Origin of the sequence: Sphingomonas sp. Leaf5, from assembly GCF_001421155.1 — a bacterium.
In the GTDB taxonomy this organism is placed as follows: Bacteria; Pseudomonadota; Alphaproteobacteria; order Sphingomonadales; family Sphingomonadaceae; genus Sphingomonas.
Genome location: NZ_LMJZ01000023.1, coordinates 1 through 57,671 on the forward strand (window position 1 = coordinate 1; position 57,671 = coordinate 57,671).

At 66.9% G+C, this 57,671-nt stretch carries 52 protein-coding genes and 3 tRNA genes (1 of these 55 running past the window's edge); 24 read left to right on the top strand and 31 right to left on the bottom strand.

Annotated elements, in window-relative coordinates:
* A partial coding sequence (locus ASE50_RS19060) for an IS1 transposase (protein WP_056402562.1) occupies positions 1-230 on the top strand: 230 nt, incomplete at its 5' end.
* Positions 231-567: 337 nt separating this feature from the next.
* Here the strand turns inward: ASE50_RS19060 and ASE50_RS15460 are convergent.
* Genes ASE50_RS15460 through pgsA form a run of 3 tightly spaced genes read right to left on the bottom strand, consistent with a single transcriptional unit; the run spans position 568 to position 1,825 of the window.
* The gene (locus ASE50_RS15460; protein ID WP_056402566.1) at positions 568-1,005 is read right to left on the bottom strand and encodes a molybdenum cofactor biosynthesis protein MoaE; all 438 of its coding nucleotides are present in this window, start codon (positions 1,003-1,005) and stop codon (positions 568-570) included.
* Positions 1,002-1,259: a molybdopterin converting factor subunit 1 gene (gene moaD, locus ASE50_RS15465; protein ID WP_056402569.1), complete on the bottom strand. Its 258-nt coding sequence runs from the start codon at positions 1,257-1,259 to the stop codon at positions 1,002-1,004. Before moaD ends, ASE50_RS15460 begins: the two co-directional genes overlap by 4 nt.
* Entirely contained in the window at positions 1,259-1,825 is a 567-nt protein-coding gene (gene pgsA / locus ASE50_RS15470; protein ID WP_056402572.1) for a CDP-diacylglycerol--glycerol-3-phosphate 3-phosphatidyltransferase, read from the bottom strand. Before pgsA ends, moaD begins: the two co-directional genes overlap by 1 nt.
* 123 nt (positions 1,826-1,948) lie before the next feature.
* Here pgsA and ASE50_RS15475 point away from each other — a divergent pair, with 123 nt between their 5' ends.
* Positions 1,949-3,253, top strand: a complete 1,305-nt coding sequence (locus ASE50_RS15475; protein ID WP_056402575.1) for an MFS transporter — start codon at positions 1,949-1,951, stop codon at positions 3,251-3,253.
* A 90-nt stretch (positions 3,254-3,343) separates the two neighbouring features.
* On the opposite strand, the gene ASE50_RS19295 is transcribed toward ASE50_RS15475, so the two are convergent.
* The 4 genes from ASE50_RS19295 to ASE50_RS15490 all read right to left on the bottom strand — a co-directional run bounded on the left by ASE50_RS19295 (position 3,344) and on the right by ASE50_RS15490 (position 5,029).
* The gene (locus ASE50_RS19295; RefSeq protein WP_200909563.1) at positions 3,344-3,502 is read right to left on the bottom strand and encodes a hypothetical protein; all 159 of its coding nucleotides are present in this window, start codon (positions 3,500-3,502) and stop codon (positions 3,344-3,346) included.
* A gap of 84 nt (positions 3,503-3,586) precedes the next feature.
* Entirely contained in the window at positions 3,587-4,330 is a 744-nt protein-coding gene (locus ASE50_RS15480) for a Crp/Fnr family transcriptional regulator (RefSeq protein WP_082439061.1), read from the bottom strand.
* Positions 4,331-4,516: 186 nt separating this feature from the next.
* Positions 4,517-4,592, bottom strand: a tRNA-Ala gene (locus tag ASE50_RS15485).
* A gap of 119 nt (positions 4,593-4,711) precedes the next feature.
* Positions 4,712-5,029 carry an FYDLN acid domain-containing protein gene (locus tag ASE50_RS15490; RefSeq protein WP_056402578.1) on the bottom strand — a complete coding sequence of 106 codons (318 nt, stop codon included), beginning with the start codon at positions 5,027-5,029 and terminating at the stop codon, positions 4,712-4,714.
* Between the two features lie 97 nt (positions 5,030-5,126).
* On the opposite strand from ASE50_RS15490, the gene aroA reads away from it, so the two are divergent.
* Both aroA and ASE50_RS15500 read left to right on the top strand, forming a co-directional pair.
* Positions 5,127-6,458 carry a 3-phosphoshikimate 1-carboxyvinyltransferase gene (aroA, locus tag ASE50_RS15495; protein ID WP_056402580.1) on the top strand — a complete coding sequence of 444 codons (1,332 nt, stop codon included), beginning with the start codon at positions 5,127-5,129 and terminating at the stop codon, positions 6,456-6,458.
* Positions 6,455-7,078, top strand: coding sequence for a (d)CMP kinase (locus ASE50_RS15500; protein ID WP_056402583.1), 624 nt, complete (start codon positions 6,455-6,457; stop codon positions 7,076-7,078). Before aroA ends, ASE50_RS15500 begins: the two co-directional genes overlap by 4 nt.
* A gap of 196 nt (positions 7,079-7,274) precedes the next feature.
* Here ASE50_RS15500 and ASE50_RS15505 read toward each other — a convergent pair whose 3' ends face one another.
* Both ASE50_RS15505 and ASE50_RS15510 read right to left on the bottom strand, forming a co-directional pair.
* A complete protein-coding gene (locus ASE50_RS15505) occupies positions 7,275-8,228 on the bottom strand; it encodes a glycosidase (RefSeq protein ID WP_156347498.1) in 954 nt (317 codons plus the stop codon).
* Positions 8,225-8,995, bottom strand: a complete 771-nt coding sequence (locus tag ASE50_RS15510) for an SDR family NAD(P)-dependent oxidoreductase (RefSeq protein WP_056402916.1) — start codon at positions 8,993-8,995, stop codon at positions 8,225-8,227. Before ASE50_RS15510 ends, ASE50_RS15505 begins: the two co-directional genes overlap by 4 nt.
* Before the next feature lie 209 nt (positions 8,996-9,204).
* Here ASE50_RS15510 and nadC point away from each other — a divergent pair, with 209 nt between their 5' ends.
* From nadC to ASE50_RS15525, 3 genes are read left to right on the top strand one after another with little or no spacing between them, the layout of a single operon-like run.
* Complete coding sequence (gene nadC / locus ASE50_RS15515; RefSeq protein ID WP_056402585.1) at positions 9,205-10,047, top strand: carboxylating nicotinate-nucleotide diphosphorylase; 843 nt, start codon at positions 9,205-9,207, stop codon at positions 10,045-10,047.
* A gap of 31 nt (positions 10,048-10,078) precedes the next feature.
* Positions 10,079-10,513 (top strand): hypothetical protein, encoded by a 435-nt coding sequence (locus tag ASE50_RS15520; RefSeq protein WP_056402588.1) that lies wholly within the window; start codon positions 10,079-10,081, stop codon positions 10,511-10,513.
* On the top strand, positions 10,510-11,229 hold the full coding sequence (locus ASE50_RS15525; RefSeq protein ID WP_200909564.1) for a ribonuclease T2 family protein: 720 nt from the start codon (positions 10,510-10,512) through the stop codon (positions 11,227-11,229). Before ASE50_RS15520 ends, ASE50_RS15525 begins: the two co-directional genes overlap by 4 nt.
* Here ASE50_RS15525 and ASE50_RS15530 read toward each other — a convergent pair whose 3' ends face one another.
* The 10 genes from ASE50_RS15530 to ASE50_RS15575 all read right to left on the bottom strand — a co-directional run bounded on the left by ASE50_RS15530 (position 11,230) and on the right by ASE50_RS15575 (position 20,474).
* Positions 11,230-11,655 (bottom strand): DUF4112 domain-containing protein, encoded by a 426-nt coding sequence (locus ASE50_RS15530; RefSeq protein WP_056402590.1) that lies wholly within the window; start codon positions 11,653-11,655, stop codon positions 11,230-11,232.
* Positions 11,656-11,660: 5 nt separating this feature from the next.
* Positions 11,661-13,052, bottom strand: coding sequence for an ABC transporter substrate-binding protein (locus tag ASE50_RS15535; protein ID WP_056402922.1), 1,392 nt, complete (start codon positions 13,050-13,052; stop codon positions 11,661-11,663).
* A 42-nt stretch (positions 13,053-13,094) separates the two neighbouring features.
* Positions 13,095-13,180: transfer RNA gene (locus ASE50_RS15540), tRNA-Leu, on the bottom strand.
* 51 nt (positions 13,181-13,231) lie between these two features.
* Positions 13,232-14,107: a 3-hydroxyisobutyrate dehydrogenase gene (mmsB, locus tag ASE50_RS15545; RefSeq protein ID WP_056402592.1), complete on the bottom strand. Its 876-nt coding sequence runs from the start codon at positions 14,105-14,107 to the stop codon at positions 13,232-13,234.
* An 11-nt stretch (positions 14,108-14,118) separates the two neighbouring features.
* On the bottom strand, positions 14,119-14,895 hold the full coding sequence (locus tag ASE50_RS15550; protein WP_056402595.1) for an enoyl-CoA hydratase: 777 nt from the start codon (positions 14,893-14,895) through the stop codon (positions 14,119-14,121).
* Positions 14,896-15,042: 147 nt separating this feature from the next.
* The gene (locus tag ASE50_RS15555) at positions 15,043-16,083 is read right to left on the bottom strand and encodes an enoyl-CoA hydratase/isomerase family protein (RefSeq protein WP_056402923.1); all 1,041 of its coding nucleotides are present in this window, start codon (positions 16,081-16,083) and stop codon (positions 15,043-15,045) included.
* 145 nt (positions 16,084-16,228) lie between these two features.
* Complete coding sequence (locus ASE50_RS15560) at positions 16,229-17,368, bottom strand: acyl-CoA dehydrogenase family protein (protein WP_056402597.1); 1,140 nt, start codon at positions 17,366-17,368, stop codon at positions 16,229-16,231.
* A complete protein-coding gene (locus ASE50_RS15565) occupies positions 17,365-17,760 on the bottom strand; it encodes a RidA family protein (RefSeq protein ID WP_056402600.1) in 396 nt (131 codons plus the stop codon). The genes ASE50_RS15560 and ASE50_RS15565 overlap by 4 nt, the downstream gene beginning before the upstream one ends.
* On the bottom strand, positions 17,757-18,689 hold the full coding sequence (locus tag ASE50_RS15570) for a polysaccharide deacetylase family protein (RefSeq protein ID WP_082439062.1): 933 nt from the start codon (positions 18,687-18,689) through the stop codon (positions 17,757-17,759). The genes ASE50_RS15565 and ASE50_RS15570 overlap by 4 nt, the downstream gene beginning before the upstream one ends.
* A gap of 255 nt (positions 18,690-18,944) precedes the next feature.
* Positions 18,945-20,474, bottom strand: coding sequence for a CoA-acylating methylmalonate-semialdehyde dehydrogenase (locus ASE50_RS15575; protein WP_056402603.1), 1,530 nt, complete (start codon positions 20,472-20,474; stop codon positions 18,945-18,947).
* A 352-nt stretch (positions 20,475-20,826) separates the two neighbouring features.
* Between ASE50_RS15575 and ASE50_RS15580 the strand changes: the two genes are divergently transcribed.
* On the top strand, positions 20,827-23,904 hold the full coding sequence (locus tag ASE50_RS15580) for a TonB-dependent receptor (protein ID WP_268794945.1): 3,078 nt from the start codon (positions 20,827-20,829) through the stop codon (positions 23,902-23,904).
* 516 nt (positions 23,905-24,420) lie between these two features.
* Here the strand turns inward: ASE50_RS15580 and ASE50_RS15585 are convergent.
* The 4 genes from ASE50_RS15585 to ASE50_RS15600 all read right to left on the bottom strand — a co-directional run bounded on the left by ASE50_RS15585 (position 24,421) and on the right by ASE50_RS15600 (position 30,069).
* Entirely contained in the window at positions 24,421-25,566 is a 1,146-nt protein-coding gene (locus tag ASE50_RS15585; RefSeq protein WP_235512390.1) for a glycoside hydrolase family 68 protein, read from the bottom strand.
* 29 nt (positions 25,567-25,595) lie between these two features.
* The gene (locus ASE50_RS15590) at positions 25,596-27,701 is read right to left on the bottom strand and encodes an alpha-galactosidase (RefSeq protein ID WP_056402930.1); all 2,106 of its coding nucleotides are present in this window, start codon (positions 27,699-27,701) and stop codon (positions 25,596-25,598) included.
* Entirely contained in the window at positions 27,698-28,996 is a 1,299-nt protein-coding gene (locus tag ASE50_RS15595; RefSeq protein WP_414882320.1) for an MFS transporter, read from the bottom strand. Before ASE50_RS15595 ends, ASE50_RS15590 begins: the two co-directional genes overlap by 4 nt.
* A 221-nt stretch (positions 28,997-29,217) precedes the next feature.
* Entirely contained in the window at positions 29,218-30,069 is an 852-nt protein-coding gene (locus ASE50_RS15600) for a type 1 glutamine amidotransferase (protein WP_056402611.1), read from the bottom strand.
* Between the two features lie 203 nt (positions 30,070-30,272).
* Between ASE50_RS15600 and ASE50_RS15605 the strand changes: the two genes are divergently transcribed.
* Positions 30,273-31,253 (top strand): alpha/beta hydrolase, encoded by a 981-nt coding sequence (locus ASE50_RS15605; protein WP_235512391.1) that lies wholly within the window; start codon positions 30,273-30,275, stop codon positions 31,251-31,253.
* 90 nt (positions 31,254-31,343) lie between these two features.
* Here ASE50_RS15605 and ASE50_RS15610 read toward each other — a convergent pair whose 3' ends face one another.
* Positions 31,344-32,696: a methyl-accepting chemotaxis protein gene (locus ASE50_RS15610; RefSeq protein ID WP_235512392.1), complete on the bottom strand. Its 1,353-nt coding sequence runs from the start codon at positions 32,694-32,696 to the stop codon at positions 31,344-31,346.
* A 262-nt stretch (positions 32,697-32,958) separates the two neighbouring features.
* Here ASE50_RS15610 and ASE50_RS15615 point away from each other — a divergent pair, with 262 nt between their 5' ends.
* The 5 genes from ASE50_RS15615 to ASE50_RS15635 all read left to right on the top strand — a co-directional run bounded on the left by ASE50_RS15615 (position 32,959) and on the right by ASE50_RS15635 (position 37,694).
* Complete coding sequence (locus ASE50_RS15615; protein WP_056402617.1) at positions 32,959-33,231, top strand: hypothetical protein; 273 nt, start codon at positions 32,959-32,961, stop codon at positions 33,229-33,231.
* Positions 33,232-33,508: 277 nt separating this feature from the next.
* A complete protein-coding gene (locus ASE50_RS15620; RefSeq protein WP_082439065.1) occupies positions 33,509-34,045 on the top strand; it encodes a GAF domain-containing protein in 537 nt (178 codons plus the stop codon).
* Positions 34,046-34,133: 88 nt separating this feature from the next.
* A complete protein-coding gene (locus ASE50_RS15625) occupies positions 34,134-35,459 on the top strand; it encodes a Gfo/Idh/MocA family protein (protein WP_056402936.1) in 1,326 nt (441 codons plus the stop codon).
* 58 nt (positions 35,460-35,517) lie between these two features.
* Complete coding sequence (locus ASE50_RS15630) at positions 35,518-37,023, top strand: tryptophan halogenase family protein (RefSeq protein ID WP_056402624.1); 1,506 nt, start codon at positions 35,518-35,520, stop codon at positions 37,021-37,023.
* Positions 37,020-37,694 (top strand): DUF6445 family protein, encoded by a 675-nt coding sequence (locus ASE50_RS15635; protein ID WP_056402628.1) that lies wholly within the window; start codon positions 37,020-37,022, stop codon positions 37,692-37,694. Before ASE50_RS15630 ends, ASE50_RS15635 begins: the two co-directional genes overlap by 4 nt.
* Here the strand turns inward: ASE50_RS15635 and ASE50_RS15640 are convergent.
* Both ASE50_RS15640 and ASE50_RS15645 read right to left on the bottom strand, forming a co-directional pair.
* The gene (locus tag ASE50_RS15640) at positions 37,687-39,732 is read right to left on the bottom strand and encodes a hypothetical protein (protein WP_056402631.1); all 2,046 of its coding nucleotides are present in this window, start codon (positions 39,730-39,732) and stop codon (positions 37,687-37,689) included. The genes ASE50_RS15635 and ASE50_RS15640 overlap by 8 nt on opposite strands.
* Positions 39,733-39,902: 170 nt before the next feature.
* Entirely contained in the window at positions 39,903-42,443 is a 2,541-nt protein-coding gene (locus ASE50_RS15645) for a TonB-dependent receptor domain-containing protein (RefSeq protein WP_082439066.1), read from the bottom strand.
* A 146-nt stretch (positions 42,444-42,589) separates the two neighbouring features.
* Between ASE50_RS15645 and ASE50_RS15650 the strand changes: the two genes are divergently transcribed.
* Positions 42,590-44,845 (top strand): glycoside hydrolase family 3 N-terminal domain-containing protein, encoded by a 2,256-nt coding sequence (locus tag ASE50_RS15650; RefSeq protein WP_414882348.1) that lies wholly within the window; start codon positions 42,590-42,592, stop codon positions 44,843-44,845.
* Between the two features lie 7 nt (positions 44,846-44,852).
* On the opposite strand, the gene ASE50_RS15655 is transcribed toward ASE50_RS15650, so the two are convergent.
* Positions 44,853-45,848: a ligase-associated DNA damage response exonuclease gene (locus tag ASE50_RS15655; protein ID WP_056402634.1), complete on the bottom strand. Its 996-nt coding sequence runs from the start codon at positions 45,846-45,848 to the stop codon at positions 44,853-44,855.
* 95 nt (positions 45,849-45,943) lie between these two features.
* On the opposite strand from ASE50_RS15655, the gene ASE50_RS15660 reads away from it, so the two are divergent.
* From ASE50_RS15660 to ASE50_RS15670, 3 genes are all read left to right on the top strand, one after another.
* The gene (locus ASE50_RS15660; protein WP_235512394.1) at positions 45,944-47,200 is read left to right on the top strand and encodes a DUF5690 family protein; all 1,257 of its coding nucleotides are present in this window, start codon (positions 45,944-45,946) and stop codon (positions 47,198-47,200) included.
* Between the two features lie 157 nt (positions 47,201-47,357).
* Positions 47,358-49,736 carry a TonB-dependent receptor domain-containing protein gene (locus ASE50_RS15665; RefSeq protein ID WP_056402640.1) on the top strand — a complete coding sequence of 793 codons (2,379 nt, stop codon included), beginning with the start codon at positions 47,358-47,360 and terminating at the stop codon, positions 49,734-49,736.
* A gap of 138 nt (positions 49,737-49,874) precedes the next feature.
* Complete coding sequence (locus tag ASE50_RS15670) at positions 49,875-51,932, top strand: phosphocholine-specific phospholipase C (protein ID WP_056402643.1); 2,058 nt, start codon at positions 49,875-49,877, stop codon at positions 51,930-51,932.
* Between the two features lie 57 nt (positions 51,933-51,989).
* Here ASE50_RS15670 and ASE50_RS15675 read toward each other — a convergent pair.
* From ASE50_RS15675 to ASE50_RS15690, 4 genes are all read right to left on the bottom strand, one after another.
* Positions 51,990-52,066, bottom strand: a tRNA-Arg gene (locus tag ASE50_RS15675).
* Positions 52,067-52,118: 52 nt separating this feature from the next.
* Positions 52,119-52,778, bottom strand: coding sequence for an endonuclease III (gene nth / locus ASE50_RS15680; protein WP_056402646.1), 660 nt, complete (start codon positions 52,776-52,778; stop codon positions 52,119-52,121).
* Positions 52,775-53,503 carry a 4-hydroxy-tetrahydrodipicolinate reductase gene (dapB, locus tag ASE50_RS15685; RefSeq protein ID WP_056402647.1) on the bottom strand — a complete coding sequence of 243 codons (729 nt, stop codon included), beginning with the start codon at positions 53,501-53,503 and terminating at the stop codon, positions 52,775-52,777. Before dapB ends, nth begins: the two co-directional genes overlap by 4 nt.
* A 115-nt stretch (positions 53,504-53,618) precedes the next feature.
* Entirely contained in the window at positions 53,619-53,960 is a 342-nt protein-coding gene (locus ASE50_RS15690; RefSeq protein WP_235512395.1) for a hypothetical protein, read from the bottom strand.
* A gap of 327 nt (positions 53,961-54,287) precedes the next feature.
* Between ASE50_RS15690 and crcB the strand changes: the two genes are divergently transcribed.
* The 6 genes in view from crcB to ASE50_RS15720 are tightly spaced (each overlapping or abutting the next) and all read left to right on the top strand, a layout consistent with a single transcriptional unit that may run on beyond the window.
* Positions 54,288-54,662 (top strand): fluoride efflux transporter CrcB, encoded by a 375-nt coding sequence (crcB, locus tag ASE50_RS15695; RefSeq protein WP_056402650.1) that lies wholly within the window; start codon positions 54,288-54,290, stop codon positions 54,660-54,662.
* Positions 54,659-55,753, top strand: coding sequence for an RluA family pseudouridine synthase (locus tag ASE50_RS15700; protein ID WP_056402653.1), 1,095 nt, complete (start codon positions 54,659-54,661; stop codon positions 55,751-55,753). The genes crcB and ASE50_RS15700 overlap by 4 nt, the downstream gene beginning before the upstream one ends.
* The gene (locus tag ASE50_RS15705; protein ID WP_056402655.1) at positions 55,753-56,328 is read left to right on the top strand and encodes an FMN-binding negative transcriptional regulator; all 576 of its coding nucleotides are present in this window, start codon (positions 55,753-55,755) and stop codon (positions 56,326-56,328) included. Before ASE50_RS15700 ends, ASE50_RS15705 begins: the two co-directional genes overlap by 1 nt.
* A complete protein-coding gene (locus tag ASE50_RS15710) occupies positions 56,325-56,984 on the top strand; it encodes an HAD-IA family hydrolase (RefSeq protein WP_056402659.1) in 660 nt (219 codons plus the stop codon). The genes ASE50_RS15705 and ASE50_RS15710 overlap by 4 nt, the downstream gene beginning before the upstream one ends.
* Positions 56,981-57,190 (top strand): hypothetical protein, encoded by a 210-nt coding sequence (locus ASE50_RS15715; protein WP_056402662.1) that lies wholly within the window; start codon positions 56,981-56,983, stop codon positions 57,188-57,190. The genes ASE50_RS15710 and ASE50_RS15715 overlap by 4 nt, the downstream gene beginning before the upstream one ends.
* Positions 57,187-57,671, top strand: partial view of an ATP12 family chaperone protein gene (locus ASE50_RS15720; RefSeq protein ID WP_056402949.1) — the 5' portion only. The gene runs 223 nt beyond the window's last position; only the first 485 of its 708 coding nucleotides appear in the window; it begins with the start codon at positions 57,187-57,189; the stop codon falls past the right edge of the window. Before ASE50_RS15715 ends, ASE50_RS15720 begins: the two co-directional genes overlap by 4 nt.

Consider the following 57,671-nt stretch of genomic DNA (forward strand, 5'->3'; position numbering starts at 1 on the left):
TCACCGACGCCAACTCCTGCTACCACCTCGCCTTTGCGCGGATCGGCGCGCCCGAACCCCACCAGCAGACCAAGGCGCAGACGCATCTGATCGAATCGTCCAACGCCTCGTTCCGCGACATGCTGGCCCGCTTCAACCGCCGAACCAAACGCGCTTCCAAGACCCAACAGATGTTCGAGATCACCCTCGACATCTTCCTCGCCAGAAAACGTCTACAGAGTCCGACGTGAACACTCCCGCCTGCGCGGGGGTACGACAAGGGGCAGGGATCAGTACTTTCGCAGAGGTCTCGACGTGGTCTGGGGTCCCTCTTCTTATCCTCGGTCGCGGTAGGTGCGTACTCCAGATTGGCGCATGACCTTTGCTAAGGCCTGGCCCCGTACCCCGGCGAAGGCCGGGGCCTAGTTGGGGGACGTAGGCAAGTTAGGGAACAGCCTTCCCAACTGGACCCCGGCCTCCGCCGGGGTACGGGTGGAGCGTGAGGACAGGACTGCTGCCCGTTCCTGCGGAGTAGCGGCTGCATGAAGTCGAATTCCCGTATCGACGCACCCGCACAACCGAAAGGCGTCACCCCCACCGCGCCGCCGCGGCATCGTCACTCGCCCGCGCCTCGACCCAGCGCGCGTCACCACCACGGCGCTCCCGCTTCCAGAACGGGGCACCGGTCTTCAACCGGTCGATCAGGAACGCACACGCCTCCAGTGCCGCGCCGCGATGCCGCGCGGTCGTGGCGACGAATACCACCCGGTCGCCGGGCACCATCGGCCCGACGCGGTGGACCACCACCGCCTTCGCCAGATTCCAGCGCGTCACCGCCTCTTCGCACAGCGTCTCCAGCGCGCGCTCGGTGGCTCCCGGATAATGTTCGAGCGCCAGTTCGGTCACACCGTCGTCGCCGCGCACCAGCCCGGTAAAGGTCGCCACCGCCCCGGCATCCTCGGCCTCGGCTGCGGCGAACTCCGCCGCCAGATCGATCGGCGCGTCCTGTACGACGACGCGGATCATCCGCCGGTTACCGGGGGAAAGATCGCCACTTCGCGCGCGCCCGCGATTGGGGTGTCGAGCGGCACGAACGCCTGATCGACCGCGGCGCGCAGCCGGTCGCGATCCTCGAACGCGACCGCATAGCCGCCGCCGCGCGCTGCCAGCCAGTCGATCAGACCGGCGACGGTGGTCACGTCGGCGGGCGGGTCGACCCGTTCGCCGCCCTGCCCGATCGCCTCGCGCACCCATGCGAAATAGAGGATGTCGATCGGCATCAGCTGTCCATGTGCTTCAGGCCGACGCGCAGATAGTCCCAGCCGGTGATCGCGGTCAGCACCGCCGCGCCCCACAGACATACCAGCCCGGTGACATGGACGAATGCATAGGCCGGCACCGCCCCGGCGAGGATCAGCGCGCCGAACGCGACCAGTTGCAACGTCGTCTTCCACTTGGCAAGCTTCGACACCGGCAACGATACCTGAATGCCGGCTAGGAACTCGCGCAGTCCCGACACCGCGATCTCGCGCAGCAGGATGACGAGCGCCGCGATCAGGTGGATGCCGGTGATGATCGCCACGTCATGCCGCGTGCCGACCAGCATCAGGATGACCGCCGCCACCATGATCTTGTCGGCGATGGGGTCGAGGAACACGCCCAGCTTCGACACCGTCCCCTGCGCCCGCGCAAGGTAACCGTCGAAATAATCGGTGATGCCCATCAGCGAATACAGCGCGAAGGCGATCGCATAGCCCGCCTCCCACATCGGCCACCACAGGAACGCGACCAGCAGCGGCACCGCCAGGATACGCGACAGCGTCAGGATATTGGGAAGCGTCAACACGACGGGTCGTCTAGCATCCCGGCACCCTCACGCGAAAGCGGCAATCGGCGATTGAAGCGGGCGGCTCGGCTCGGCTACACCGCCGCCACACCCTGCGGGGACACTGACTAGGTCGTTTTTCGAATGATGAATGCGCTGGGGTTGCTGAAGCAGCGCCGTTTCCTGCCGCTGTTCGTCACCCAGTTTCTGGGGGCGTTCAACGACAACCTGTTCAAACACGCGATGGTGCTGTTCGCGACCTACCAACTGTTCCGCGATCCGGCGAGCGAACAGAATTTCAACGCGCTGGCCACCGGCCTCGCCATCCTGCCGTTCGTCCTGCTCTCCGCCCTGTCGGGCCAGCTCGCCGATACGCATGACAAGGCGCGGATCATCCGCATCGTCAAGACGGCGGAAATCGGCATCATGCTCTATGGCGCGGCGGGAATGCTGATCGCGCGGACGGGCTATGTGACGACCGGCGTGGTGATGATGCTCAGCGCGGTGGTGATGCTCGGCGTCCATTCGACGTTCTTCGGGCCGATCAAATACGCGATCCTGCCTCAGCATCTCGATGACGATCAGGTGCTGGGCGGCACCGGCCTGATCGAGGCGGCGACCTATCTGTCGGTGCTGACCGGTACGATCGTCGCCGGCTGGATCAGTGTCGAATGGGCCGCCGGGCTGGTGGTGGCCGTGTCGCTGATCGGCTGGTTCACCGCGCGCTTCGTGCCGCCGGCCCCGCGCAGCGGCCCCGAACTCACGATCAATTTCAATCCGCTGACCTCGTCGTGGCATCTGATCGCCGCGACGATGCATATCCGTCGCCTGTTCCTCGCCATCCTGTCGATCAGCTTCTTCTGGACGATCGGATCGGTGCTGATCGTGATCTTTCCGGTGCTGGTGAAGAACGTCCTGACCGCCGACCAGCAGGTCGCGTCGCTGACCATCGCCATCTTCTCGATCGGGGTCGCGATCGGATCGGTCATCATCAACGCGCTGTTGAAGGGCCGCATCTCCGCGCGCTATTCGCCGGCATCGGTGATCGCGATGGCGGTGTTCGTGCTGGCCTTCGCGTTCGAGGCCCGCAACTGGGTGCCGGCACCGGGCGACACCCTCTACGGCGTGGTAGATTTCGTGACCCATCCGCAGTCGCTGCTGCTGCTCGCCACGCTGGCGCTGATCGCGATCTTCGGCGGGATGTTCGTGGTGCCGCTCTACGCGTTCCTGACCACCACCGTGACCAAGGACCAGACCGCGCGGACGGTGGCGGCGAACAATGTCGTCAACTGCGCGTCGATGACCGTCGGCGCGATCAGCGTGATCCTGCTGACCAAGGCCGGGCTGGGTCCGACCGACATGCTCCTGATCGTCGCGGGCATGTGCCTGATCTCGGCTTGGCTCGCCTCACGCCTGCACAAGGCCTGCGAGGACGGCTGCCCGGCTTGAGGGTCGGCGGTACCGGCCCGCTCCCCCACCCGGCCACCCACCGCATATCCTGAATGGGTGGCCGGGTGGGGGAGCGGGCCGGTACCGCGCCTACAGCAAAAACGTATAGAAGCAGATGAAGAAGGCGGTGAAGCTGACCGCGAACAGCTTCAGGTCGCTGTCGTCGTTCGACAGCGGCACGCTCGCCACCTTGGGCAGGCGGGCGCGGAAGGGGTGGCGGCGCGGGGGAATCGGCTGCGGTATCATCATGACAGCCTTAACGAACCATTCACCAATTCGCCCAACGCCAAGGCCCGTGCCGCCCGTCTTGAACCGGGACGGCCGGGACACGCCCTACCCCGCCGCCGCGACCGTCCGGTCGAGGTGCAGATAGCCCGGCGTGAACGACGCCACCTCGCACAGCCGGTCGAGGTCGAGGATGGTCAGCGTCCGTCCCGCCCATTCGATCAGCCGCTCGCGTCGCAACTCCTGCACCATCCGGTTGACGTGGACCGGCGTCAGCCCGGTCGCCTCGGCCAGATCGGCCTGGGTCAGCGGAAATTCGCAGGTCAGTCCCGAACACCGTCCGACCAGCCGCAACCGGAAATAGACCTCGCAGAACAGCAGCGCGATCCGCTCGCGCGCCGACCGCAGCCCGAGGCTGGCGATCCATTCGCGATGCATGCCGAGCGCGACATGGTCGTTCCACCACAGCGCCCGCGCGATTCCCGGATGCCCCTCGACCAGCGCGCTAAACGTGTCGGGCACCACTTCGGCGACGGTCATCGCGGTGATCGCCCCGACCGCATGGTCCATCTGGCTCACCACCTGCACATGCGGATCGAACAGGTCGCCCGGCAGCAGCAGCGACAGCATCTGCCGCCGCCCGTCGGACATCTGGCGATAGCGACAGCCCCAGCCCTCCAGCACGAAATGCACGAAGCGCGGGGCCTCCCCCTCCGACACCACGTCGCGGCGCGGCGCGATGCTGCGCTGCCTCTGGTCCAGCAGGGCTTCGATCCGGGCGCGGTCGGCGTCGGTCAGACCGGAATAGGCGAATAATCGCAAACGGTACGGCAGCGCTTGGTCCCCTCTCATAGGGGAGTTCAGCTAGCGGCTGTTGCGCCGCGCTTCGCTATACTGGTTTAATCGATCGGCGTTCCCGGCAAGTTTGCAACGCAATTGCAGCGAATGTGGCCGTACCGATGATCGCGGGTCCGCCGCCGGCCGGTATCCGGCGTCGGGACAACAAAAACCCCGCGTCGCCGCGGGGTCGTTTGGAAATGGTGGAGCCGAGGGGGATCGAACCCCTGACCTCTGCAATGCCATTGCAGCGCTCTCCCAGCTGAGCTACGGCCCCGTCCATTTTTTTGGGGCCGCTGCTGGTGGCAGCCCCGCTTCCCCTTGCGGGGAGGAGCGCCCTCTATGCGGAGGGCACCGGTTTGGCAAGCACCTTTTGCGCCCACCGCCCCAAAAACATCAACGCTCGGCGTCGCTGTCCTCGTCGGTCGTGTCGACGCCCAGGTCGTCGTCACCACCCAGATCGACATCGTCGTCGGCCGACGGCTCGTCGTCGCCCTCGATGTCCAGATCGTCGCCCAGATCGGCGTCCTTCGTGCCTTCCTTCTCGACCTTCACCTGTTCGAACGGCAGCGGCTGCTTCGATTTCAGGATCGGTTCGGGATTCCAGTGCACGCCGCAATTGATGCACGTGACCGGCTCGTCATTGCCGAGATCGTAGAAGCGCGTCGCGCATTTCGGACAGGTACGCTTCGTACCCCATTCCGGCTTCACCATGTGTAGCCAAACCTTTCGGTGTCGTGGAAAAACGGGGCAGACCCCCGGATGGGGCGCGCCTTGCCATAGCGGGCACGCGCTGTCAAAGCCGCCGGTCATGCACCACGCCGCCCCCACGCCCCTGTCCGTCGCCGCCAGCGGTCCGCTGACCGGCACCGCCCCGGTTCCCGGCGACAAGTCGATCAGCCACCGGTCGCTGATGCTGTCCGCGCTCGCGGTCGGCACGAGCCGGGTGACCGGCCTGCTGGAGGGGGAGGACGTCCTGTCCACCGCCGCCGCGATGCGGGCGATGGGTGCTGTGATCGTGCGTGGCGACGACGGCATCTGGACCATCGACGGCGTCGGCGTCGGCGGGCTGCTGCAACCCGCCACCGCGCTCGACATGGGCAATTCGGGCACGTCGACCCGGCTGCTGATGGGGCTGGTGTCGTCCCACGCGATCACCGCGACCTTCACCGGCGACGCCTCGCTCAGCAAGCGACCGATGGGCCGCGTCATCGAACCGCTCAGCCAGATGGGCGCGGAGATCACATCCAGTCCCGGCGGTCGCCTGCCGCTCATGCTGCGCGGGATCGTGCCCGCCGTGCCGATCGACTATACGCTGCCGGTCGCCTCGGCACAGGTGAAGTCGGCGATCCTGCTCGCCGGCCTCAACACGCCGGGCATCACCCGCATCGTCGAACCCGTCCCGACCCGCGACCATAGCGAGCGGATGCTGACCGGATTCGGCGCGAAGCTGACGGTCGAGGAGACGTCGGCGGGTCGCGTCATCGAACTGCATGGCGAGGCGGAGTTGCGGCCGCAGACGATCACCGTTCCCGGCGATCCGTCCTCCGCCGCCTTCCCGGTCGTCGCCGCGCTGCTGGTCCCGGGCAGCCATGTCACGATCACCAATGTCGGCCTCAACCCGACCCGCGCCGCGCTGTTCGACGTGCTGCGCGCGATGGGCGGCGACGTCACCTTCGAAAACCGCCGCGATGTCGGCGGCGAGCCGGTGGCCGATCTGGTCGTCCGCGCCTCGACGCTCACTGGCATCGACGTCGATCCGGCGGTCGCCCCGTCGATGATCGACGAATTCCCCATCCTGTTCGTCGCCGCCGCGCTCGCCAAGGGCCGCACCGTCACCCGCGGGCTGGAGGAACTGCGCGTCAAGGAAAGCGACCGAATCACGACGATGGCCGAAGGGCTGCGCGCGATCGGCGCGCGGGTCGAGGAGACCGAGGACGGCCTGATCATCGACGGCACCGGCGGCGATCCGCTGCCCGGCGGCGGCACCATCGCCGCGAAGCTCGATCACCGTATCGCGATGAGCTTCGTCGTCGCCGGCCTGGTCAGCACGGCCCCGGTGACGATCGACGACATGGCCCCGGTCGCGACCAGCTTCCCGACCTTCACCACGCTGCTGCGTGGCCTCGGCGCGTCGCTATGATCGTCGCGGTCGACGGCCCGGCGGCATCGGGCAAGGGCACCATCGCCCGCGCGCTGGCGAAGCATTTCGGCCTGCCGCATCTCGACACCGGGCTGCTGTACCGCGCGGTCGCGACGCTGGTGCTGCGCGAGGGGCAGGACCCGACCCGCGAAGCCGATTGCGTCGCCGCCTGCGACTTTCCCGACACGCTGCTCGCCGATCCCTGGCTACGCACCGACGAGGCTGGCCAGACCGCCTCGATCGTTTCCGCCCACCCGCTGGTCCGCTCCTCGCTGCTCCGCCGCCAGCGCAAATTCGCGCAACAACCCGGCGGCGCGGTGCTCGACGGCCGCGATATCGGCACGGTCATCGCCCCCGATGCCGATGCGAAACTGTTCGTGAAAGCCACCCCCGCGATCCGCGCCCGCCGCCGTCACGCCGAACTCGCCAGGGCCGGCTCGACCGTCACCTACGACCGCGTCCTCGCCGACATCCGCGCCCGTGACGAACGCGATTCGTCACGCTCCACCGCACCGCTGGTAATGGCTGCCGATGCCGCCCCGCTCGACACCAGCTTCCTGTCGATCGAGGCAGCGGTGCAACGCGCGATCGCGATCGTCGAGGGTCAGCGCAAGGGGTAGGAGGTTCGATACCCTCCCCACCCCGTTTGGTTCGAGCAGCTTCGAGCCTGTCGAGAAGCGTCCGTCGAGAACCTGCCCGCTTGGGGCAACCCCTTCTCGACTTCGGTTCTCGACAAGCTCGAAGCAAACGGATTGGGGGTATGAGGGAACAGGCGGCGGGGGATGCGGATGGAAGCATGGACCCCGCGCGCTCCCCTCAACTCCGCCGGATCAACGCCCGCGCCAGTTTCCGATCCTCCAGCGAATAATACAGCCAGATCGCCCCCCGCACGACGACCACCGACGCGGCAAACGCGATGTCCGTCGCGCTCCGGTCGTCCACCGGCGGCGGGGTAATCAGCGGTTCGATCCCCCGCGCCACGACGCCGCGAAACTCGGCGTCGAACGCAACCCAGCCGATCCGCCAGCGCGCATCGCGGGTCGCCCCGTTATAGAACATCACCGGCATCGCCGGATCGTCGGTCAACAGCGGTCCCGTCGACAAATGCCAGTCGTCCCAGCTGTCGGTGCGCGGCATGAACGGAGTCGGCTGTTCATTCCATGGTCCCGCCACGTCCGCGCCGATCGCCATCCCGATCCGCGACGCTTCATCGGCGGCATATTCGTAGAACAGCCGCCAGCGCCCGTCGGGGGTGCGATCGATCGTCGCTTCCTTGGTATTGCCCTCCGACTTGGACGATGCCAGCACGACTCCGCTCTTGGTCAACCGGTCGAGCGACGGCCCGGTGGCATAGGACAGTTCGCCATGGGCATGATCGCCCAGCACGCCCGAATAATAGACGACATAGCCGTCGTCGCGGCGCACCACCGTCGGGTCCTCGACACCGCCCGCATCCTCTTCGCCCGGCCCCGGCACGATCGATGGTTCGCCCAGCATCGTGAAGTGCCGCCCGTCGTCGCTCCATCCGGCCCAGATCACGCCGGTATCGGTCATCGGCTCGCCCGGCCGCGTCACCGCGCGGACCATCATTCCGAACCGGCCGTCGGCCTCCTGCCAGACATAGGGACTCATCAGGTCGCGCGACATCAGCGCGGGCGGGCCGTCCAGCGTCACCTCCTCGATCCGGCGGACGTTGAAATCCAGTTCGATCTCGCAATCGGACACCACGTCCTTGCGATGCGGATCGCCGATGTTGCCACCGCCGCTCATGCGCCGACCGCCTGCATCAGCGTCAATCCGCCATCGATCACGATCCGCGCACCGGTGATATAGCGCGCCCGGTCGCTCGCCAGGAACACCGCCAGATCGGCGACCTCCTCGGGCTGCCCCGCGCGCTGCATCGGAATGTTGCGCTCCAGCGACTGGCGATAGGCGACGTCCTGCTGCGCGCGGGCGTTCATCGGGGTCAGGATCATGCCCGGCTCGATCGCGTTGACGCGGATGCCGCGCGGCGCTTCCTCGATCGCCAGCGTCTCGACCAGATTGGTCAGCCCCCCCTTCGCCGCGCAATAATCCGCGCCGCCGGCGCGCACGGCATAGGCATGGATCGACGAGATTTGCAGGATCACCGCGTCGCCGCCGGTGTCGCCCCGCCCGGTCAGGAAGCGGCGCGACGTCAGGAACGCACCGGTCAGGTCGGTGTCGATCATGCCCCGCCACTGGTCCAGCGCCATGTCGCGGACATTCACCCCGCGCATGTTCAGGCCCGCCGAATTGACCAGTATCGCGGCCGGTCCCCACAACGCCTCGACCTTGCCGAACGCGGCGTCGACCGATGCCTCGCCGTCCACATCGGCCTGAAGGGTGATCGCTTCGCCGCCGGCGTCGCGGACCGCCTGCGCGCTGTTTTCCGCTCCCTCCGTGTTCGAATGGTAGAGGATCGCCACCCGGTCGCCTTCGCGCCCGAACGCCGCCGCACAGGCCGCGCCGATCCCCGACTCCGCCCCCGTCACTATCACCGTCCGGCCTGTCACCATCGCCTCCATTATCGTTCGGGGGATGCAACGAACCGCACGCGGCTTGGCTTCATGAACTTTCCTACACCTTCGGACGACGTCATGCTGGCGAGCCGGCGGCGCCATTCGCGATTCGGGGGTGAGGTGCCGCGACGTCGACTACGTGTCACCTTCACCAACTTCGCCCCCCGCCCTATAGCCGCTACAACTTCCCCCTTTCGGACAACGCCATGCTCCCCGGTTTCGACCTCCCCGCCTTCGTCGCCGCCACCCTGTCGGAGGATATGGGCGACCTCGGCGACATCACCGCCGCCGCCGTCATCCCGGCCGACGCGGTCTTCACCGGCGTGATGGACAGCCGCGACGCGATCACCGTCGCCGGCCTCGACCTCGCCGCCGCCTTCTTTCGCCATCTCGACCCCCAAGTCGTTCTGGAACGGCTGGTTTCCGACGGGGATCGGGTAGCGCCCGGCACCGCCCTGCTCCGTCTGCGTGGCAATGCCCGCGCGCTGCTGACCGCCGAACGCTCGGCGCTGAACACCGTCCAGCACCTGTCGGGCATCGCCACCCTCACCGCCCGCTATGTCGCCGCAATCGCGGGCACCGGCGCGACCCTGCTCGACACGCGCAAGACGATTCCCGGCCTGCGCCTGCTCGAAAAATACGCAACCCGCATGGGCGGCGCGACCAATCACCGCATGGGCCTCTGGGATGCGGCGATGATCAAGGACAATCACGTCGCCGTCGCCGGATCAGTCGGTGAAGCCACCGCCCGCGCCAAGGCGGCGGGCATCGAGCGGATCATCGTCGAGATCGATTCGCTCGACCAGATCGAACCCGCGCTGGCGGCGGGCGCGACGCACCTGCTGCTCGACAACATGACCCCGCTGACCCTGCGCGAAGCGGTGGCGATGATCGCGGGTCGCGTCCCCGCAGAGGCATCGGGCGGGGTCAATCTCGACACGATCCGCGCCATCGCCGAAACCGGCGTGACCTATATCAGCGTCGGCCGCCTGACCCAGTCGGCCCCCGCCGCCGATATCGGGCTGGATTTCACCTTCGACGCCGCATAACCACCGGACAGCGCTCCACAGAGGGAACTCCATGCGTCCAAGCTCGATCGTCCGGTTCGACCGGCTCTACCTCGCCTCGATCGTCGTCGGGCTGATCGGCAATGTCATCGAATGGCCGGTGACCATGGCCCGCCTGACCGAAAACGCGCAAACCGCCGCGCTTGGCTCGGGCGCCGCGGTCGCCGCCGGCGGCATGATCGCGGCCGGCGTGCTGATCGCGCTGGTGTTGTGGTTCTTCGCGGCAAAGCGCGCCAGCAACGTCGCACGCTGGATCGTGGCGGTCTTCACCGCCTTCTCGGTCGGCAGCCTGCTCCTCGGGCTCGCCGGCGGTGCGGTCATCCTCGACGCTGGCGGGATCATCCGCCTCGTCGCGGTCGCGTTGCAGGCGGCAGCGACCTTCTTCCTGTTCCGCCCCGACGCCGCCGCATGGTTCGCGCCGTTCGAACCCGTGGAGGACGAAGCATGATGCGACGTGCCCTGACGCTCGCCGCCCTGCTCCTTCCCGCCGCCGTCCAGGCGCAGACGCTGAAATGTTCGGCCCCGGCGCAGATTCAACGCCCGCGCCCCGACCTGCCCAGCCCGTCGCAGCCGCGCCGCGTGCTCCCGATCGGCAGCTATACGCTGGCGATCACGTGGAGCCCCGAATTTTGCCGGACGCGCGCCGACGACCCGCGCAACGCGTTCCAGTGCGACGGCAGCAATCGCTTCGGCTTCACGCTGCACGGCCTGTGGCCCGATGGCGAGGGCAAGGACTGGCCGCAATATTGCACCTCGACGCCGATCCTGCCGCCGGCGGTGATCGCCAAAAACCTGTGTGTCACCCCCTCGGCGCAATTGCTCCAGCACGAATATGCCAAGCATGGCACCTGCATGGGCGTGTCGCCGGCGGGCTATTTCGACGAATCCCGCACCCTGTTCGGGAAACTGCGCTTCCCGGACATGATGGCGCTGTCACGTCGCCCCAGTCTGACCGCCGGACAGCTTGCCGCCGCGATCGCCCGCGTCAATCCGGGCGTCACCCCGCAATCAATGCGGATCACCACCAACAATCGCGGCTGGCTGGACGAGGTCTGGCTCTGCCTCGACAAGCGTCGTCGTTACACCGCCTGCCCGGCACATCAGGGTGGCGTGACGCCCGGCACCCGGATCAAGATCTGGCGCGGCGGGCGGCAGGCGGCGTAATCAGAGCTCGACCGTCGCCGTCGCGGGATGGTGGCGGTCGAGATGCTTGCGGATGATCCGCAGGTTGCGGGTGTTCGACCGGAAGAAGAAATCGGGGACCGCCCCGACGACCGGGATCAGCCCCAGCGCCCAGTCGGTGCCGACATTGCCCGCCATCCGCGCCATCTGCCACCGCGACATGCCGAGGTTGCGCGCTTCCCACAGCATGTAACTGCCCATCGCCGCGCCGATGAAGCTGCCGACCACGGGGATGAAGTTCAGCAGGAAATCGAGGCCCATCGGACGGTTGATGCCGGGAATGGTCATCGACCGTTCCATCAGTCGCTCGATCGCCACCACGCGGCGGCGCACGGCGGCGGGATCACGGTCGAGATGTCCGGCGATCTGCTCGAACAATTCGGGGGAGATGCGGGTCGGCTTTGCCATGCCTCCTATTTGGTATCGCCACGCAGGTGGTTCAACGGATGGACGCCACGCGGATTGGTCTGGAACCCGCGCAGGCGCGGCGCTACCAGCGACCAGCGCCACGGTCGCGCGACGGCCACGAACGCGACATCGGCGGCCAGCGCCGCATCCGCCGCCGCCAGCCGCTGCGCCCGTTCGGGCAACGACGTGGCATCGCGTGCCGCCGCGATCAGCGTCATCGCATCCATCGCGCAACCCCGGCACGCCGTCGCCAGATACCAGCGCGCGCTGTCATAGGGGGCGACCCGGTCGATCAGCAGCAGGTCGGCCGGCGCATCGATCCCGACCCGCTGCCCGTGTATCCCGGTCCGCGCCAGTGCCGCAGCCATCCGACCCCACAACAGCGTCGCGCCGGGACCGTCGGGCAGCGCGACCCGCACCGTCACCGGTCGGCCCCACGCCGCGACCTGCGCCCGCGCGGTCTGCCAGCGCTGGTCCTCGGTCAGCTTGCGCCATGGCGGCAGCGCCGGATCGCTCGCCGAATCGAACGCTTCGGGCAGGATGGTGTCGATGCCGGCCCAGCCGCCATCGATCGCGGCAGGCAGATTGGCGGTCTGGATCGCCATGGCTACCGCTGCCCGGTTCAGCGGCGCGGCAAGAAACCCGTCGCGCCCGACAAAGGCGAAACCGAACAGCCCGCGCGCCGGATCGACGCGAATGTCCGTCGTCCGCAGCCCGGCCGCGGCGACGATCGGCCAGTCGGCCAGCGCGCCCCCCAGCACGAGATCGCTTCGCTTCGCCCCGAACCGCGCCACGGCCAGTGCCGCACGCGCACCGTTCAGCCGCACCTCGTCGGCGGGAACCGGGGCCGGCGCGTCCGAATCGACCGGCGCGCGCAGCCGCACGCCCTGCCCCCGCAGCCGCCGCATCGGTCCACTGCCCTGCGCACCGTGCATCACCGCCAGTTCGGGTTGCGCCAGCAGGGTCAGCAGCTCGGTATTCGGCCGTTTCAACCGGATCTCGATAACCTGCGGCGTCATCGCCACGATCTCGTCGATCGAGCGCAGGAACGGGGTCAGCCGGTGCCCGGCCCCGGTCCGCGCCGCACGACGCAGCGCGGTGACGACCTGATCGGCGGTGACCGGCCGCCCGTCGCTCCACGTCGCCGTGCCCAGCCGAAAGATATAGCTGCGCCCGTCATCGACCATGTTCCAACGTTCGGCGATCGCCGGTTCGACCTGTCCTGCCGCGTCGAACCGTACCAGCCCCTGTGCCAGCGCACTGCGCAGCAGGACGCGTTCGGTATTGCCGTTGCCGTCCTGCTCGATCGCATCGACCACCACCGGCCGCTCGTCCGCCCCCCGGTCGCATGCGGCCAGCGTCAGCAACAGGGGGCCAAGAAACAGCAAACGGGTCATGCGTCGCTCCATGCCATGAAAGGCGTGGCGGCGGCCAGCCCGTGGTACGGACGGCGGGACTTGAACCCGCACTCCCGATGGGAAGCGGATTTTAAGTCCGCTGCGTCTACCGATTTCGCCACGTCCGCGTGGAGGAGGCTGCGTTCCAAGCGGATCGGCGCGCGCCCGTCAAGCCGCCGCTACCGCAGCATCTGGATGATGCCGGAGAAATCGGTCGCAGCATGGCCGTCCTCGACGAAGCGGGCGTAGAGTTCGGCGGCGCGCGCGCCCATCGGCGTGTCGGCCCCCGCCCCTGCCGCTGCCTGCATGGCGAGGCGCAGGTCCTTCAGCATCAGCGCGGCGGCGAACCCGCCCTGAAATCCCCGGTCGGCGGGCGTTTCGGGACCGACGCCCGCCACCGGGCAATAGCTGGTCATCGACCAGCACTGGCCCGAACTGACCGAGGAAATGTTGTAGAAGGTCTGCGCATCCAGCCCCAGCTTCCCGGCCAGCGCAAACGCTTCGCACGTCGCGATCATCGATGCGCCGAGCAGCATGTTGTTGCACATCTTCGCCGCCTGCCCCGCGCCGTTCGCGCCGGCATGGATCACCGCCTTGCCCATATCTTCTAGGAACGGCGCAGCCTTGGCGAACGCCGCCGGACTGCCGCCGACCATGAAGGTCAGCGCGCCCGCATTCGCGGCGGCGATGCCGCCCGATACCGGCGCGTCGACCGCCTGCAAGCCCTTCGCGCGGGCCGCCTCGGCAACCTGACGGGCGGTATCGACGTCGATCGTCGAACAATCGATCAGCACCGCGCCGGTATCGACCGCATCGAACAGCGCGTCGGCATAGATGTGCGCGACATGCGTCCCCGCCGGCAGCATCGTCACCACCGCCTGCGCACCGGTCGCCGCCTCGACCGCATCGCCGACCGGCAGGCAACCGGCCGCCTTCGCCCGGGCCAGCGCATCGGCGGACAGGTCGAACGCACGGACGTCATGCCCCGCCTTCGCCAGATTGGCCGCCATGCCGCCGCCCATATTGCCGAGGCCGATGAATCCGATCCGTGCCATGCTGGTTTCTCCTACCGCCCCGTCCAGTTGCCGGGACGCTTCTCGACAAAGGCGGTCATGCCTTCCTTCTGGTCGGCCGTCCCGAACAGCCCGTGGAACAGGCGACGTTCGAACTGCACCCCCTGCGTCAGTGTCGTGTCGAACGCGGCGTTGACCATTTCCTTGTTCGCCTTGACCGCCAGCGGCGCCATGGCGGCGATGGCCTGTGCGGTCTTTACCGCGTCCTCGACCAGATCGTCGGCGGGCACGATCCGCGCGACCAGACCGCAACGCTCCGCTTCCTCCGCGCCGATCATCCGGCCGGTCAGGCACATCTCCATCGCCTTGGCCTTGCCCACCGCGCGCGCGAGCCGCTGCGACCCGCCCATCCCCGGCGTGACGGCCAGCTTGATCTCGGGCTGGCCGAACTTCGCGGTATCGGCGGCGAGGATGAAGTCGCACATCATCGCCAGCTCGCACCCGCCGCCCAGCGCGAAGCCGGCGACGGCAGCGATGATCGGCTTGCGGGTGCGGGTGAACGCGTCCCAGCCGCTGAAATGGTCGCCGCCATACATGGCGGCGAAGTCCATTTCCTGCATCTCCTTGATATCCGCCCCGGCGGCGAACGCCTTGGCCGATCCGGTGATGACCGCGCAGCCTTGGCTCGGGTCCGCGTCGAACGCGCGCATCGCGTCGAGCAGTTCGGACAGGATCTGCGCATTGAGCGCGTTCAGCGCCTGTGGCCGGTTGAGCGTGACCAGCGTCACCGCGTCGCGGCGCTCGACGATGATGGTTTCATAGTCGGACATCGGGGTTCCTCCAACGATACGTCATTCCGGCGGAGGCCGGAATCCATGAACACGGGGCGTCGGCGATAGAGCCGCGCACGCCCGAAACAATGGATTCCGGCCTCCGCCGGAATGACGAAGGGATATGCTGGGAATGACGCACGAGCATCATTGCGGCTGCCATTCGTCGGCCGGGCCCAGCGGCGCGAAGATGCGGTCGATCATATGGTCGCTGACCGCTTCGGGCGTCGCCGGGTTCCATTTCGGCCCATGATCCTTGTCGACGATCACCGCACGGACGCCCTCGACGATGTCCGGCCGCCGGACGATCCGGGTGACGACCGCATATTCCTGCCGCATCTCGTCCTCGAAGGTCGGCATGGTCGCCCCGTCGAGCAGCAGCTTCAGCGACACCTTGCACGACAGCGGCGACCGCTGGCGCAGCGTCGCCAGTTGCGCCTGTGCCCAGTCGGAGCCGTCGGCCTCCAGCGCAGCCAGTATCTCCTCGAAATCGTCGCTGGCGAACAGGCGGTCGATCGCCTCGCGCTGCGTCAGGATCGCCGCTTCGCCGGGCAGGACGGCGTGATCGGACAGGATCGCCTCGATCGCCAGCGGATCGGCCGCGATCGCCGCCTTGATCGTGTCGAGCGCCGCCGCCGGCACCAGATGCGTCGCCAGCCCCAGCGCCAGCATCTCGCTCCCGTCCAGCCGCGCCCCGGTCAGCGCCAGATACTGGCCGATCCGTCCGGGCAGGCGCGACAGATACCAGCCGCCGCCGACATCGGGGAACAGGCCGATCGCGGTTTCCGGCATGGCGAAACGCGTATGCTCGGTCGCGATGCGGACCTTGCACGGCTGCGAAATGCCGACGCCACCACCCATCGTCACCCCGTCCATCACCGCGACGGTCGGCTTGGCATAGGTGAACAGCCGGTGGTTGAGCCGATATTCGACCGCGAAGAAGGCGCGGGCGGCGGCACCGTCGCTCGCGCTGCTGTCGGCGATCATGCGGATGTCACCGCCGGCACAGAAACCACGCCCCTCGGCATGGTCGATCAGGATGGCGTGGACCGTCGGATCGTCGCGCCAGTGTTCCAATGCGGCGAGCATCGCCTCGCACATGGCGTGGTTCAGCGCGTGCAGCGCCTTGGGCCGGTTCAACCGGATGCGGCCGAGATGGCCGTCGACAGCGGTGAGGATCAAACCAATCCTCCCCGGCACGGGGAGGGGGACCGCCGCGAAGCGGTGGTGGAGGGGTGTGTCCTTCTCCACATCGGCTGCGGTCGGGGATACCCCCCTCCACCATGCTGCGCATGGTCCCCCTCCCCGTGCCGGGGAGGATTTGGTCGCGCCATCACTTCACCAGCTCCCGCCCGATAATCATCCGCATCACCTGATTCGTGCCCTCAAGGATCGAATGCACGCGCAGATCGCGCCAGAAGCGTTCGATCGGATAGTCCATCAGATAGCCATAGCCGCCATGCAGTTGCAGCGCCTGATCGACCACCTTCGATCCCGTATCGGTGGCAAAGCGTTTCGCCATCGCGGCGAAGCGCGTCTTGTCGGGTGCATTCGCGGTCACCTTGGCAGCGGCGGTGTAGAGCAGCGCGCGCGCCGCCTCCAGCTCGGTCGCCATGTCGGCCAGCGTGAACTGCGTGTTCTGAAAGTCGGCGATGGGCTTGCCGAACTGCTGCCGCGCCTTGGTATAGGCGATGGCTTCGTCGAGACAGCGTTGCGCCCCGCCCAGCGAACACGCCCCGATATTGAGCCGCCCGCCGTCCAGCCCCTGCATCGCGATCGAAAAACCCTGCCCCTCGACCCCGACCAGATTGGCGGCGGGCACCCGCACCTGATCCAGAATGACCGCCCGCGTCGGCTGCGAATGCCAGCCCAGCTTGCGTTCGTTCGCGCCGAACGAGACGCCGGGCATGTCCTTCTCGACCAGCAGGCACGAAATGCCCTTCGGCCCCTCGCCACCGGTCCGGACCATGACCAGATAGACGTCGTTGTCGCCCGCGCCGGAGATGAACTGCTTGGTGCCGGTGACGATATAATCGTCGCCGTCGCGCACCGCCCGGGTCTTCAGCGCCGCTGCGTCCGATCCCGAGGACGGTTCGGTCAGGCAATAGCTGGCCAGTCGGTCCATGGTGACGAGGTCGGGGAGGAAGCGCGCCTTCAGCTCCGCCGATCCGAACGCGTCGAGCATCCACGCCGCCATGTTGTGGATCGAGATGAACGCGCTGGTGGACGGACAGCCATAGGCCATCGCCTCCATGATCAGCGCCGATTCCATCCGGCCCAGCCCGATGCCCCCCGATTCCTCCGACACATAGATCGCGGCGAAGCCGAGGTCGGCCGCCTGCTTGATCGTATCGCGTGGAAAGATGTGCTGCTCGTCCCATTCGGCGGCATGCGGGGTGATCGCATCCGCCGTGAACCGGCGCGCCAGTTCCTGAATGTCACGCTGGTCGTCGGTCAGGTCAAAAGGGTTCACGCGTCACTCTCCACTATCGCTTCGGCCTCGATCTCCACCCGCCATTCGGGGCGGAGCAGCGCGGCCACCACCAGCATCGTCGCGGCGGGCCGCACGCTGCCGAAAATCCGTCCATGTACCCCGCCCACCGCGCCCGCGTCGGACGGATCGGTCAGGAACATGCGTGTGCGGACGACATCCTCGATCCGCCCGCCCAATTGCCCGATCGCATCTTCGATGATCGCGAAAGACCGCTCGGCCTGCGCCGCTGCGTCGCCCGGCGTGCTGCTGCCGTCCGGCTCGACCGGCGCGGTGCCCGACACGAGAATGCGTGTGCCCACCCGCACCGCCCGCGCAAAGCCGATCGTCGCTTCATAGGGCGACGTCGAGGCGGTATGCCGGCGCGTCATCATGGCCGCTCGTGCAACACCCGCGCCCGGAACAGCGGGTCGGCGATCGACAGGGTATTGCGTTCGTACCAGCGCGGTGCCGGTACACCCTTTTCCAACGCGATCGCCTCCAGCAGATTCCCCTGCGCCGACGGCGTATCGGGACGCAGCTTCGCGATCGGATCGCGATAGGCGACATCGGCTTTGGCGATCGTCCAGCCCTTCTTGCGCAATCCGGCGACCAGATCGGCGATCCAATAGGCGGCAAGGTCGGTTTCGTGCAGCAGCATCACCTGCACCGGCTGCCGTCCCAGCGCCTGCCGGCCCAGACGATCGGCGAACTCGGCGGACTCGACATGCGTCTCGACATACAGGTCGCGCAGGGCGTCCATGTCGATCGGCTTTCCCGCCTTGCGCGCCGCGCCGGCAAGGTTTTCGATGTTCCAGTCGGACCCGTCGACGGTGACATAGCCGTTCGACAGGCCCCGCGCGGCAAGCCCCGCCCGCACCGCATCCCGCTTCGCCTTGTCGGTGCCGCCTTCGTCGAGGAACGGGTAGCGATACCATGGCCGCAATCCCTTGCGCCCCTGCAACCACGCACCGGCGCGATCGATATCGGCCAGATAGGCATCGGCGGTCATCGCCTTCAGCCCCGGATGGCTGAAGCTGTGGTTGGCGATGACATGCCCCGCCGCGACATAGGCCGCGACCCGCTGCTCGCCCCCTGCCCCATCGGGCGCAGCCAGATTGCCCGGCACGACGAAGAACGCCGCCTGTCGCACCCCCGCCTTGCGCAACCCGGCGATGATCCGCGCGGTACGCTCGTCGGGCGTCAGGAACGGCCCCCGCGCACGTGGCGCATCGTCGAAGGTCAGCGCGATCCGTTTCTGCGCGACGGCGGGCGAGGCCATCGCCAGCAACATCAGGATCGCCGCCATCAGGCGTCGCATCATCACGGCAATTCCTCTTGGCACATGCCGGCTATCGAGCATCAACTATCACGTCCCTCCACATCGTCACCCCGGACCGGATTGAGACCTCTGCGAAAGTAGCGGTTCCTGCCCCCTCCCGTACCCCCGCGAAGGCGGGGGTCCAGCGTTCCAGGCGCAAGCCGTTGTTCTGCCTGGCTCTGGCCCCCCGCCTGCGCGGGGGTACCGCGAGTTTTTGTCCGACTGAACGAGGATCGCATCGGCTCGGCATACTGCGCCTCACCCCATCGTCGGAATGACGAACGCATCCTGCGTCCGCGCCGCCGCGCCATCCTCGGCCTGCGTGCCCGCCACCGATCCGTCGGGCCAGCGCTGGGTGATCGTCTTGACCTTCGTCCAGAAGCGCACACCCTCCTCGCCATGCTGGTTCACGTCGCCGAACGCGCTGCGCTTCCACCCGCCGAAGCTGTGATAGGCCACCGGCACCGGGATCGGCACGTTGATGCCGACCATGCCGACATTCACCCTTGCGGCGAACTCGCGCGCGGCATGGCCGTTGCGCGTGAAGATCGCGACGCCATTGCCGTACTGATGCTCGCTCGGCAGGCGGACGGCGCTTTCGAAGTCGTTCGCACGGACGATTTGCAGGACCGGGCCAAAGATTTCCTCGCGATAGGATTCCATCGCCGGCGTTACATGATCGAACAGCGTCGGCCCTATGAAGAAGCCGCGTTCATGCCCCTGCAACCGGAACCCGCGGCCATCGACGACCAGCTCGGCGCCTTCCTCGACCCCCTTGGCGATCCAGCCTTCGACCCGCGCCTTGTGCTGCGCGTTGACCACCGGGCCGTAATGGGCGTCCGCGTCGGTCGATACCCCGACCCGCAGCGCATCGATCGCGGGGATCAGTTTCTCGCGCAGCGCCACGGCGGTCTTCTCGCCGACCGGCACGACAACCGGCAGCGCCATGCACCGCTCGCCCGCCGAACCGAACGCCGCGCCGGCCAGATCGGCAACCACCTGATCCAGATCGGCATCGGGCATGACGATGCCGTGATTCTTGGCCCCGCCCATCGCCTGCACGCGCTTGCCCGCCGCCACGCCGCGCCGATAGACATAATGGGCGATGTCGCTCGACCCGACGAAGCTGACCGCGCCGATCGCGGGATGGTCGAGGATCGCGTCGACCACCGTCTTGTCGCCGTGCACGACCTGCAGGATGCCTTCCGGCGCGCCGGCCTCCAGCATCAGTTCGGCCAGCCGCACCGGGACCGACGGATCGCGTTCGCTGGGTTTCAGGATGAACGCGTTGCCGCAGGCGATGGCGACCCCGAACATCCACATCGGAATCATCGCCGGAAAGTTGAACGGGGTGATGCCCGCGCCGATGCCGACGGGCAACCGCATCGAATAGACGTCGATGCCGGGGCCCGCCCCCTGCGTATAATCGCCCTTCAGCAGATGCGGCACGCCGCACGCGAATTCGATGACGTCCAGCCCGCGCTGGATATCGCCCTTGGCATCGGCAATGACCTTGCCATGTTCGCTCGACAACAGTTCGGCGAGCGCGTCCATGTTCGCTTCGACCAGTTGCTTGAACGCGAACAGCACGCGGGCGCGCTTTTGCGGATTGGTCGCGGCCCAGCCGGGCTGCGCCGCCTGCGCGGCGGCGACGGCGCGATCGATATCGGCGGCGGTGCCCAGCCGGACATGCGCCTGCACCTCGCCACGATTGGGATCGAACACGGCACCGGTCGCGCCGTCCGCATTGCTTGAACCGCCCGCGATCACATGATCGATGACCCGCATACACTCTCCTGCCGATCGCGAAGGCCGGTCTGTCGCCGACTCACCCGCGTGTAATTTTATTGCTTTTGGCATGACCGGAAGCGCGTGTCAGCGGCAAATTGCGAGCTGGAGAAAGCCAACCCGGCGCAAGATCGGTTCATTCGCCATTCATTAGTTACATTTTTGCAACATTATCGAAATGAAACATAGCGCGTGACGTTTGGCTGATTGACAACACCCCCCGTAAAAAGTCCCAATACGGTATACGAAGCCGTATATCCAAGTGTTATATCTGGATAATACGGACAGTGGCGGAATTCGGGGGGACCGTCTTTCAATCAAAAACGGGGAAACGACAATGCTAACTGCTACCATGCGGCGACGCCGCAAACCCTTTCTGCTGTCTGTTGCTTTCGGACTTGTCGGTTGCGTAGCAACCGTCGTTCTAACAAATTCCGCATCTGCGCAGGGCTTCAGTAACGTCGAAGCCAGCGGTACGGTTGTCGACGATTCCGGTAAGCCGATTGCCGACGCGAACATTATCGTTACGTCAAACAGCCAAGGGTTTACGCGCGAAACGCGGACTAACCGCGACGGTACGTTCAGCATTCCCGAACTACAGCCGGGAACCTACTCTTTCACGGTCGAAGCTGCCGGATACACGTCATACACCGAAAAGCGGATACAATTGGCGATCGGTGCCGCGACCAACCGTTTCGTGCTGGTCTCTGCAGCCGACACCGGCGATACGGACATTCTCGTCAGTGGTCGCCGCGTTGCGAGCGCCGATTTCGACCGGACTACGACCGGTCTCGTCATTGATGTCGCAGACCTTGCCCAGCGCGTGCCGATCGGGCGCGACCTTCAATCGGTCATCCGGCTGGCACCGGGTGCCAACGCCGGATCGGGCGCATTCGGCGGCCTGACGTCGATCGCCGGCGGCGCGGTCTCGGAAAACGCGTATTTCGTCAACGGCCTGAACATCACGAACTTCCGCAATTACCTGTCTCCGGTCGCGATTCCGTTCGATTTCTATCAGACGATCGAGGTCAAGACCGGCGGTTATGCGGCAGAATTCGGTCGTACGACCGGCGGCTTCACCAACGCCACCACGAAATCGGGTTCGAACGAACTCCACGGTGCCGTGCGGTTCAATTGGGAACCGAACGACCTTCGCTCGATCACCCCGGAAACCCGTGGGTCGGTCAACCGTAACAGCAAGTTCGAGCGCTCCGACATGATCGCCGAACTCGGCGGCCCGATCATTCCCGATCGCCTGTTCTTCTACGGCCTGTATCAGGCGCGCAACGTGACCAGCACGTCCGCCGGCCGTCAGTATTTCGACGATACCGACACCTATCTCGGCACGTCGCGGACCTTCACGACCGATCGCAGCCCGTTCTACGGCGGTCGCCTCGACGCGATCATCACCGATGGCCACCGCGTTGACGTGACCTATTGGAATACGAAAGGCACGAGCCGTTCGCAGACCTTCGGCAACACCCAGCGGCCCGCAAACCGGTACGACTATATCCGCAATATCGACGGCCCGTTTTCGGGCAGCAACATCCAGCGCTTTGGCGGCGAGAATTATACCGGTCGCTACACCGGCGTGTTCGCAGACTGGCTGACGCTCTCGGCACAATATGGTCGCAACGAAAACCTCGGCTTCTTCCAGTCGTTCAACACGTCCGGGCTGTCGCTGCCGCCGGTTACCGATGCCCGCAACCCCGCCGGGGCCGTCGGCCTGACCCTGCCCGGCGGCTCGGTCAACCAGTCGGAGGACGTTCGCAAGCAGTATCGCGCCGACGCATCGGTCCGTTTCGACCTGTTCGGATCGCATCACATCCGCTTCGGCTATGATCGCGAGGAGCTCTTCTCCTACCAGAGCTCGATCGGCGATGGTGGCGGCGTCAGCTACCGCATCATTCGCGCGCTCAACAACGATCCGCGGCAGCAGGCGACCGGGACCGACTATCTTCGGACCCGCACGTACAATGTCGTGGGCGGCTTCAACTCGAAGAACGAAGCATATTATATCCAAGACAGCTGGATGCTCGCCGAAGGGCGGGTGGTCATCAATCCCGGTATCCGCAACGATCGGTTCAGCAACGACAACTCGGCCGGTACGACCTTCTACAAATCGGGCAATCAGTGGGGACCGCGTCTCGGTTTCATCGTCGATCCGATCGGCGAACAGACCGACAAGATCTTCGGCAGCTTCAGCCGGTTGTACATTCCCGTCGCATCGAACACCAATATCCGCCTCACCGGCGGCGAATTGTATTTCGATCGGTATACGCAGTTCAACGGACTGGGCGCAAACAACGTACCGATCGCCGGTGCGCCGCTCGTCGTCAGCACGCTGGCGAACTGCCCGGATACCGGTACGCGTTCCTGCACGATCTTTTCCGATGGTCAGCCACGCGACGCCGGCACCCAGGTCGCGCAAGGATTGAAGCCGCAGTCGGTCGACGAATATCAGATCGGCTACGAAAAGCGGCTTGGTTCGTGGCGGTTCCGGACGTTCTATACCCAGACCAAGCTGAACGAGGTTCTTGAGGACATCGCGATCGACGCGGCGGTGCGCAACTATTGCACGGCGCAAAAGGTCTCGGGTTGCGGCGACGTTTGGAACGGCTTCCATCAATATGTTCTGGCGAACCCGGGCCAGCCGGCACGGATCACCCTGTCGGACCCGATCAACGGCGAAAGCACATCGCGGACGGTCGATTTCACCGCGGCACAGCTTGGTTATCCGCGCGCCCTCCGCACGCATAAATCCGTCACGCTGGAAGCACGGCGCGACTTTGACGGCATCTGGAGCCTCGAGGGGTCCTACGTCTATGGCCGCACGATCGGTAACTATGAAGGTGGCGTGAAGTCCGACAACGGTCAGTCCGATACCGGCCTGACGCAGGATTTCGACCAGCCGGGCCTGACCAACGGGTTGTACGGGCCTTCGCCGAACAATCGTGACCATGTGATCAAGCTGTTCGGCAGCTATCGTGCATTGCCGTTCCTGACCATCGGGTTCAACACCACCGTCACGTCGCCGCGCAGCTTCGGCTGTATTGGCCGGGTCCCGGCGGCCATCGACAGCTTTGCCGGCGATTACGGCGCATCGGGTGCCTATTGCCAGGTCAATCCGGACGGTTCGATCAACACCGACCGGAACGTGACCCGTCCGGTCGCATTGATCCAGCGCGGTTCGGTGTTCAAGTCGGACTGGCTGGTTCAGAATGATCTGGACATCCAGCTGATCAAGGACGTCGGTCGCGGACAGGCCTATCTGCGCGCGTCGATCTTCAACGTGCTGAACCTGCGCGCCAAGCTGAACTTCAACGAGTTCGGCACCGACGGCGACGGAAACGCTTCTCCGCTGTACCGCGATGTCACGCAGTATCAGAGTGCGCGGTCGGTCCGTTTGCAGGCGGGCGTGACGTTCTGATATTTTGGAAGTGAACGATGGGGGACGAGTGTGGTCACGCACCCGTCCCCTTTCCATTGCAGGCCGGTATCTGATCAAGGCGCACTCGTTGCCCGAGCAGCGCGTGGCGAACCTACATGCCGCCACGAACTTCACCCCGCACGCAAATCGCATTCGACCGCAGTACCGTCCGCCGCTCCCGACACCGTTCCGAACCGCGGCAAATGCGGACCAACGGAGAGCACAGCGTAGACCATCCGCGATCGGCAACTCGCTGGATCCACTCTGCCGCCGATGCGACCTATTCGAAGATCGTGAGCAGCGTCATCCCGGCACTGGTCGGCAACCGCCGGCCTGCCCGAATTCCTGTTCGACGACCCGTCGGACGACTTCAACCTCTACACGATCAGGGACTCGACCTTTGTCAACGGCTTCCCGACGGTACGCCCGGTCGACCGCATCGAACCGGGGCTGAACGGCAACAACCTTTTCGACCAGCCCGGCTTCCGGGGCGGTAACAGCCCGAACCCCATCCGCTCACCTCACCCAGCGCGCCTTGTCCCCGTCGAGCACCAGCCGGAACCACGGTGCCGCCGTCCCCCCGAAATGCCTGCGCCGCGTCGCGCCATCGCTCGGCTCCGTCCCATTCAGCCCCACCGAATCGGCAAAGCTGATGACGTCCAGTTCACCGGTCACCCACCAGCAATAGGCCTGATACGGCTCGGCCAGCGGATTGCCCGCGACCAGCCCCGATCCGTTGAGCGGCACCCACGGCCCGGCCATGCTGTCTGCCACCGCACCGTACAGCCCGGTCGGCGCACCGGTGCCGTCGACGAACCGCTTCGCCTGCGTCGACCAGAACAGATAATAGCGCCCCTCGACCACCACGATATGCGGCCGTTCCAGCTCGCTATTGACCCCGATCGACTCCAGCAACGGTGCCGCCAGTCGCCACGCCTGATCGGGCGTGTCGCGCTTCGCCACGCCGATCACCCCGTCCTGAACGTCGTCGACCCATCCGGCCGATCCGACGAACAACAGATATTCCGCGCCATCGGCGGGATCGCGGAAATAGCCCGGATCGCGAAAGCCCTTGATCCGGCCATCGACCGCGTCTGCCTGATCGGCGCGCAGATAGGTCGCACCATCGGCGGCGATCGATTCCACCGGCGTCGACCAGTCGCCGACCCGGCCATCGGCAAAGCGCCCGACGCTTTCGAACAATCGCTGTTCGAACGTCCGCGCCTGCCCCCGCCGCCCCGATGCGGTGAAATACAGGGTCAGCGTCACGCCATCCTCGGCCAGCACCGCCGATCCCGACCATTCGCGGCTGCCCGGCGTGAACCCGTCGGGAAACGCATCGCCATGATCGCGCCAGCCATCGGCGCCATGGCTGGTCAGCCGGATGCGCGCCGCATCATGCCGGTCGTCGGGATCGGCGAATTGCGGCGTGATGAGGAAAAACCACCAGCTACGGTCATCGACAAACGCCGTCCGCCCATCGGCAGTGGCGATCTGCCACATGTCCCACACGTCATGCCCCGGCACCACCGGGGCCAGATCGGACAACTGGAACACCGGCAATGCCAGTTCCGGCTGATCGGCGGCCAGCCGCGCGGCATCGATGCTCCAATGCGTCGGCAGCGGCTGGTCGGGGGCGGAACGGCGGGCGGGCATGGTCATAAGGGCGGCTCTCGACAAGAAACGAAGGTTCAGGCGGCGGTGATGGCGAACAGCGCGACGCTCTGCGCCTTCATCGCCGGGATCGGCAGGCCGGCATGGGCCAGCCATTCGCCATCCAGCACGACGCCCTCAGCGCGCATCGCGGCAAAGACCGGCGCATCGGGCAAGGGGTGGCCGGTGACGGTGGTAAGGTCGAGCAGACGCACCCGCACCCGCCCAGCCCCGGCCAATGGCGGCACGGGCAGCGGCAATGGATGGCGCACCGTCATCGGCTGCACCTGGCTGACGCTCAGCAACAGATCACCCGGCTCGCCATGCATCTGCCACACCAGCCCGTCGCCGCCCTCGCCCATCCACAGCCGGCCATGGTGCAACCGGTCGCGCAGCCCCTTATACCGCTCGATCGCCGCCGCCAGCGTCACCGCATCGGCGGGCGCGATCGCCGCCGGGTCCAGCTCGACGCCGAAATGGCCGGGCAGCGCCACGGCGGCGCGGAACGCCATGCCCTGGCTGCGCCCGGTCGAATGCGCCGGGCTGGCCCCGACATGCGACCCCATCATCTCGGGCGGCAGGAAATGCAGGAAGCCGCGCTGCATCGCGACCCGGCTGACCGCGTCGATGCAATCGCTGGTCCACATCCGGTGCGTCCGCGTGGCGATGCCGGCATCGCTGCGCCCGCCGCCACCGGCGCACGCCTCGATCTCGACCGCCGGATGCGCGCCACGCAGCCGATCGATCAGCGCATAGGCACCGACGACCTGGCGGTGATAGCCCGCCCGCCCGCGCGCATCGCCTGCCGGGGCCAGATCGCGATTATGATCCCATTTCAAATAAGCGATCGGCAGATCGCGCAGCAGCGCATCGATCGCATCGAACAGATACGTGCGAACCTCGGCCCGCCCCAGGTCGAGCACCAGCTGGTGGCGCGACGTCGGCATCGGCACGCCGTCCAGCTGCAATGCCCAGTCGGGATGCGCGCGCGCCAGATCGCTTTCGGGATTGACCATTTCGGGTTCGACCCACAGCCCGAACTCCATGCCGAGCGAAACGACATGCTCGGCCAGCGGTTTGAGGCCACGCGGATATTTGACCGGATCGGCGACCCAGTCGCCCAGCGCGGCGGTATCGTCGCCCCGCCCCTTGAACCAGCCATCGTCCAGCACGAACCGCTCGACGCCCAGCCCCGCCGACCGATCGGCCAGCGCCATCAGCGCCGCCTCGTCATGGTCGAAATAGAAACCTTCCCAGCTGTTCACATGCACCGGGCGCGGGCGCATCGCCCCGGCCCATGGTGCGCGCGCACGGACGGCGGCATGGAAGGCCTGCACCGCGCCGTTCAGCCCCGCGCTCGAACAGGTCGCCAGCATCTCGGGCGACGCATAGGTTTCGCCGGGGGCCAACCGGATTTCGCCGGGGGCCAGCGCCTCGCCCATCTGCAACACCCAGAACCCGTCATCGTCGCGCTCGACCGACAGCCGGTGGTTGCCCGACCATGCCAGTTGCGCGGCATGGACCCGGCCATGGTGCCAGCCCGCCTCCGGTCCGACCACGAACAGCCCCGGCGGCCCGGCATGGCCGGTCAGCCCGCGCCGGTTCTCGCGGACCCAGCCATGCGCCGGCATCGCTTCGTCATGGCAAACGAACTCGGCATTGTGACGCCCGGTAAAGCTGCGGATCGTCGCACTGTCACCGGGCAGCGGCAGCGTCCCCGCCGCCAGCCATTCGATATCCAGCACATCGTCGCCGTCGTTGGTGACACTCGCCGACAGGGTCAGCATATCGCCTGCCATCGCGATCCGCTGCACCGCAGTTACCCGCGCGGTCCGGTCGGTCAGCGTGACGGTGACACCGTCGGCAGCCGCATCAATGGCAACATCGTCGAACCACTGCGCAAACGCCCGCCCGCCGCGATGCGCCCGCAGCGCCGCCGGCCCGAACCAACCGGTGCCATAGGTCGGCACCAGCGTCAGCGGCTGATCGCGGTCGAGCGAGAACGACGCCTGCGGCCGCATATCGGCGAGCGGCAGCAGCATGGCAGCATCGACGCGCGGCCCCCACCATCGCCACAGCGGCGCGGCACCGTCCTGCGCTTCGAGGATCAGGCTCGACACCTGACCATGCAGCGCGATGGTCACGCCGCCGCATCCGGCGTCGCGCCGACCGGCAACCCGGCGCTGTTGCGTTCGCGCACCGTCCACACTGCGGCGGCGGCGGCGAACATCAGCACCCCGCATAGCGTCAGCACGTTGCGCGGATCGCCGCCCAGCAGCCGATCGTAGAACAGCCACATCGTCCCCGAAAAGATCAGCATCGGGATCACGATCATCATGTTGAATATGCCCATATAGACCCCGGTCCGCTCGGGCGGGATCGATCCGGCGAGGATGACATAGGGATTGCCCATGATGCTGGCCCAACCGATGCCGATGCCGATCGCGGGCAGGAACAGCATCCACTTTTCGGTGACATGCGGCAGCCACAGCATCCCGATCCCGGCCAGCACGAGGCAGATCGCGTGCAGGCTCGCCGCGCCCAGTCGCTTGGCCAGCGGCACCATCGCGAACGCGGCGAGGAACGCGACCCCGTTATAGAATGCCGCCATCTCGCCATTGGTCAGCACCGCCGAATGGAAACCCGACGACGTCGCCTCGGCGGTGCCATAGACCGACCGCCCGATCGAATAGATGACGTACGCCCAATAGGCCGCCATCGCATACCATTGGAACAGGCTCATCAACGCCAGCTTGCGCATCGCCTGCGGCATGTCGCGGATCGCCGACCCGATCTCCCTGAACATCGCGCCCAGCCCCTTGGGCTCGGCGGCGATGCGGGCGCGTTCCTGCGCCGACAGCGGCAATTCGGGCACGCGCCGGATCGACCACAGGATCGTCGAAAAGCTCAGCACCGCCCCGACCATGAACGCGATCCGCGCGGTATAGGGGATGTTGTGCGTATCGACCCAGTCCTGGTTCATCCCCGCCCACACCAGCAGCGACGGGGTCAGGAACGCCAGCATCTGCGCCGCGCCGGTAAAGGCGCTCTGCGTCAGGAACCCGATCTGGTGCTGGTTTTCGTTCAGCCGATCGCTGACATAGGCGCGATACGGCTCCATCGTGATGTTGTTGCCGGCATCGAGAATCCACAACAGCGACACCGCCATCAGCAGCGATGAACTGAGCGGCATGAAGAACAGCCCCAGCGCGCACAGCACTGCACCCAGCAGGAAATAGGGGGTGCGCCGGCCCCAGCGGCTGTCGGTCCGGTCGCTCAGCGCGCCGATCAGCGGTTGCACCAGCAGGCCGGTCATCGGCCCGGCCAGTTGCAGCATCGGAATCGTCGCCTCCGATGCGCCCAGATAGCTGTAGATCGGGGCCATATTCCCCTGCTGCAACCCGAACGAGAATTGCAGGCCGAGGAAACCGAGATTCATTTCCAATATGCGGGGAAGCGACAAATGGGGCTTGGAAGCTGGCAGGCGCATCGGACATCCTCAAGACAGACGCCCGTCTTTGCGAGCCTTGCCGCCCGTTATACCAGCTTTGTCGATCGTGACAACAATCGATTGCGGTACTGCCGGCAACGGTCGTTACGTGGCACCTTCGTCACCTTCGATGCCCGCATGGGCAAGCTGACGATCGTCGAAGAAGCACCTCATCCCGCCGTCTCCCGCGGCTTCTTCAAAAGACCGAGGAAATTGACGATCTCGCGCCTGCGGTTCGCCTCGACGGCCAACTCGTCCCCGACCCCCAGTTTCCACCGCGTCGGCCCGTGATCGGGTTCACCGTGCAGCCGGTCGAGCAAATCGGCACGATCCGCGACATCGGCCTTATTCTCCGCCAATCCGCCCTCGACCAGATCATCGGCCTGCGCCCGCAACGCGACCGCGAGCTCCTCAAGCGACAATTCGGGATGATATTGCACGCCCCAGAACACCCCGCCGGCATGGCGGATCTCGGCGGCCTGAACGCGGGTCATGTCGTTACCCGCCAACAGGACGGCATCCTGCGGCAACGCCTCGACCTCATCGCCATGGATCGCCGCGGCGTCCCACGCGGCCGGTCGCCCGGCCAACAGCGGATGCCCGCGCCCCGCGTCGGTCGCCACGATCGCACGTGCGATGCCGGCTTCCATCCGCCGTGGCATTTTTCGCACCCGACCGCCTGCCGCCGCGACCGCGATCTGCAGTCCTGCGCAGGAACCGAAGGACGGTACGCCCGATGCGAACACCGCGCGCATGAACGCCAATTGCCGCGCGACTTCCGGCGTCTCGTCATACACGTGCATCGGCGATCCGGTCAGAAAAACTCCGTCGAACCGCCGCACCATCTCCGCTGAAACAATCGGCGTATCGGCATCGGCAGGCGCGATCAGGGTGATGTCCGCGGCCGGGGCAATCTGCCGGAGGGTCGCGGCATAGCTTTCCCCCGCACTTTTCCCTGCCCGTTCACGACGCGCCTCGCGTTCTTCGGGCAATTCACTTTGCGCGACAAGATATTGCAGCAAAGGCCATCCTTCGATTGGGGAGCAAGCCGGTCGAACGCACGGCCGATGCAATCGCCGCATTCGCACGGACCGATCGGTCGGACCTGCCGGCGGGCTGCGGCCGCATCCGAAACCGGCTTGGCGAAGCGCTCCGCTGCCGCCAAAGTCGCGGTGCTTTCGGCACCGATCGCACAGGCGCATGCGATTTCTACAGGATGACCACCATGACCGTTCGTTCGTTTTCGCTACGTGCCGCATCATTGCTCGCGCTGGCGATGCTCTCCACCGCCGGGTCGGCACAGACACCGCGCCCCGCCCCGCCCACCGCATGGACATCGGCCCCGTTTGTCCCGTTGTGGACCGGTGCGCCGCCGGGCGGCGGGTTCAAAGCGGTCGCGGTGCCGGCGAACGATCCCGCGACCTTCCTGCGCAATATCGACCAACCGGGGCTGCGCCGCTTCACCCCTGCCCGGCCGAACGGCGCATCGGTGCTGGTCATTCCGGGCGGTGCCTATACGTTTCTGTCGATCGGCAACGAAGGCGTCGACATCGCCGGGCGGCTGACCGCGCTCGGCTATACCGTCTATGTCCTGACCTATCGCCTGCCGGGCGAGGGCTGGGCCGATCGTGCCGACGTGCCGTTGCAGGATGCGCAGCGCGGGCTGCGCATGGTCCGTGCCGCCGCGACGAAGGACGGGCTGGACCCGCACAAGATCGCGGTCCTCGGCTTTTCGGCGGGCGGGCATCTGGCCGCGACACTGGAGACCGACTTCGCGCAAGCCGTTCATGCACCGCGCGACGCCATCGACCGGATCGACGCACGGCCCGATGCCGCCGCGCTGATCTATCCGGTGATCGCCGCCACCGCGCCCTTCACCCATGCCCAGTCCGCCGCGCAGCTGCTGGGCAAGAACCCCGATCCGGCGGCGATCGCGCGGCGATCCCCGGCCGGGCATGTGACGGCGACGACGCCGCCCACGTTCCTGCTGCATGCGATGGACGATGGCGCGGTCGTGCCCGACAACAGCCTGTTGATGATGGCCGCGCTGCGCCGCGCCGGTCGCCCGGTCGAAGCGCACTTCCTCGCCGAAGGCGGGCACGGCTTCGGCGTCGGTCCCGCCAACCTGCCCGCCGGCCATTGGGTCGAGATGTTCGACCGGTGGCTGCAACGCAGCCTTGCCGAAACGTCCCGTCCGGCGGGTTGATCTGCCGGCTTGCCCGCGTTCCTGCGTCGCTTGTCGGTCATCGCGATCCGGCAGCAACCGGGTCCGGCGGGCGCAGGCGGCGGATGTCAATCAGGCTGCGCGACTGCTCCGGAAATCGCCATGGACCAACGTCCCGCCGCCATGGCCGGCGTCCGACCGACCGGTGGATCGCGGCAGGTTGAAGCGCCCGACCTGACCGGCAAGCTGGTCGGCATGGTTGGCAAGCGTCCGTGCGGAGGCGGTCGCCTGTTCGACCATCGCCGCATTGCGCTGGGTCACGCCGTCCATTTCGGAAACGGCGGTATTGACCTGCTGCAGGCCGATCGCCTGATGTTCGGACGATTCGGCGATCCCGTGGACCAGCGTGCTGACCTCACCGATCCGCTCCACGATCCGCCGCAACGCGTCGCCGGTTTCGTTGACCAGCGCGACGCCGGTGCTGACCTGCTCGCTCGACGCGGTGATGCGGGTCTTCACATCGTGCGCGGCGTCGGCGGACCGCTGCGCCAGTGCGCGGACTTCGCTGGCGACGACCGCAAAGCCCTTGCCCGCATCGCCCGCGCGTGCCGCTTCGACCCCGGCGTTCAACGCCAGCAGGTTCGTCTGAAACGCGATGCCGTCGATCACGCTGATGATATCGCTGATCTCGATCGACGCGCGTTCGATCGATCCCATGGCGTGGACCGCGCGATCGACCACCGTGCCCGACTGGTTCGCCTCGTCGCGCGCCTGACTGACGACCGCCTTGGCGCGTGCCGCGCCGCTTGCCGTCTGGCGGACGGTGCTGGTGATCTGCTCCATCGCTGCCGCGGTTTGCTCGAGGCTGGCCGCCTGCTGTTCGGTCCGTTGCGACAGCGCGTCGGAGGCGCGGCTGATGTCGAGCGCGCCTTCGTTGATGCTGTCGCTGGCGTCGGCAACCGCCTGCAACGCATCGGCAACGGCGGCCATCGCCCGGTTATAGTCGCGCCGCAACTGATCGGCGTCGTCCGGAAATGCGGTGTCGATGCGATGGCTCAGGTCGTTGCCGGCCAGCCGGTCCAGCCCGGCACCGAGCGCCGTGACCATCTGTTGCTGCGCCGCCGATGCTGCCGCCAGCCGGACGCCATTGTCGCGGAACGTCGCCATCGCCCGCGCCATGCGCCCGACGCAATCGCGATACGCCGAAAAGTTGATCGGTGCCGTAAATTCGCCTGCCGCCAGCGCCTCCATACGCACGACCGTCGTGACATAGGGGTCGCAGATCAGCTTGCGCGCAATCAGCGTCACCAGCACGATGGCAACGACGCTCGCCACCGCCGCGGCGATGAACGGCGTGGCGGGATCGGTCGCCGGCGGCCATAGCAGCGCCGTTGCCAGCGGCAGCGATGCCAGCGCCGCATTCAGAATAGCGAGCGCCACGAACTTCACCCGGATGGGTGCGTCGGACTTGAACCAGTGGATCACGGGATCCTCCTGAAAATGCTTATGGGTGATGGCCGCCGTCCTGTGCTCCATTCACCAACGAAGAATTAATCCGACACCCTCGAAAAACCGCGCTTTCCTGCGGTTTCTTTCGAAGCTTCTGATATCGCATCATTTATACAACCGAATGTTTTTGATGTCTGTACGTTGCGGACGATGTCGGCTGCGACCGTTCGCCGGAACACGATGCACGCTCCCCGCGCTTATCGCCGACCGACAGCGTGCTGCAATCAGGAGCAGATCGATGAACGACACGGGACTGACGATCGACGCGACGACGTTCACCGACAATCCTGCGGAATATCAGGTCGAGTTTGCCGGGGACGTGGACGGCGAACCGCAGCCGTTCGCCGTCCGATACAGCGCACTCGAAGCGCTGGCCGGCCGGCCGGCGATCGACGATCCCTTGGCGGTCGCACGGGGGCATCTGGACCTGCTGTCCGTCGCTGCCGGGAAAGCGCTGGCGCGTGGTCAGGCCATGGCACGGGTGACGATCGGGGAAGCCGACCTGCTGTGAACGAATCGCGCGGGAACCCAGTCGCATCACGGCCTCCCGATACTTGCCGATACTGAACTGGTATACGAAAAATCGGATTTTGCAGCATATTCTGCTGATCGTAACTGGAATTTCGATCGATAAATTCGCATTTTACTTGCAGCTGTCTTGCCGCAATCGATACCAGTCGGCCCGAATTTACGTTTCGTTAACCAGTGTTCACCTATTTTAAGCATCAACCAGGGACGCCGGTCTGGTCCGGCAACGTACCGCGGACAGTATCGGGCGGAGGCAGCGAATGGCATATCTTCCTACTGCGCAGGACGTTATCCGGGACTGGCCGCAGGCCGGCATGAACCGGTTGTATCGCGACGGCGATCGGGCCATGCGCGACCTTGCCATCGATCGCAGCGGCGTGATGAAGCGGGTACGTGACCCTGAACTGGCGACGATCGTCGGCTTCACCGCGGCCGAGTATAAGGCAACGATTGCCGGACTATCGATCGTGACCGGTCGGTGTCAGATCCTGCTGGGCGGCGTCGGCACCGATATCCACGAAGTTCCACTGGAAGATTCGTTCTGCGCGGTCACCGTCCAGCGCCCCGACGAACCACTGATCGTCCCCGATGCGACACGCGATCCGCGCTTTGCCCAGTTCCGTACCGTGACCGGACAGCCATTCGTGCGCTTCTATGCCGGCGTTCCCGTGCTCGATCGCAACGGTTTTGCGCTGGGGGCGCTGTGCATCGCCGACCGGACGCCGCGCACCGAGGCGTTCGACCCGACCATGTTGCTGATCCGTGCGCACGAAATCGAGCGGCTGCTGCGTTCGTGAAGCACCCTGCCTGACGCGCGCTTTGTATCCTTGCGACGCGATCGTTTCCGGCTACGATCCCGACCATAATAAGTTGGGAGAGATGGAAATGACCGCGCGCTTCGACCGCCGCACCCTGTTGGCCGGCGGCATCGTCGCCTCGACCGCAAGTGTCCTGCCGAACGGCGAAGTCTTTGCCCAGCGGCGCCGCATCTCGGCGAACGACAAGCTGCAGGTCGGACTGATCGGTTGCAAGGGGATGGGCTGGTCCAATCTGAACGCGATGCTGAAGGGGTCGGACGTCGTGCCGGTCGCCTTGTGCGACGTCGACGCGCGGGTTTTGGCCGAACGCGGCGCGGAGTTGAAAAAGGCAACGGGCCGGGCACCACGGCTGTACGACGATTATCGCCGGATGCTCGACGACCGCTCGGTCGATGCGGTCATCATCGCCACCCCCGATCACTGGCACGCGCTGCAACTGACCGATGCGATGTCGGCCGGCAAGGATGCCTATTGCGAGAAGCCGCTGGGCAATTCGATCGCCGAGTGCCGGGCGATGGTCGCCGCCAAACAGCGCCACAACCGCGTGGTACAGGTCGGTCAATGGCAGCGCAGCAACCAGCATTGGGCCGACGCCATCGCGCTGGTCCAGGGCGGCGGCATCGGCCGGGTGCGCAAGGTGAAGGCATGGGCCTATATGGGCTGGATGAAGCGGGTCGCGCCGCAGCCCGATCAGGCCACACCGGCAGGCGTCGATTACGACCGCTGGCTGGGGCCGGCACCGGCGCGGGCATTCAACCCCAATCGCTTTCATTTCAGCTGGCGCTGGTATTGGGATTATGCCGGCGGGCTGATGACCGATTGGGGCGTCCATCTGATGGATATCGCATTGCTGGGCATGAAGGCGTCGGTGCCGAAATCGGTCAGCGCGCTGGGCGGTGCCTATGGCTATCCGGACTCGGCGATGGAGACGCCCGACACACAGACCGCCATCTTCGATTTCGGCGACTATTCGGTCGAATGGGAACATGCGGTCGGCATCAGCCACGGCCCCTATGGCGGGCGCGATCATGGCGTCGCATTCGTCGGAGAAACGGGCACGCTGGTCGTGGATCGCAGCCAGTGGCAGGTATTTCCGGAGGTCAGCGACGGCAAGCCGCTGACGCGCGAGGTACCGGTCACCCGATCGACCGACAACGGCATCGACCGCCATACCGCCGACTTCGTCGCTTGCGTCAAGGATCGCACGCGAACCCCCGCCTGCCCGATCGAATCCGCCGCCAACACCGCGATCGTATGCCAGATGGGCAATATCGGCTGGCGGACGGGCCGGAAGGTCCATTGGGACGCGGCGACGGGTCAATTCACGGGCGACGCCGACGCCAATGCGCTGATCACCCCGCGCTACCGCGCACCCTATCGACTGCCGGTGTGAGCGATCATCGTGGCAGGGCAGGCTTTTCCGGCAGGCGACGCTGCGGTACGACATCGCCATGGAAGCACGGGATCGAATCCGGCGGGTCGTCATCCTCGGCGGGGGCACCGCCGGATGGATGACGGCAGCGGCGCTGTCGCGCAGTTTCGGCCGCGCGGTGGACGTCACGCTGCTCGAATCCGAAGCGATCGGGACGGTCGGCGTCGGTGAGGCGACGATCCCGACCATCCACTGGTTCAACGAACTAATCGGTCTCGATGAACGGGAATTCCTGCGCGCCACCAAGGCGACGTTCAAGCTGGGCATCGAATTCGTTGACTGGACGGCACCGGGCCACCGGTATTTCCATCCCTTCGGCCAATTCGGCGCGGCGTTGCCGGGCGTCGCCTTTCACCATCGCTGGCTGAAGGCGCGGGCGGACGGGATGGACGTGCCGTTGCCGGCGCTGTCGCTGGCGGCGCAGCTGGCAAGGCAGGGGCGCTTCGCCAAACCGGTCGGCGACGCGCGGTCGATCCTCTCGACGCTCGGCTATGCCTATCATTTCGATGCCGGACTCTATGCCGCCTATCTGCGGCAAATGAGCGAGGCGGGCGGCGTCCGGCGGGTCGAAGGCAAGCTGCAGGCGGTCGATCGCGACGGCGAGACCGGCTTCGTCACCGCGCTGACCACCGAACGCGGCGAGCGGATCGACGGCGATCTGTTCATCGATTGCTCGGGCTTCCGCGCGCTGCTGATCGACGAAGCGATGGGTGAGCCGTTCGAGGACTGGTCGCACTGGCTTCCCTGTGACCGGGCCGTGGCGGTACCCTGCGCCCGGCTCCCCGCAACGACGCCCTATACCCGATCGACCGCGCGGGCCGCCGGGTGGCAATGGCGCATCCCGCTGCGACATCGCACCGGCAACGGCTATGTCTTTGCGAGCCGCTATGTGTCGGAGGACGAAGCGACCGCGACGCTGATGGCCAATCTGGATGGCGAAGCGCTTGCCGAACCGCGACTGTTGCGCTTCACGGCGGGCACGCGGCGGCGGCCGTGGCGCGACAATGTCGTCGCGATCGGGTTGTCGTCGGGGTTTTTGGAACCGCTTGAATCGACCAGTATCCACCTGATCCAGAGCGGCATCACCAAGCTGCTGACGCTGTTCCCTAACCGCGACTGCGATCCGGCACTGGCCGACCGGTTCAACGACGTGTTCACGCGCGACATGGACGGGATCAAGGACTTCCTGATCCTCCATTATCATGCGACCAGTGGGCGCAGCGAACCGCTATGGCAACATTGCCGGACGATGGAATTGCCCGCCACGCTGGTCGCGCGCGAGACGCAATATCGCCGATCGGGCCGGCTGATCCTCGACGGCGACGAACTGTTCCGGGACGCGAGCTGGCTGGCGGTGCTGAACGGTCAGGGCATCGTGGCGCAAGGGTATAACCCGCTGGCGGACGCGATCGATGCCGATGGCAACCGGGCGCAGGTGCGTCAGATCGCCGACGTCATCGCGCGCGCCGCACCGACCCTTCCCCTGCACGACGTCGCGCTCGCGCAGGCGATGGGCGCGACATGACCGCACCCGACATCGTCGCACGACGGATCGGGGGGGAGCGACAGCCGATCGCGATCGTCGATCATTTCTATCCCGATCCGGACGGCCTGCGCGACTTCGCCAGCGCGGCACATTTCGAGCCGGCCCGACGGCAATATCCGGGGGTACGCGCGGACCTGCCGGACACGTATTTTCACGCGATCCGGCCAGCGTTGACGGGCGTGCTGACGCATGTCTTCGGTCATCGCGGCGGGGTTTCGCTACTCGACGCCAGTTTCTCGATGGTGACGAAGCCGCCCGAACGACTGACCGTAGAACAGCAGCTACCGCATTTCGACGCCATCGATCCGGCGCGGATCGCGCTGGTCCATTATCTGGGTGCGGAGAACAGCGGCGGCACCGCCTTCTATCGCCACCGCGCGACGGGGTATGAGACGGTCGATGCCGCGCGGGCACCCGCCTATCTGGCGGCGGTACAGGCCGAGGTGCGCGAGGAACCGCCCGCGCCCGCCTATATCGACGGGTCGACGGGGCGGTTCGAGCAGGTGTCGGCGGTCGATGCCCGGTTCAATCGTGCGGTGATCTATCGCAGCGCCCTGCTGCATAGCGGCGCGATCCCGGCCGGCGCGACGCTCAGCGACGATCCGGCGCGTGGGCGGTTGACGGTCACCGCGTTCCTGTTGCTTACTTGAGCCCCCGCGGCGGCTTTACCGCCAAAAAGACGGTGCTCCACAGCTGGGCGGCGTTGGATTCGTCGACGTCCTGCTTGCCCGCACCGAATGCCACGACCTGATATCGGCCACCGCGATAAGCCCATGACCATAGTTCGGAGCTTTGCGTAGCGCGGGTGGCGCTGATCGCGCGCCACAGCGTCGCCTGTGCGCGGGTCAGTACCGCGCGGATCGCGGCGGGCAGGTCGCGGCGGGCGAGTTGTCGCTCGAGACCGGCCGCGAACAGCGCCTGCTGCCACGACCACACGACCGCGCCGTGATAGGCGGCAGGGGTGAAGCGGGCCTGCACCGTCGCATCGGTCTGCGCGGCGTTGGCGACCAGCATGCCGATATCGGTCATCAACCCGGCCGGGAACGGCCGCATCGCGGCGGTGACATAGGTTTCGAGATCGGCGGGCGAAGGTTCGGCGAACATCAGCGCAAAGCCTTCGTCCGAGTTCACGATCGGGATTGGCCGGCCATTGTCGTCGAGCGCGATCGCGTGGAACACCATCGGGTCGGCCCCGATCGACGCCAGCGCCGGTGCAGCGGGGATGCCGAGCGTCCGGGCATAGGCATCGATACGAGGCTTGGCTTGCGCGGCGGGGAGCGACACGCGGAACAGCGCCGGGGCGCGGGTCCGCCAGACGCCGGCCATCGCACCGGCGCGGGTCAGCGCGGTGCGATCCGCGGGCGTCAGATAGCGATCGAGCAGGCCGGCGCGTAGCAACCGGGCGGCGGATTCCAGCGCGGCGGGGACGAACACCGCGTTGACGTCATAGGCGTAGCGACCGCGACCCAGTCCCTCCTCGCTATCGCGCCATTGGCCGGTCAGACGGCCCTTCGGGATCGCTATCAGACTGGAAAAAGCGGGATTTTCGGCGAAGGGTTGGGCGGTGGTGATAAGGTGACGAAGGTTACGCACTAGCGCCATTCCCGCGGGGGCGGTGGTGCCGGGGATGCCTTCGCTCGCCAGCGGGCGGGCGAGAAATATCTTTGCCGCAGAAGGGCTTGCGTGGTCGAGGAGATAGGCGGCGGCGACGGGGGCGAGCATATAGTCGTCGTCGACCATCGCATAATCGAGCACGGCCGCATCGCCGCGCTCCCGAAGTTTACGCCGATCGACCACGGCGAATTCGCCGATGCCCTCTTCATGCGCGACATCGCCGCGCGCATCGAGCCGCGCAAGGACCGACCCCAGCCCCGCCTCGATCGCCTGCGGCTGCAAGACCGGCATCAGCAGGCGCACCGACATCAGCGTATCGCGGCCGAAATAGGTCTGGAACCGCCACGACCCCGCGAGGAATTTCTCACGATAGCTTAGGAATCGGAGCGCGTTACGGGCAGCGGGATCATCGGCGGCGCGTGCGTTCAGCAATTCGTCGCGGGCAAGGCCGGTCAACGGCTTCTCCCCGCTCGACGCCAAAATCTCCATGCGCAGCGGACGGCCGGGTTCGGCGACCAGCGCGCCGTTGCGGATCGCGCCGGACAGCAACCTTATCTGCAACAGATAGCCGGGTTTGCCGTCGAGGCGCGGGCGGCTCCAGCGGATGGTGTTGCCGGTGACGACCGGATCGACCGCGACTTCGGCCGGGAACCGACCGACCGACTGATAGTCGCGCAGGAAGCGGATCGACGACAATACCGCCTGCCTGATGCGCAGTTCGGGCGCGTCGATGCTGGCAAGCGTCAGCACCGCCGGTTGCGGCCCGGCGATACCCGGCGCGGTGGTCGGGCGTGGTGCCTGTTCGAGCCGCCACGTCACCGCGCGCCCGACCGGTTCGAACCACAGGCCGACGCCGCTATTGCCCGCCGGAAACGCGACGAGGATGCGCGGATCGGTGCCGTTGCGCAGGAGCAGATGCGCCGCGACCGGCCCTTCGCGGACGAAGGCGTTGAGATTCTGTCCCTCGGTCAGCTGGAAGGCGAGTTCGGGGGTTCTCGCGGGGCGCTGTGCCGTCGCCAGTCCCGTTCCCGCCAGCATCGCGCCCGCCAGCATCCACCGCATCACGGTCTTCATCGCTTACTCTCTTCCGCGAAGAGCGGGGCTTCAGGAAGGCCCGCGTTATTTCGTACCTCACCGTACCCCCGCGCAGGCGGGGGTCCAGAGCCAAGCAGAACGACGTCCGGTGCCCGTGACCCTGGCCCCCCGCCTGCGCGGGGGTACGGAAGGATGACCGGTTCCCCCCTTCAGAACCGGAAGGTCAGCGATCCGCCATAGGTCGGGCCGACGATACCGCGGGCGTAGAAATAGCCGTCGGTGATCGCCTGTGTCTGCCCTTGTCGCGGATTGCCCTCGGTCAAGCCGACCACGTCGAACACATTGTCGGCGTTCAGGTTCAGCTGCACCCGCTTGGTCAGGTTCAGGTTCACGCCGAAACCGGTGACGCCATAGCTGGGCAGCGCGATGCCGTTGCCGTTGTCGGCGAAGATCTTGCCGACGAACTTGTAGCGGGCATATACCTCGCCCGCGCCATTGGGCAGCGTGAGCGTCGGCAGGATCGTGAACAGCTGCGCCGGCGTGCGTTCGGGACGATTGCCCTCGAACGACGCGCCCTGATCGACGCCGTCGAGTTGCAGGTTGAGCAGCTGCGGGTCCTGAAACACGCCCTGGAAATCGACCGAGAACCATGTTGTCGGACGCACGACGAAATCGATCTCAACGCCCTTCGTCTTCAGGTCGGCATTCAGATTCTGCTGTTGCGAGGGGTTGGTGGGGTTGGCGAAATTATAGTTCTGATTGTCGAAATTGGTGCGGAAGACGGTGGCCGAACCGGAGAAGAACCGACCCATCTGATACCGGACGCCCGCTTCGTACAGCTCGATCGTGGTGATCGGATCGACGTTGTTCGTCTGGAAACCGTTGGCGTAGCGCGCATAGACCGAGAAGTTCGGCGTGAGCAGATAGTTGGCACCGACCGTCCACGACGCCTTGCGCTGCGTGCGTTCGCGCACTGCGAGCACGCCGTTATACGCCGACCCGACGGTGCGGACCACGCCGCCGACCCCCGCCGGCACCGGCTGGCTGCCGGCCAGTTCGCCACCGTCGCGCGCGGTTGCGTCGTCGCTTTCCCAGCGGACGCCGCCGTCGATACGCAAGTCGCCGATCGCGACTTCGTCGTTGGCGTAGAGCGAGACGGTCGAGTCCAGACGCTCGCGGATGCCGGCACCCCAGTCGCCATAGGAAACGAGGCCGTTGTCCGACAGCGTGCCGATGACACGGTTGCCGGCGTCGAGCGCGACGATGTCGTAGATGTCGCTGTTGGTCTGCACGCCGTTGACGACGCTGGCGGTGGCCGACTGATCCTGCGACCGCTTGACGTTGTAATACATGACGCCGGCGGTCAGCGAGTTCTTGAAATTATCGTTCTCGAATTCCCAACGGCCGCCGACATTCGCGCCGAAATCGCGCCCGTCGATATAATCGTGGTTGAGCACGGTGCGTTGCAGGAAGCCGTTGCCGTTCAGCGCGTTCAGGTCCGCCGTCTGGTTCGAGCCAAGCACCACGCCGGTGCGCAGATTCTTGATGCCGAAGCGCACCGTGTTGGGAAAGGCGGCGGCACCCAGCGTCAGCAGGCCGTCGATCGGCGAATTGCCACCGGGCGTCAGATAGTTCTGCGCGCTGGTCAGGCCGCCGTTACCGGTGCCCGAACCGGGGAACAGACCGTTGAAGTCGTAGGAATATTTCAGGTACCGGGCGTGCGCGAACAGATCGATCGTGTCGGTCAGCGGCTTTTCGACGTCGAAGCGGACCTGCGCGGTCTTTGCCTTGATCCCGTCGCGGTAGCGGAATTCGCGGAAGCCGCTGGGGTGCGCCAGCGTCGATACCGGCACGGCGATGTTGGCGAACGCGTCGCCGCCGACATTGCCGAATTGGGTATCGAGGCCGGGTATCCCCTTCACCTCGCCATCGTCGAGCCGGTAGGGCATCGTCGCGTAATAGGCGTTCTCGACATCGCCGCCCTTTGCCGACAGGCGGACATAGCCGCCGCCGTCGAAGCGATATTCGAGCATGCTCTTGATCCGCCAGCCGGCATAGTCGAACGGATTGTCGCGCACGCCGGGGCTCGACTGGACATAGCCACCGATGTTGAAGGCGAGTTTGTCGCTGAGCGGCTGCGAATAATAGAAGTCGCCGCGCTTCATGCCGTAATTATAGGCGGTGACGCGCGCCGCCCCTTCGGCTTCGTTGAAGTTCGGCCGGCGCGAGATGAAGTTGATCGTCGCACCCGCGCCGTTGACGGTCAGCACGCCCGACGAACCGCCCTTGACCGCTTCGAGGCGATCGATGGTCAGATCCTGATCGAAGAAGAAGTCGGCACCGCCGCCGCCGTAGAGGATCGGCATGCCGTCCTCCTGCAACTGCACGAACCGCTGGCCACCGCCCTGAAGGCCGCGGACCGAGTAGTTGTTCGACACCTGACCCGCCGTCGCCTCGACAAAGATGCCGGGGACCAGTTCGAGCATGTCGGCGGTCGACCGCGGCGCGCGCCGGTCGATATCGGCGCGGTCGGCGAGCGTGATGTCGGCCGATGCGGTGATGAGCGGACGGTCGCGGGTGGTCGTGCCGGTGACGACGATGACGTCCTGTTCGTCGTCGGCCGTCGCGGCATCGGTGCCCTGCATGGCCGCCGGATCGGCGGGCGGCGTCTGTGCAAAGGCAGCGACCGGCAGCAGCGTCGCGCCAGCCAGCAACGCCGCACGCGCGCCGAAGCGATGGAATGTCAGCATGATCCTCTCCACGGTATATTCTTTGGCTCCGGGGCTGCCGGAACCGGTTACAACTAGACCCCGGCCGATAGGGCTGCAATGTTGGTTAACGGACCCAAGTATTTGCGAGCCGGACTGTGGCGATCAGGCAACATTTTGTAGAACAAATACGCTTGCGCCGTCGTACCCTTTTGGAGGTTTCGTTGCTCGCGACGGCAGCGGCGGTCCTGCCGGGACGGGCCGCTGCGGCGCCGGCAGCGTCGGCACCGGTCGAGGCGCTGCTGGCGCGCATGACGCTGGCGGAAAAGGCCGGGCAGCTCAGCTGTTTCAACGACGAGATCCGGCCGGTCGGCGCAGTCTTCAATCCGGTGGTCGATCCACGCGGGCTGGGCGCGATGCTGGCCGATATCCGGGCCGGGCGCGTCGGGATGGTGTTCAACGGCTATGGCGTGGCCGGGGCACGGCGGGCGCAGGAAGCGGCATTGTCGAGCCGGCTGCGCATCCCCCTCGCCTTCGCCGCCGACGTGCTGCACGGGTGCCGGACGATCTTTCCGATCCCGCTGGGCGAGGCGGCGGCGTTCGACCCCGACCTGTCGCGGCGCGCCGCACGGGCGGTGGCGCGCGAGACGACGGCGGGCGGCATCCACTGGACCTTTGCGCCGATGGTCGACGTCGCGCGCGACCAGCGATGGGGCCGGGTGGCGGAGGGTGCGGGCGAGGACGTGCTGCTCAACCGGGTGCTGGCAACGGCGCGGGTCGAGGGGTTTCAGGGACCGGACCTGACGCGGCCCGATGCGTTGCTGGCGACGCCCAAACATTTCGTCGGCTATGGCGCGGTGCGCGGCGGCATGGAATATGCCGCGGTCGACATGAGCGAGGCGGAGCTGCGCGAGACGTTCGTGCCGCCCTTCGCCGCCGCCTTTACCGCCGGCGCGGGCGCGACGATGGCGTCGTTCACCGATTTCGGCGGGATACCGGTCAGCGCCAACCGCGCGCTGCTGACCGATCTGCTGCGCGGGGAATTGCGCTTCGATGGGGTGTGCGTGTCGGATTACGATGCCGATCGCGAGCTGATCGCGCACGGGATCGCCGCCGACGAGGCCGATGCGGCGCGGCTGGCGATGCTGGCCGGGATCGATATGTCGATGCAGAGCGGGCTGTATGTCCGGCATCTGCCGGCGCTGGTCGAAACCGGCCGGGTGCCGATGGCGGCGGTCGATCGGGCGGTGCGGCGGGTGCTGACGCTGAAGGAGCGGCTGGGGCTGTTCGACGATCCGTTCCGGTCGATCGATGCGAAAGCCGAGCGGCGCGAGACCGGCAGCGCCGCGATCAAACGGGTCGCGCGCGAGGTCGCGACGCGGTCGATCGTGCTGTTGCGCAACGACGGCGGGTTGTTGCCGCTGCCGCGGACGGGAAAACGCATCGCGCTGATCGGGCCGTTCGGGGCGGACCGGACGAATCTCAACGGGCCATGGTCGTTCGCGGGCGATGCGATGGACGGGATCGATATCGCCAGCGGATTGCGGGCGATGCTGCGCGATCCGGCGGTGCTGACGGTCGAGGCGGGGTCGGGGATCGGCGAGCCGCTGGTCGGCGGGATCGAACGTGCGGTGGCGGCGGCGCGGGCGGCCGATGTGGTGCTGCTGGCGATCGGCGAGGGGGCCGACCTGTCGGGCGAGGGCAACAGCCGGACCGAGATCACCGTGCCGCCGGCGCAACAGGCGCTGGCCGAGGCGGTGGCGGCGACGGGCACGCCGGTGGTCGTGCTGTTGCGGCATGGCCGGGCGCTGGCACTGAGCGGGGCGGTGCGCGATGCGCCGGCCTTGCTCGCGACGTGGTTTCTGGGGGAGCAGACCGGGGCGGCGATCGCCGACATCGTGTTCGGGGTGGTCGAACCGACCGGACGACTGCCAGTCAGCTTTCCGATCGCGAGCGGGCAGCAGCCCTGGTCGTACGACCGGCGCAGTACCGGGCGGCCCGCGCCCGACACCGACCCGATGCTGGCGGGGCGCAGTCGCTGGCGCGATGCGCCGGACCGGGCGCTGTACCCGTTCGGGTCGGGCATGGGCTATACGCGGTTCGCCGTGTCGGACCTGCGGGTGCCGGCGGTGGTCCCGGCCGGGGCGGCGGTGCCGGTGTCGGTGCTGGTCCGCAATATCGGCGAACGCGCGGGCACGACGCTGGTCCGCGTCGATGTCCATGACCGGGTCGCGAGCCGGACGCGACCGGTGCGGCAGATGAAGGCGTTCGCACGGGTGACGCTGGCGGCGGGAGCCGAGGCGCGGGTCGATCTGAGGATCGCGGGCGACGATCTGGCGCTGGTCGCCGGCGACGGCGCGTGGCGGATCGAGCCGGGGGCGTTCGACCTGTGGGTTCATGCAGGCGACGGCGTCGAGGTGACGGGAACGTTCGCGGTGCGCTGACGCGCGGTCAGTCGTCCTCGTCGTCGAAGCCGACCAGATCGAGCGCGCGTGCCTTGATCTGGCGGGTCATGCACCAATGGACCAGCGCGTCCTCGCGGCCGTGCGTGACCCAGACTTCCTTCGGCGCGATCTCGGTCAGGGTCCGGGTCAGTTCGTCCCAATCGGCATGGTCGGACAGGATCAGCGGCAGTTCGACGCCGCGCTGGCGCGCGCGCTGGCGGACGCGCATCCAGCCGCTGGCCATCGCCGTGATCGGATCGGGCAGCCGGCGCGACCAGCGATCGTTCAAGGCGGAGGGCGGCGCGATGATGATCCGGCCCTGCAACTCGGCCTTGGTCGCGCCGGTCGCCGGGCGCAGTTCGCCCAGATCGACGCCCAGTTCGACATAGAGGTCGCACAGCCGCTGCAGCGCACCGTGCAGGTAGATCGGATCGTCGAACCCCATCGCCCGCGCCTCGGCGATCACCCGCTGCGCCTTGCCCAGCGCATAGGCCCCGACCAGGACGCAGCGTTCGGGTTCGGTACGCAGCGCGGCCAGCAGCTTGTCGATCTCGTCACGGGTTTCGGGATGGCGAAAGACCGGCAGGCCGAACGTCGCCTCGGTCACGAACACGTCGCAGGGCACCGGCTGGAACGCTGCGCAGGTCGGGTCGGCGCGCCGCTTGTAATCGCCCGACACCACGACCCGCTCGCCCCGGTGGTCGAGCACGATCTGCGCCGATCCCAGCACATGGCCGGCGGGAACGAACGAAATGCCGACATCGCCGACCGTCAGGCTTTCGCCATAGGCGACGCCGATGCCGTTCTGCGGTCCGTAGCGCGCGTCCATGATCGCCAGCGTTTCGGGCGTCGCCCACACCGTCTGATGCCCGCCGCGCGCATGGTCGGCATGACCGTGCGTCACCAGCGCGCGCGCGACCGGTTCGGAAGGGTCGATCCACATATCGATCGCCGGAATATGGATGCCGGTCGGGTGCGGCGTGATCCAGCGCGCGAGAGCCATGACCGACACATGGGGCGGATGGCCGGGCCTGCCAAGGTCATCGAACCGACATATCCGTGCGATAGACCGACGATATTCGCAACGATTGCCCGACCTTGCCGACGCCTGCCCCACCCCGTTTCAGCCTGTTCGCGGCGGGACTGGCGGCGTTCTGCGTCTATTTTGCGATGTACGCCTTTCGCAAACCGGTGATGGCGGTCGGTTTCGCCGATCAGGCGGCGCTGTGGCCGGCGCTCGATTACAAGGCGACGCTGATCCTCGCGCAGGCGATCGGCTATGCCCTGTCCAAGATGGTGGGGGTGAAGGTCGTCGCCGAACATGCGACCGGCGCGCGGGCCAGGCTGATCCTCGCGCTGGTCGCGGCAGCATGGGTGGCGTTGCTGGGCTTCGCGATCCTGCCGCCACGGTTCGGGCCGGTCTGCCTGTTCCTGAACGGGCTGCCGCTCGGCATGATCTGGGGGCTGGTGTTCAGCTATCTGGAGGGGCGGCGGGTGTCGGAGATGCTGGCGGCGATGCTGACCGCCAGCTTCATCCTGTCGTCGGGCGCGACCAAGACGGCGGGGGCGCTGCTGGTGCAGCACGGACTGTCGCCCTTCTGGATGCCGGCGGTGACCGGGCTGCTGTTCGCGCCCATCCTGATCGTCGCGCTGGTCGTGCTGGCCCGCACCCCGCCGCCCGACACCGCCGACCGCGCGGCGCGGGGCACGCGGGTGGCGATGGATGGTGCGGCGCGCCTTGCCTATGTCCGCGCCCACGCCCTGCCGCTGACGCTGCTGATCCTCGGCTACACGCTGCTGACGGGCCTGCGCGATTTCCGCGACAATTTCGCCGCCGAGATCTGGGGCGACCTTGGCAACGGTGCGCCGGCCGCGATCTTTTCGATCACCGAAGTGCCGGTGACGGTCGTCGTGCTGATCGGCATGGCGTTGCTGGCCAAGATCCGCAGCAATCTGCGCGCGCTGCTGGCGATCCATGGCGCGATCCTGTTCGGCGCGGTGGCGCTGGGCGGCGCGACCCTGCTGTTCCGGCTGGGCTGGATCGGGCCGGTCGCATGGACGGTGTGGATCGGGATCGGCATCTACAGCGCCTATGCGCCGTTCAGTGCGGTGCTGTTCGACCGGATGATGGCGCTGGGCCAGTCGCCGGGCAATGCCGGCTTCCTGATCTATCTGGCCGATTCGTTCGGCTATGCCGGCAGCGTCGCGTTGTTGCTGCTGCGCGAACTGGCCGACGATCGCGCACCGTGGCTGGGGTTCTTCACCGGCGCGACGCTGGCCACCGCGCTGGTGTTAATTTGCGGCGCATGCCTGTCGGGACTGTGGTTCTCGCGGCGGTTTTCGGCCGATACGTGATGATATCACGTTGATCTTGGCCCTCGCTCCACAAGTATCGCCGATCTGAACGTCATTTTCATCATCCGTCACACACCCGTCATCAAGATCCGCCAAAGGCGCAGCGGGGGCCGGGAACCGGCCGGGACACGGCGGCACGTCCGCCAAGGGAGACATCATGAAGTTCATCACGGGTGCGGCGATCCTCGCGATCGCGGCGGGGACGACGCACGCCCATGCGCAGACGGCCCCGGCCGATGCGACGACGACCGAAATGTCGGGCGGCACGCAGGACGAAGCGCGCAGCGGCGGCGAGATCGTCGTGACCGGCCGCGCCACGACCTTCGCCAACACGCAGGTGACCGAGCCGATGCTCGACCGCCAGTCGGCGCTGACCAGCGTCAACGACGTCATCAAGGAACTGCCCGGCGTGTTCGTGGCGGAGGGCGACGCCTTCGGTTCGTCCGACTGGGCGACCTCGATCAGCATTCGCGGGTTCAGCTCGGGCGGCGGCGGCGGTCAGCAGATCGGATCGACCATCGACGGGCTGCCCAATGGTGGCTCGGGCTATGGCGGCGGATCGCGCGCCAACCGTTATCTCGACGTGCTGAACCTGAAGACGGTGATCGTGTCGCAGGGCACTGCCGACATCTCGTCGCGGTCGAACGAGGCGCTGGGCGCGACGCTCGACTATGTCACGACCGATCCGGCGCGTGACACCCGCTATCGCTTCACGCTGGCAGGCGGCGATTTCGGTGCGCGCAAGCTCTATGGTCGGGTCGATACCGGCCAGTTCGCCGGCGACACCCGCGCCTTCGTCAGCGCCTCGACCAGCCGCGTGAAGGACTGGATCGGCGGATCGGGCGAAACCCGCCGCGACCATGTCGATGCGAAGATCGTGAGCAACATCGACCGGGTGAAGCTGACCGGCTGGGTCAGCTATGACGACGCCGACGAAGCCGAATTCGGATCGGTCAGCCCGGAGATGTTCGCCAATGATCCGAACCACGATGCCTATACCGACAACTGGACCGGCATCCCCTATATCGATCAGGGCTATCGCTCGACCTCGCGGGCGTTGCGTCGCAATTTGTTCGGCTATCTGCGCGGCGAGACCGATCTGGGCGACGTGAAGCTGTCGGGCACCGCCTATTACCACCGGATGCGCGGGCGCGGCGATTTCGCGCCCCCCTATCTGGTGGATGTCCGCAACGACGGCCTCGGCAATCCCGAGAGCGAGTTCACCGGCAGCCTGCCGACAGTGATCGGCGGCGGCAATCTGGGTCGCTATTATTTCGTCACCCCGACCGGCGCGAAGGCGACGTTCCTGACCGGCTGCACCGGCACGGCGGCGATCCCGGCACTCTATGCGCCGAGCTGCTATGCGGCGGGATCGACCCCGGTCATGTCCTATCGCCACACCCATTATGAGAACGATCGCGGCGGGCTGACCGCCGATGCGGCATGGACGCATGATTTCGGCGGGGTTCAGAACACGCTGCGTGGCGGCCTGTGGTGGGAACGCGGCCGCGCCAACCAGCTGCGTGACTGGCACAAGATCACCAATGCGCTGGTCGGCCCGGCGTTCGACGGCAAGCCCTATTACCAGCAGTTCAGCACCGACTATGGCCTCGACGAGATCATGTATTATGTCGAGGACGCGGTGACCTTCGGGCCGCTGACCGCGCGGTTCGGCGTGAAGCAGTTCTTCCTCGACCAGCGTCGCGCCGAATTGTTCAACAGCCGCACCGTGACCGAACTCAATTCGAACAGCCGCCCGCTGATCTCGACCGGCATCGTCTATCACGCGCCGATCGACGGGCTGGAGGCGTTCGCCGGCTATTCGCAGAATTTCGCAGCGATCGGCAACGGGCCGCTCGGCGAACCGCGCGAGGTGATCGACCGGATCAAGCCCGAAACCGCCAACAACATCGAAATCGGCGCACGCTATTCGACGCCGCGCGTCAAGGCATCGCTGACCGCCTATGACATCAAGTTCGACAACCGCATCCAGTCGATCTCGGCCAACCTCGTCACCGGTATCGATTATCTGGAGGAGCAGGACAGCGTCTATCTGAACGTCGGCGGCATCAAGAGCCGGGGGATCGAGGCGGCGCTCGCCTATCGCGTGACGCAGGGCCTGACGCTGTCGGGCAACTATACCTATAACCACGCGACCTATATCGGCACCGGCAACGCAGCACAGGACGCCGATATCGGCGTGACGCCGGGGCGGCAGGTCATCAATTCCCCGCGCAACATGTGGGTCGCAGCGGCCGATTATGCGCGTGGCGTGTTCAAGATCGGTGGGGCGGCCAAGTTCGTCGGCGATCGCTTCATCGGCAGCGACGGGACGGCCACCGCACCCAGCTTCACCACCGTCGATGCCTATGCCGGCGTCGATCTGGGCGAAGTGAACGCGGTCATGAAGGGCATGGCGCTGACGGTACAGGCGACCAACCTCGCCGATCGCCGGTATCTGGCCGGGGCCGATGGCGGGTCGGCGTTCCTCGGCACGCCGCGGACCGTGACGGCGGCGTTGACGTTCGATTTCTGACCTAAACTCCCCTCCCTGAAAGGGAGGGGTTGGGGGTGGGTCGGCCTGCGAGGGAACGGAAGCGTTCCACAACCGGCCTACCCACCCCCGGCCCCTCCCTTGTCAGGGAGGGGAGGATCATCTTTACAGGACTTTCCCATGGTCGACCTGTCGCGCCGCACGCTCCTGTCCACCGGTGCCGCCCTTGCCGGGGCGGCGGCACTGCCCGCGTCGATCGCGCGCGCGGCGGCGATCGCCCCCGACCGGCGCAGCGGCACCATCGCCGACGTCGAGCACGTCGTGATCCTTGCCCAGGAAAATCGCGGCTTCGACCATTATTTCGGGTCGTTGCGCGGCGTGCGGGGCTTTGCCGACCGCTTCCCCATTCCCACGCCCGCCGGCACCGTCTGGCAACAGACCGACCGGACCGGCACCGGTGGCCCGCGGATCGTCGGCCCCTTCCACCTCGACACCGCGCGGCAGTTCGACCTGATGCGGATGGAGGGCACGCCGCATAGCTGGCCCGATGCCCAGCGCGCATGGGACGAGGGCCGCATGGCGCATTGGCCCGAGGCCAAGCATCCGCGCGCCATGGGGCACTACCGGCGCAGCGACATCCCGTTCCAGTTCGCGCTGGCCGAGGCGTTCACGATCTGCGACGCCTATCACTGCGCGGTTCAGACCGGGACCAACACCAACCGCCTGTTCCTGTGGAGCGGCACCAACGACCCCGCCGGCCAACGTGGCGGCCCGGCGATCGGCAATTCGCACGACAATTTCGTCGAACAGGGCGGCGCGGCCGATCCCTATCGCTGGACGACGACGGTCGAGCGGTTGCAGGCGGCCGGCGTCGACTGGCGCATCTATCAGGACATGGACGACAATTTCACCGACAACCCGCTGGCCGGCTTCGCGGCGTTCCGCGACGCCCATGCCGGGCACGGCGATGCGGTGCTGAAGGACCGCGCGCTGACCACGCGCGGGCCGGACCTGCTGAAGGCCGATGTTCTGGCAGGACGATTGCCGCAGGTGTCGTACGTGATCGCCACCGCCGCCGGTTCCGAACATCCCGGCCCCTCCAGCCCGGCACAGGGCGCGGACTATACCGCCCGCGTGCTCGACGCGCTGACCGCCGATCGGAAAGTGTGGGCGCGCACCGTGCTGCTGGTGATGTTCGACGAGAATGACGGGTTCTTCGACCATATGCCGCCGCCCGCCCCGCCCGCGCGCGGCGCGGACGGCACGGTGTTCGGCGGATCGAGCATCGACCTGACCGGCGAATATCACGAGGTGCCGAGCAGCGGCGATGCCGCGATCGACCTGCCCGCCTATCGCGGTCGCCCCTACGGCCTCGGGCCGCGCGTGCCGCTCTATGTCGTCTCGCCATGGAGCCGGGGCGGCTGGGTCAATTCGCAGACGTTCGACCACACGTCGGTGATCCGCTTTCTGGAGGCGCGCTTCGGCATCCACGAACCCAATATCTCCGCGTGGCGGCGCGCGATCTGCGGCGACCTGACCTCAGCGTTCGACTTTACGGCGACCGACGCGGCAACGCCGGTGCTGCCCGATCCCGCCGGCGATGCGCGGCGGGCGGCTGCGATCAAGGGGCAGGTCACCCCCGATGCGCCGACGGCCAGCGCGCCGTGGCAGGAAAGCGGCATCCGCCGGTCGCGCGCCCTGCCCTATCGACTGGACGTGATCGAGCGCGGCGATGCGACCGGCGTCAATCTGCGCTTTGCCGCCGACGGCGTGGGCGCGGTCTTCCACGTCTATGACCGCCATGCGCTCGATCAGCCGCCGCGCCGCTACAGCGTGGGTGCCAGCGACCGGATCGACGGGCATTGGCCCTATACCGCCGATGGCGGCTATGACCTGTGGGTGCTGGGGCCGAACGGCTTTCACCGTCAGTTCGTCGGGCACCGCGGCGATCCGGCGATGGCAGTCGCATGGAGCCTGTCCGATGCCGGACTGGCACTGCGCGTCGGCACCGCGCCGGGGCTGCGCGTCCGTCGGCTGACGCCGGGCGGCGGTGCGTCGGAGGAGGCGCTACCCGCCGGGCGGCATCGCTGGTCGTTCGACGGCGCGCTCGGCTGGTATGACGTGACGCTGTCGAGCAGCGCCGCCCCCGGCTGGCACCGCCGCATCGCCGGGCGGCACGACCGCGCGGGGCGCGCGAGCAGCAGCGATCCGTTCGTGGCGGGGATCGGGGCGGGCTGAAGCGGCATGATCGGCAGGACAATTGCCTGCCGCGATTCGTACCAGGTCCTTGGGAAATGGTGCACCCGACTGGATTCGAACCAGTGGCCTCTGCCTTCGGAGGGCAGCGCTCTATCCAGCTGAGCTACGGGTGCTTGGCCGTGGGGGCAGCGACTAGCAAAGCTTTGCCGGCATGGCCAGCCGTTTTCAGGCGAGCGTCGCCTTTTGCGCCGGCGGCGGGGTTTTGGGGCGGAAGGCGCAGAGGTCGGCGACCGGGCAGCGCCAGCATTCGGGACGGCGGGCCTTGCAGACATAGCGACCGTGCAGGATCAGCCAGTGATGCGCGTGCAGGCGGAACGGTGCGGGGACGACCCGCTCCAGCACCGCCTCGACCGCGTTCGGCGTCTTGCCGCGCGCAAGGCCGGTGCGGTTGCCGACGCGAAAGATGTGGGTGTCGACCGCGAACGTCTCGTGCCCGAAGGCGACGTTCATCACCACGTTCGCCGTTTTCCGGCCGACGCCGGGCAGTTTTTCCAGCGCATCGCGGTCTTCGGGAACCTGTCCGCCATGGTCGGCGATCAGGGATTCGCTCAGAGCAATGACGTTCTTGGCCTTGGTATTGAACAGGCCGATGGTGCGGATATGATGTTTCAGGCCGTCAAGCCCCAGCGCGACCATCTTGTCGGGCGTGTCGACCTGCGCGAACAGTGCGCGCGTCGCCTTGTTCACGCCGGCGTCGGTCGCCTGCGCCGACAGCACGACCGCGACCAGCAGCGTATAGTCGTTGACCGATTCGAGTTCGGTTTCGGGGTGCGGGTTATCCTCGGCCAACCGGCGGAAGAATTCGAAGATATCCGCCTTCTTCAAACGCCGAGCACCGCATCCATCGTGTAGCGGCCGGGAGGCGCACCCGCCAGCCACAGCGCGGCGCGCACCGCACCGCGCGCGAACAGCGCGCGGTCGTCGGCACGGTGGCCGAGCTCGATCCGCTCGCCCTCACCCGCGAAGACGACCTGATGATCGCCGACGATGGTACCACCGCGCAGCGAGGCGAAACCGATCGTACCGCCCGCCCGCGCCCCGACCAGCCCGGCACGGCCGATCACGCCGCTATCGGCCAGCGTCGTCCCCAACCCTTCCGCCGCGGCGTCGCCGAGCATCAGCGCGGTGCCCGACGGGGCATCGACCTTCAGCCGATGATGACTCTCGACGATTTCGATGTCCCAGTCGGGGCCGAGGCGGCTGGCGGCGTCGCGGACAAGCCGCGACAGCAGCGCGATGCCGAGCGAGGTATTGCCGGTCTGCAGCACCGCGATGTCGCGCGCGGCATCGTCGATCATCGCATGATGCCGTTCGACGAGGCCGGTGGTGCCGATCACGACGGGTGTCGCGGCGGCGCGGGCAGCGGCAAGATTGCCCTCCAGCGCGACGGGTGCGGAGAAATCGACCAGCACATCGGCAGTCGCGGCCAGCGCGACCGCATCGCCACCCTGATCGACACCGCCGGCGAGGGTTTCGCTCAGCCGTTCGATCTCCAACGCGATCGCGCGCCCCATCCGGCCCTGCCAACCGAAGATACCGATGCTGGTCACTGATCCCCGCCCGCTAGCGTCCGGCTGGCCGCCCGATCGCGTCCCCGGCTCGGTAAAGCCATGGCCCGGCGACCGGGGATGTGCAAGCGATTGCGTGCGCGGAGACGCCCTCAGCTCAGCGTTGGACCGATGCGATCGGGGCCTCGACATATTTGGGGTCGGCGGGGTCGAATTCGGGCTGCGGCAGGAAGGTGCGCGACGTCAGCGCGACATTGCCGAGCCCGGCGAGCTTGAACGTGCCGATCTTGAAGACCTTCGGCGCGCTGCCGGCGCGTTCGACGGTGACCGCATCGACATGGAGGTCGCCATGCTTGGTCCACAGCATGTGCGGCGCGAGCAGCATGTCCATGTTGTTGTAGCGCACCGACAGGCAAATGCGCTGCATCAGCGCGAAGCGGATGATATCGCTCAGCGTTGCGCGCTGTTCTTCCGTCACGGTGTCGGGCGCGGTGTCCATCTTCGACTCGGATACGGCATCGTTGTGCATCGCAGCATTTAGTAGCGATCGTAACCGCCAGCAGCAAGGGGGATGGCATCATCCATTCGCCCGACACCGGCCCCCTGTCGGCAGGCAGTTGTTCTGATCGCAACGGATCAGGCGTGAGCCGGCGCGTACCGACAGCGTAGCGTCCGGCGATCGGGCGACGGTGGGACCATTTGCACGGTTCCGGGAACGACCGGAAATACGGCACGAGTTTTCTGCGGTTTTGCGAGCAGGCCGATACTTTCGTATCATCAGCACCGGTTTCCTCCCGCGCCGCAATCGGCTACGCGCGGATCAATAATGGGAAATATATTTATCGTCATGGCCGGCGGCGCGCTGGGGTCAGGCCTTCGCTATCTGTTCGGTCGCTTCGCTACCGCTTCGTTCGGCCCCGACTATCCATGGGGTACGCTGGGCGTGAACCTGATCGGCGGGCTGGCGATGGGGTTGTTGACCGGCCTGCTCCTGCGCAGCGGCGGCAGCGAGCCGGTGCGGCTGGCGGTCGGGGTGGGCGTGCTGGGCGGCTTCACGACCTTTTCGGCGTTCTCGCTCGACATGGTGACGATGATCGAACGCGGCGCGATGGTCAGCGCGCTGGGATATATACTGGTATCGGTGATCGGCGCGGGCATCGCGCTGTTCGTCGGGCTGCAACTGACACGGGGTGCGGCATGAGCGAGAACGACGTCCGGCAATTCACGGTCGGGGCCGATGACGACGGCATCCGGCTCGACCGCTGGTTCAAGCGGCATCTGCCCGATACCAGTTTCAACATCGTGTCGCGCTGGGCGCGGACCGGGCAGCTTCGCATCGATGGCGGGCGGGCGCAGCCGGGCGCGCGGCTGGCGGCCGGACAGGTGCTGCGGGTGCCGCCGCCCGAATCGGCGGTCGTCGCCCAGCCCAAGGCGAAGGCCGAGCGCCCGCCGCTGTCCGCGGAACAGATCGAACTGGCGCAGTCGCTGGTGATCCACCGCGACAAGCAGGCGATCGTCCTGAACAAGCCACCGGGTCTGGCGACGCAGGGCGGGACGAAGACCCACGACCATGTCGACGGGCTGCTCGACGCATTGCAGTTCGACGGCGAGAGCCGGCCGAAGCTGGTCCACCGGCTGGACAAGGATACGTCGGGCGCGCTGCTGATCGCGCGGACGGCGCGGGCGGCGGCGTTCTTCGCCAAATCCTTTTCCGGGCGGACCGCGAAGAAGGTATATTGGGCGCTGATCGTCGGCATCCCCGACATCTCCGACGGGATCGTCGACCTGCCGCTCGCCAAGCAGCCCGGCACGGGCGGCGAGAAGATGCATGTCGACGAGGAGGAGGGCCAGCCGGCGCGGTCGCGCTATCGCGTGATCGAACGGGTCGGCAACCGTGCAGCCTGGGTCGAACTGCAACCCTTTACCGGGCGCACCCACCAGTTGCGCGTGCATATGGCCGCGATCGGCCATCCGATCGTCGGTGACGGCAAGTATGGCGGGCAGGCCGCGTTCCTGACCGGCGGGGTCAGCCGCAAGATGCACCTGCACGCACGGCGCATCCGCATCGATCATCCCGATGGCGGCAAGGTCGACGTCACCGCCGAACTGCCCGATCATTTCGCCGAGAGCATCGACCTGCTGGGGTTCGACATGAGCCTGGGCAATGCGATGATCGACGATGCGCCGCCGCCTGTCACCAAGGCCGATCTGAAGGCGAAGGCGAAGGCGCATGCCAAGACCTATCGCAAGGAACGGCGGGGTGAGCGTCGCGCCCGGGGATCGCGCGACTGATGCATCCCGACCGGGTCTTTCGGATGGCCGACGATGCCGCACGGACGTTCGTGCGGGACGAAGGGTTCGGCGTGCTGTTCGTCGGCACGCCCGATGGACCGCGCGCGGCGCAGGTGCCGGTGGTGACGACCGCGGACGGCGCGCTGCGGTTTCATGTCGCGCGGACCAATGCGGTGACGGCGCATCTGGAGGGGGCGACCGTGCTGTTCGTCGTGCAGGGGCCGCACGCCTATATCTCGCCACGCTGGTACGAAGCCGGGCCGGACGAGGTGCCGACCTGGAACTACCTGTCGGTCGAGGTCGAGGGCGCGGCGCACGGCATCGATCGTGCCGCGTTGCGCGAACAGCTCGACGCGCTCGCCGCTACCTATGAACGCGCGGCGCAATGGTCGGTCGACCAGATCGATCCGCAAAAGGCCGAAGCGATGCTCGACGCGATCGCCGGGTTCGAACTGGTGCCGACCGCATGGCGGGGCACGGCGAAGCTGAACCAGAACAAGCCCGCCGAGGTCCGCGCCCGCGTGGCGGCCGCGCTGGGCGACCATCCGCTGGCACCATGGATTCAGGCGGCATGACCCGGCTGGCGGTCTTCGATTGCGACGGGACGCTGGCCGATGGGCAGGCGAACATCTGTACCGCGATGGCGCTGGCCTTTGCCGATGCGGGGCTGGCCTCGCCCGACCCGCGCGAGGTGCGCCGCATCGTCGGACTGAGCCTGCCGCAGGCGGTGGCGCGGCTGGTGCCCTATCGCTCGTCCGAGCTGCACGCGGCGGTGGCGGAAGGGTATAAGCGGCATTTTCGGGCGATGCGCACCGACGGGCGATTGCAGGAGGAGCCGCTGTTTCCGGGCATCGCCGAAACGCTGGTGACGTTGCTGGACGGTGGCTGGCAGCTGGGCGTCGCGACCGGAAAATCGGATCGCGGCTTGCGACTGCTGCTGGCGCATCACCGGATCGACCAGTATTTCGTGACCCTCCAGACCGCCGATCGCCACCCGTCCAAACCGCATCCGGCGATGCTGCTGGCGGCAATGATCGAGGTCGGCGCCGCCCCGGAAACGACCGTGATGATCGGCGACACCGGGTACGACATGGCGATGGCACGGACGGCCGGCGTGCGGGCGATCGGCGTCGAGTGGGGCTATCATCCGCCGCACGAACTGACCGCCGCCGGGGCCGACCGGCTGTGCGACGATGCGTCGCTCCTCCCCGCCCTGCTGGACCTGCCATGACTCCTGATCCTGTCGCGCGCAATCGCTGGCTGACGCTGGTCGTCATCCGCATCGTCACCGCGATGGGGGCGGTGTTCGGGGTGATCGTGCTGGCGCGGGCACCCGATACCGGCATGCGCGTGCTGGGCGTCGCGATCGTGTTGTCGGCGCTGTACGCGATGGCGGTGGTGCCGCGCGGGCTGGCCGCGAAATGGCGCAGCCGGTGAGGCGGTTCTGGAAGACCGTCGCGGTTTCGCCCGGAGGCGAGATCGCGCTCGACGGACGGCCGGTGCGGACGCCGGGGCGATTGCCGCTGGTGGTGCCCTATCCGGAACTGGCGGCGGCGATCGCGCAGGAATGGAGCGATGTCGGCGAGACGGTCGATCCACGCGCAATGCCGCTGACCGGCCTCGCCAACGGCGCGATCGAACGGGTCGCGGCCGATCCGGCGGGCTTTGCCGGCGGACTGGCGGTCTATGGGGGCAGCGACCTGCTCTGCTATCGCGGTGAGGAGCCGCTGGCCGAACGACAGGCAGCGGCTTGGAACCCGGTGCTCGACTGGGCGCGCGCACGGTTCGACGTGACCTTCGTCGTCACCGACGGGGTGATGCCGGTCGAACAGCCGCCGCGCACGCTGGCGCGGTTGCGCGAGGCGGTGGTGGCATTGTCGCCATGGGTGCTGGCACCGCTGTCGCCGATCATCGGCCT

Coding starts and splice junctions, on each gene's coding strand:
- ASE50_RS15460 (WP_056402566.1), bottom strand. CDS start 1,005: ATGATCCGCGTCGTCGTACAGGACGCGCCGATCGATCTGGCGGCGGAG.
- moaD (WP_056402569.1), bottom strand. CDS start 1,259: ATGCCGATCGACATCCTCTATTTCGCATGGGTGCGCGAGGCGATCGGG.
- ASE50_RS15475 (WP_056402575.1), top strand. CDS start 1,949: ATGATGAATGCGCTGGGGTTGCTGAAGCAGCGCCGTTTCCTGCCGCTG.
- ASE50_RS19295 (WP_200909563.1), bottom strand. CDS start 3,502: ATGATGATACCGCAGCCGATTCCCCCGCGCCGCCACCCCTTCCGCGCC.
- ASE50_RS15480 (WP_082439061.1), bottom strand. CDS start 4,330: ATGAGAGGGGACCAAGCGCTGCCGTACCGTTTGCGATTATTCGCCTAT.
- ASE50_RS15490 (WP_056402578.1), bottom strand. CDS start 5,029: ATGGTGAAGCCGGAATGGGGTACGAAGCGTACCTGTCCGAAATGCGCG.
- aroA (WP_056402580.1), top strand. CDS start 5,127: ATGCACCACGCCGCCCCCACGCCCCTGTCCGTCGCCGCCAGCGGTCCG.
- ASE50_RS15500 (WP_056402583.1), top strand. CDS start 6,455: ATGATCGTCGCGGTCGACGGCCCGGCGGCATCGGGCAAGGGCACCATC.
- ASE50_RS15505 (WP_156347498.1), bottom strand. CDS start 8,228: ATGAGCGGCGGTGGCAACATCGGCGATCCGCATCGCAAGGACGTGGTG.
- ASE50_RS15510 (WP_056402916.1), bottom strand. CDS start 8,995: ATGGTGACAGGCCGGACGGTGATAGTGACGGGGGCGGAGTCGGGGATC.
- nadC (WP_056402585.1), top strand. CDS start 9,205: ATGCTCCCCGGTTTCGACCTCCCCGCCTTCGTCGCCGCCACCCTGTCG.
- ASE50_RS15520 (WP_056402588.1), top strand. CDS start 10,079: ATGCGTCCAAGCTCGATCGTCCGGTTCGACCGGCTCTACCTCGCCTCG.
- ASE50_RS15525 (WP_200909564.1), top strand. CDS start 10,510: ATGATGCGACGTGCCCTGACGCTCGCCGCCCTGCTCCTTCCCGCCGCC.
- ASE50_RS15530 (WP_056402590.1), bottom strand. CDS start 11,655: ATGGCAAAGCCGACCCGCATCTCCCCCGAATTGTTCGAGCAGATCGCC.
- ASE50_RS15535 (WP_056402922.1), bottom strand. CDS start 13,052: ATGACCCGTTTGCTGTTTCTTGGCCCCCTGTTGCTGACGCTGGCCGCA.
- mmsB (WP_056402592.1), bottom strand. CDS start 14,107: ATGGCACGGATCGGATTCATCGGCCTCGGCAATATGGGCGGCGGCATG.
- ASE50_RS15550 (WP_056402595.1), bottom strand. CDS start 14,895: ATGTCCGACTATGAAACCATCATCGTCGAGCGCCGCGACGCGGTGACG.
- ASE50_RS15565 (WP_056402600.1), bottom strand. CDS start 17,760: ATGATGACGCGCCGGCATACCGCCTCGACGTCGCCCTATGAAGCGACG.
- ASE50_RS15570 (WP_082439062.1), bottom strand. CDS start 18,689: ATGATGCGACGCCTGATGGCGGCGATCCTGATGTTGCTGGCGATGGCC.
- ASE50_RS15575 (WP_056402603.1), bottom strand. CDS start 20,474: ATGCGGGTCATCGATCATGTGATCGCGGGCGGTTCAAGCAATGCGGAC.
- ASE50_RS15580 (WP_268794945.1), top strand. CDS start 20,827: ATGCGGCGACGCCGCAAACCCTTTCTGCTGTCTGTTGCTTTCGGACTT.
- ASE50_RS15585 (WP_235512390.1), bottom strand. CDS start 25,566: ATGACCATGCCCGCCCGCCGTTCCGCCCCCGACCAGCCGCTGCCGACG.
- ASE50_RS15595 (WP_414882320.1), bottom strand. CDS start 28,996: ATGAATCTCGGTTTCCTCGGCCTGCAATTCTCGTTCGGGTTGCAGCAG.
- ASE50_RS15605 (WP_235512391.1), top strand. CDS start 30,273: ATGACCGTTCGTTCGTTTTCGCTACGTGCCGCATCATTGCTCGCGCTG.
- ASE50_RS15615 (WP_056402617.1), top strand. CDS start 32,959: ATGAACGACACGGGACTGACGATCGACGCGACGACGTTCACCGACAAT.
- ASE50_RS15620 (WP_082439065.1), top strand. CDS start 33,509: ATGGCATATCTTCCTACTGCGCAGGACGTTATCCGGGACTGGCCGCAG.
- ASE50_RS15625 (WP_056402936.1), top strand. CDS start 34,134: ATGACCGCGCGCTTCGACCGCCGCACCCTGTTGGCCGGCGGCATCGTC.
- ASE50_RS15630 (WP_056402624.1), top strand. CDS start 35,518: ATGGAAGCACGGGATCGAATCCGGCGGGTCGTCATCCTCGGCGGGGGC.
- ASE50_RS15635 (WP_056402628.1), top strand. CDS start 37,020: ATGACCGCACCCGACATCGTCGCACGACGGATCGGGGGGGAGCGACAG.
- ASE50_RS15640 (WP_056402631.1), bottom strand. CDS start 39,732: ATGAAGACCGTGATGCGGTGGATGCTGGCGGGCGCGATGCTGGCGGGA.
- ASE50_RS15645 (WP_082439066.1), bottom strand. CDS start 42,443: ATGCTGACATTCCATCGCTTCGGCGCGCGTGCGGCGTTGCTGGCTGGC.
- ASE50_RS15655 (WP_056402634.1), bottom strand. CDS start 45,848: ATGGCTCTCGCGCGCTGGATCACGCCGCACCCGACCGGCATCCATATT.
- ASE50_RS15665 (WP_056402640.1), top strand. CDS start 47,358: ATGAAGTTCATCACGGGTGCGGCGATCCTCGCGATCGCGGCGGGGACG.
- ASE50_RS15670 (WP_056402643.1), top strand. CDS start 49,875: ATGGTCGACCTGTCGCGCCGCACGCTCCTGTCCACCGGTGCCGCCCTT.
- ASE50_RS15690 (WP_235512395.1), bottom strand. CDS start 53,960: ATGGACACCGCGCCCGACACCGTGACGGAAGAACAGCGCGCAACGCTG.
- crcB (WP_056402650.1), top strand. CDS start 54,288: ATGGGAAATATATTTATCGTCATGGCCGGCGGCGCGCTGGGGTCAGGC.
- ASE50_RS15700 (WP_056402653.1), top strand. CDS start 54,659: ATGAGCGAGAACGACGTCCGGCAATTCACGGTCGGGGCCGATGACGAC.
- ASE50_RS15705 (WP_056402655.1), top strand. CDS start 55,753: ATGCATCCCGACCGGGTCTTTCGGATGGCCGACGATGCCGCACGGACG.
- ASE50_RS15710 (WP_056402659.1), top strand. CDS start 56,325: ATGACCCGGCTGGCGGTCTTCGATTGCGACGGGACGCTGGCCGATGGG.
- ASE50_RS15715 (WP_056402662.1), top strand. CDS start 56,981: ATGACTCCTGATCCTGTCGCGCGCAATCGCTGGCTGACGCTGGTCGTC.